At 58.8% G+C, this 57098-nt stretch carries 56 protein-coding genes, 1 tRNA gene and 1 other RNA gene; 25 read left to right on the top strand and 33 right to left on the bottom strand.

Annotation, left to right across the window (positions count from 1 at the left end; genetic code table 11):
* Positions 1–116: 116 nt before the first annotated feature.
* Together HMPREF3130_RS10460 and HMPREF3130_RS10465 are read right to left on the bottom strand one after the other, a co-directional pair.
* Positions 117–190, bottom strand: a tRNA-Met gene (locus tag HMPREF3130_RS10460).
* A 184-nt stretch (positions 191–374) separates the two neighbouring features.
* A complete protein-coding gene (locus HMPREF3130_RS10465; protein WP_049189694.1) occupies positions 375–3362 on the bottom strand; it encodes a UPF0182 family protein in 2988 nt (995 codons plus the stop codon).
* Between the two features lie 151 nt (positions 3363–3513).
* On the opposite strand from HMPREF3130_RS10465, the gene HMPREF3130_RS10470 reads away from it, so the two are divergent.
* Both HMPREF3130_RS10470 and HMPREF3130_RS10475 read left to right on the top strand, forming a co-directional pair.
* The gene (locus HMPREF3130_RS10470) at positions 3514–4095 is read left to right on the top strand and encodes a PPA1309 family protein (protein WP_016423245.1); all 582 of its coding nucleotides are present in this window, start codon (positions 3514–3516) and stop codon (positions 4093–4095) included.
* Positions 4096–4357: 262 nt separating this feature from the next.
* Positions 4358–5197 carry a GDSL-type esterase/lipase family protein gene (locus tag HMPREF3130_RS10475; RefSeq protein WP_048733544.1) on the top strand — a complete coding sequence of 280 codons (840 nt, stop codon included), beginning with the start codon at positions 4358–4360 and terminating at the stop codon, positions 5195–5197.
* Positions 5198–5270: 73 nt separating this feature from the next.
* On the opposite strand, the gene ssrA is transcribed toward HMPREF3130_RS10475, so the two are convergent.
* Positions 5271–5655: a transfer-messenger RNA gene (gene ssrA, locus HMPREF3130_RS10480) on the bottom strand.
* Between the two features lie 355 nt (positions 5656–6010).
* Here ssrA and HMPREF3130_RS11295 point away from each other — a divergent pair.
* Positions 6011–6406 carry a DUF3887 domain-containing protein gene (locus tag HMPREF3130_RS11295; RefSeq protein ID WP_016423247.1) on the top strand — a complete coding sequence of 132 codons (396 nt, stop codon included), beginning with the start codon at positions 6011–6013 and terminating at the stop codon, positions 6404–6406.
* 28 nt (positions 6407–6434) lie between these two features.
* On the opposite strand, the gene smpB is transcribed toward HMPREF3130_RS11295, so the two are convergent.
* Positions 6435–6938: an SsrA-binding protein SmpB gene (smpB, locus tag HMPREF3130_RS10490; RefSeq protein ID WP_038626299.1), complete on the bottom strand. Its 504-nt coding sequence runs from the start codon at positions 6936–6938 to the stop codon at positions 6435–6437.
* A 178-nt stretch (positions 6939–7116) separates the two neighbouring features.
* Between smpB and HMPREF3130_RS10495 the strand changes: the two genes are divergently transcribed.
* The 3 genes from HMPREF3130_RS10495 (at position 7117) to HMPREF3130_RS10505 (ending at position 10692) form a co-directional block, all read left to right on the top strand.
* Positions 7117–8760 (top strand): AbgT family transporter, encoded by a 1644-nt coding sequence (locus tag HMPREF3130_RS10495; protein WP_080985600.1) that lies wholly within the window; start codon positions 7117–7119, stop codon positions 8758–8760.
* 163 nt (positions 8761–8923) lie between these two features.
* On the top strand, positions 8924–9691 hold the full coding sequence (locus HMPREF3130_RS10500; protein ID WP_049193066.1) for an alpha/beta hydrolase family protein: 768 nt from the start codon (positions 8924–8926) through the stop codon (positions 9689–9691).
* A 20-nt stretch (positions 9692–9711) separates the two neighbouring features.
* Positions 9712–10692 carry a cation diffusion facilitator family transporter gene (locus HMPREF3130_RS10505; protein WP_070429940.1) on the top strand — a complete coding sequence of 327 codons (981 nt, stop codon included), beginning with the start codon at positions 9712–9714 and terminating at the stop codon, positions 10690–10692.
* 29 nt (positions 10693–10721) lie between these two features.
* Here HMPREF3130_RS10505 and HMPREF3130_RS10510 read toward each other — a convergent pair whose 3' ends face one another.
* The 6 genes from HMPREF3130_RS10510 to metG form a co-directional block, all read right to left on the bottom strand.
* Positions 10722–12551 (bottom strand): ABC-F family ATP-binding cassette domain-containing protein, encoded by a 1830-nt coding sequence (locus tag HMPREF3130_RS10510; protein ID WP_070429941.1) that lies wholly within the window; start codon positions 12549–12551, stop codon positions 10722–10724.
* Entirely contained in the window at positions 12535–13050 is a 516-nt protein-coding gene (locus tag HMPREF3130_RS10515; RefSeq protein WP_070429942.1) for an NUDIX hydrolase, read from the bottom strand. The genes HMPREF3130_RS10510 and HMPREF3130_RS10515 overlap by 17 nt, the downstream gene beginning before the upstream one ends.
* Before the next feature lie 23 nt (positions 13051–13073).
* Entirely contained in the window at positions 13074–13988 is a 915-nt protein-coding gene (gene rsmA / locus HMPREF3130_RS10520; RefSeq protein WP_049171269.1) for a 16S rRNA (adenine(1518)-N(6)/adenine(1519)-N(6))-dimethyltransferase RsmA, read from the bottom strand.
* A 65-nt stretch (positions 13989–14053) separates the two neighbouring features.
* Positions 14054–15193: a resuscitation-promoting factor gene (locus tag HMPREF3130_RS11595; RefSeq protein ID WP_049193061.1), complete on the bottom strand. Its 1140-nt coding sequence runs from the start codon at positions 15191–15193 to the stop codon at positions 14054–14056.
* 179 nt (positions 15194–15372) lie between these two features.
* On the bottom strand, positions 15373–16197 hold the full coding sequence (locus HMPREF3130_RS10530; protein WP_049171274.1) for a TatD family hydrolase: 825 nt from the start codon (positions 16195–16197) through the stop codon (positions 15373–15375).
* Positions 16198–16212: 15 nt separating this feature from the next.
* Entirely contained in the window at positions 16213–18039 is a 1827-nt protein-coding gene (metG, locus tag HMPREF3130_RS10535) for a methionine--tRNA ligase (RefSeq protein WP_070429943.1), read from the bottom strand.
* 115 nt (positions 18040–18154) lie between these two features.
* Here metG and HMPREF3130_RS10540 point away from each other — a divergent pair, with 115 nt between their 5' ends.
* The gene (locus HMPREF3130_RS10540; protein WP_070429944.1) at positions 18155–19420 is read left to right on the top strand and encodes an aminodeoxychorismate synthase component I; all 1266 of its coding nucleotides are present in this window, start codon (positions 18155–18157) and stop codon (positions 19418–19420) included.
* On the opposite strand, the gene HMPREF3130_RS10545 is transcribed toward HMPREF3130_RS10540, so the two are convergent.
* Positions 19417–21093, bottom strand: a complete 1677-nt coding sequence (locus tag HMPREF3130_RS10545; RefSeq protein ID WP_070429945.1) for a BCCT family transporter — start codon at positions 21091–21093, stop codon at positions 19417–19419. The two genes, HMPREF3130_RS10540 and HMPREF3130_RS10545, sit on opposite strands and share 4 nt — an antisense overlap.
* A 160-nt stretch (positions 21094–21253) precedes the next feature.
* Positions 21254–22108, bottom strand: a complete 855-nt coding sequence (rsmI, locus tag HMPREF3130_RS10550; RefSeq protein ID WP_187269939.1) for a 16S rRNA (cytidine(1402)-2'-O)-methyltransferase — start codon at positions 22106–22108, stop codon at positions 21254–21256.
* A gap of 82 nt (positions 22109–22190) precedes the next feature.
* Between rsmI and HMPREF3130_RS10555 the strand changes: the two genes are divergently transcribed.
* Complete coding sequence (locus tag HMPREF3130_RS10555; RefSeq protein WP_070429946.1) at positions 22191–23747, top strand: dolichyl-phosphate-mannose--protein mannosyltransferase; 1557 nt, start codon at positions 22191–22193, stop codon at positions 23745–23747.
* Here HMPREF3130_RS10555 and HMPREF3130_RS10560 read toward each other — a convergent pair.
* From HMPREF3130_RS10560 to HMPREF3130_RS10585, 6 genes are all read right to left on the bottom strand, one after another.
* A complete protein-coding gene (locus HMPREF3130_RS10560) occupies positions 23744–24526 on the bottom strand; it encodes a zf-HC2 domain-containing protein (RefSeq protein ID WP_070429947.1) in 783 nt (260 codons plus the stop codon). The two genes, HMPREF3130_RS10555 and HMPREF3130_RS10560, sit on opposite strands and share 4 nt — an antisense overlap.
* A gap of 66 nt (positions 24527–24592) precedes the next feature.
* Positions 24593–24982 (bottom strand): DoxX family protein, encoded by a 390-nt coding sequence (locus HMPREF3130_RS10565; protein WP_080969568.1) that lies wholly within the window; start codon positions 24980–24982, stop codon positions 24593–24595.
* Between the two features lie 251 nt (positions 24983–25233).
* Positions 25234–26505 carry a divisome protein SepX/GlpR gene (gene glpR, locus HMPREF3130_RS10570; protein ID WP_016423263.1) on the bottom strand — a complete coding sequence of 424 codons (1272 nt, stop codon included), beginning with the start codon at positions 26503–26505 and terminating at the stop codon, positions 25234–25236.
* Between the two features lie 173 nt (positions 26506–26678).
* Positions 26679–27311 (bottom strand): GNAT family N-acetyltransferase, encoded by a 633-nt coding sequence (locus HMPREF3130_RS10575; RefSeq protein ID WP_048733595.1) that lies wholly within the window; start codon positions 27309–27311, stop codon positions 26679–26681.
* 30 nt (positions 27312–27341) lie between these two features.
* Positions 27342–28613: a molybdotransferase-like divisome protein Glp gene (glp, locus tag HMPREF3130_RS10580; protein WP_005511382.1), complete on the bottom strand. Its 1272-nt coding sequence runs from the start codon at positions 28611–28613 to the stop codon at positions 27342–27344.
* A 79-nt stretch (positions 28614–28692) separates the two neighbouring features.
* The gene (locus tag HMPREF3130_RS10585) at positions 28693–29667 is read right to left on the bottom strand and encodes a UTP--glucose-1-phosphate uridylyltransferase (RefSeq protein WP_016423265.1); all 975 of its coding nucleotides are present in this window, start codon (positions 29665–29667) and stop codon (positions 28693–28695) included.
* Positions 29668–29799: 132 nt separating this feature from the next.
* Between HMPREF3130_RS10585 and HMPREF3130_RS10590 the strand changes: the two genes are divergently transcribed.
* From HMPREF3130_RS10590 to mscL, 3 genes are all read left to right on the top strand, one after another.
* On the top strand, positions 29800–30474 hold the full coding sequence (locus HMPREF3130_RS10590) for a 5-formyltetrahydrofolate cyclo-ligase (RefSeq protein WP_070429948.1): 675 nt from the start codon (positions 29800–29802) through the stop codon (positions 30472–30474).
* Between the two features lie 105 nt (positions 30475–30579).
* Positions 30580–31125 (top strand): SAF domain-containing protein, encoded by a 546-nt coding sequence (locus HMPREF3130_RS10595; protein WP_246815152.1) that lies wholly within the window; start codon positions 30580–30582, stop codon positions 31123–31125.
* 252 nt (positions 31126–31377) lie between these two features.
* Positions 31378–31794 carry a large-conductance mechanosensitive channel protein MscL gene (gene mscL / locus HMPREF3130_RS10600; RefSeq protein WP_048733605.1) on the top strand — a complete coding sequence of 139 codons (417 nt, stop codon included), beginning with the start codon at positions 31378–31380 and terminating at the stop codon, positions 31792–31794.
* Positions 31795–32075: 281 nt separating this feature from the next.
* Here the strand turns inward: mscL and HMPREF3130_RS10605 are convergent, their stop codons facing one another.
* From HMPREF3130_RS10605 to HMPREF3130_RS10630, 6 genes are all read right to left on the bottom strand, one after another.
* A complete protein-coding gene (locus HMPREF3130_RS10605) occupies positions 32076–32573 on the bottom strand; it encodes a MogA/MoaB family molybdenum cofactor biosynthesis protein (protein ID WP_224784267.1) in 498 nt (165 codons plus the stop codon).
* Positions 32574–32717: 144 nt separating this feature from the next.
* On the bottom strand, positions 32718–34037 hold the full coding sequence (locus HMPREF3130_RS10610; RefSeq protein ID WP_070429950.1) for a S1C family serine protease: 1320 nt from the start codon (positions 34035–34037) through the stop codon (positions 32718–32720).
* Between the two features lie 158 nt (positions 34038–34195).
* Positions 34196–35752 (bottom strand): sensor histidine kinase, encoded by a 1557-nt coding sequence (locus HMPREF3130_RS10615; RefSeq protein WP_070429951.1) that lies wholly within the window; start codon positions 35750–35752, stop codon positions 34196–34198.
* Complete coding sequence (locus HMPREF3130_RS10620; protein ID WP_005511429.1) at positions 35752–36444, bottom strand: response regulator transcription factor; 693 nt, start codon at positions 36442–36444, stop codon at positions 35752–35754. The genes HMPREF3130_RS10615 and HMPREF3130_RS10620 overlap by 1 nt, the downstream gene beginning before the upstream one ends.
* A 242-nt stretch (positions 36445–36686) precedes the next feature.
* Entirely contained in the window at positions 36687–36860 is a 174-nt protein-coding gene (rpmF, locus tag HMPREF3130_RS10625; protein WP_005511439.1) for a 50S ribosomal protein L32, read from the bottom strand.
* Positions 36861–36881: 21 nt separating this feature from the next.
* Positions 36882–37148: a type B 50S ribosomal protein L31 gene (locus HMPREF3130_RS10630; RefSeq protein ID WP_005511390.1), complete on the bottom strand. Its 267-nt coding sequence runs from the start codon at positions 37146–37148 to the stop codon at positions 36882–36884.
* 456 nt (positions 37149–37604) lie between these two features.
* Between HMPREF3130_RS10630 and rpmB the strand changes: the two genes are divergently transcribed.
* From rpmB to HMPREF3130_RS10665, 7 genes are all read left to right on the top strand, one after another.
* Positions 37605–37841, top strand: coding sequence for a 50S ribosomal protein L28 (gene rpmB, locus HMPREF3130_RS10635; RefSeq protein ID WP_016423274.1), 237 nt, complete (start codon positions 37605–37607; stop codon positions 37839–37841).
* Positions 37842–37844: 3 nt separating this feature from the next.
* Positions 37845–38009: a 50S ribosomal protein L33 gene (gene rpmG / locus HMPREF3130_RS10640; protein ID WP_005511413.1), complete on the top strand. Its 165-nt coding sequence runs from the start codon at positions 37845–37847 to the stop codon at positions 38007–38009.
* Between the two features lie 3 nt (positions 38010–38012).
* The gene (gene rpsN, locus HMPREF3130_RS10645; protein WP_005511414.1) at positions 38013–38318 is read left to right on the top strand and encodes a 30S ribosomal protein S14; all 306 of its coding nucleotides are present in this window, start codon (positions 38013–38015) and stop codon (positions 38316–38318) included.
* Between the two features lie 14 nt (positions 38319–38332).
* The gene (gene rpsR, locus HMPREF3130_RS10650; protein WP_005511410.1) at positions 38333–38584 is read left to right on the top strand and encodes a 30S ribosomal protein S18; all 252 of its coding nucleotides are present in this window, start codon (positions 38333–38335) and stop codon (positions 38582–38584) included.
* 165 nt (positions 38585–38749) lie between these two features.
* Positions 38750–39685, top strand: coding sequence for an AEC family transporter (locus HMPREF3130_RS10655; RefSeq protein ID WP_070429952.1), 936 nt, complete (start codon positions 38750–38752; stop codon positions 39683–39685).
* Between the two features lie 47 nt (positions 39686–39732).
* On the top strand, positions 39733–40458 hold the full coding sequence (locus tag HMPREF3130_RS10660; protein ID WP_049171307.1) for a TIGR03089 family protein: 726 nt from the start codon (positions 39733–39735) through the stop codon (positions 40456–40458).
* 53 nt (positions 40459–40511) lie between these two features.
* Positions 40512–42122, top strand: a complete 1611-nt coding sequence (locus HMPREF3130_RS10665; protein WP_049171310.1) for an FMN-binding glutamate synthase family protein — start codon at positions 40512–40514, stop codon at positions 42120–42122.
* Between the two features lie 20 nt (positions 42123–42142).
* Here HMPREF3130_RS10665 and purE read toward each other — a convergent pair whose 3' ends face one another.
* The 4 genes from purE to HMPREF3130_RS10685 form a co-directional block, all read right to left on the bottom strand.
* On the bottom strand, positions 42143–42619 hold the full coding sequence (purE, locus tag HMPREF3130_RS10670) for a 5-(carboxyamino)imidazole ribonucleotide mutase (RefSeq protein ID WP_049171375.1): 477 nt from the start codon (positions 42617–42619) through the stop codon (positions 42143–42145).
* A 117-nt stretch (positions 42620–42736) separates the two neighbouring features.
* Positions 42737–44023 carry a 5-(carboxyamino)imidazole ribonucleotide synthase gene (locus tag HMPREF3130_RS10675; RefSeq protein WP_141737812.1) on the bottom strand — a complete coding sequence of 429 codons (1287 nt, stop codon included), beginning with the start codon at positions 44021–44023 and terminating at the stop codon, positions 42737–42739.
* Positions 44024–44056: 33 nt separating this feature from the next.
* Positions 44057–44518, bottom strand: coding sequence for a YdbT family protein (locus tag HMPREF3130_RS10680; protein ID WP_069359648.1), 462 nt, complete (start codon positions 44516–44518; stop codon positions 44057–44059).
* A gap of 6 nt (positions 44519–44524) precedes the next feature.
* Positions 44525–45382 (bottom strand): biotin--[acetyl-CoA-carboxylase] ligase, encoded by an 858-nt coding sequence (locus HMPREF3130_RS10685; protein WP_016423281.1) that lies wholly within the window; start codon positions 45380–45382, stop codon positions 44525–44527.
* A 126-nt stretch (positions 45383–45508) separates the two neighbouring features.
* On the opposite strand from HMPREF3130_RS10685, the gene HMPREF3130_RS10690 reads away from it, so the two are divergent.
* The 3 genes from HMPREF3130_RS10690 to HMPREF3130_RS10700 all read left to right on the top strand — a co-directional run bounded on the left by HMPREF3130_RS10690 (position 45509) and on the right by HMPREF3130_RS10700 (position 49140).
* Complete coding sequence (locus tag HMPREF3130_RS10690; protein WP_016423282.1) at positions 45509–47149, top strand: acyl-CoA carboxylase subunit beta; 1641 nt, start codon at positions 45509–45511, stop codon at positions 47147–47149.
* A gap of 105 nt (positions 47150–47254) precedes the next feature.
* Positions 47255–48883, top strand: coding sequence for an acyl-CoA carboxylase subunit beta (locus HMPREF3130_RS10695; RefSeq protein WP_016423283.1), 1629 nt, complete (start codon positions 47255–47257; stop codon positions 48881–48883).
* Positions 48880–49140, top strand: coding sequence for an acyl-CoA carboxylase epsilon subunit (locus HMPREF3130_RS10700; RefSeq protein WP_016423284.1), 261 nt, complete (start codon positions 48880–48882; stop codon positions 49138–49140). The genes HMPREF3130_RS10695 and HMPREF3130_RS10700 overlap by 4 nt, the downstream gene beginning before the upstream one ends.
* Before the next feature lie 136 nt (positions 49141–49276).
* Here HMPREF3130_RS10700 and HMPREF3130_RS10705 read toward each other — a convergent pair whose 3' ends face one another.
* Together HMPREF3130_RS10705 and HMPREF3130_RS10710 are read right to left on the bottom strand one after the other, a co-directional pair.
* Positions 49277–49819, bottom strand: a complete 543-nt coding sequence (locus tag HMPREF3130_RS10705; RefSeq protein WP_016423285.1) for a hypothetical protein — start codon at positions 49817–49819, stop codon at positions 49277–49279.
* 2 nt (positions 49820–49821) lie between these two features.
* Positions 49822–50034, bottom strand: coding sequence for a helix-turn-helix transcriptional regulator (locus tag HMPREF3130_RS10710; RefSeq protein WP_042388872.1), 213 nt, complete (start codon positions 50032–50034; stop codon positions 49822–49824).
* Between the two features lie 159 nt (positions 50035–50193).
* Between HMPREF3130_RS10710 and HMPREF3130_RS10715 the strand changes: the two genes are divergently transcribed.
* Entirely contained in the window at positions 50194–50796 is a 603-nt protein-coding gene (locus HMPREF3130_RS10715) for a Maf family protein (RefSeq protein ID WP_016423286.1), read from the top strand.
* A 66-nt stretch (positions 50797–50862) separates the two neighbouring features.
* On the opposite strand, the gene HMPREF3130_RS10720 is transcribed toward HMPREF3130_RS10715, so the two are convergent.
* Entirely contained in the window at positions 50863–51921 is a 1059-nt protein-coding gene (locus tag HMPREF3130_RS10720; RefSeq protein WP_016423287.1) for a Cj0069 family protein, read from the bottom strand.
* 363 nt (positions 51922–52284) lie between these two features.
* On the opposite strand from HMPREF3130_RS10720, the gene HMPREF3130_RS10725 reads away from it, so the two are divergent.
* The 3 genes from HMPREF3130_RS10725 (at position 52285) to HMPREF3130_RS10735 (ending at position 55896) form a co-directional block, all read left to right on the top strand.
* Positions 52285–53169: a sulfurtransferase gene (locus tag HMPREF3130_RS10725; RefSeq protein WP_049189714.1), complete on the top strand. Its 885-nt coding sequence runs from the start codon at positions 52285–52287 to the stop codon at positions 53167–53169.
* A 420-nt stretch (positions 53170–53589) separates the two neighbouring features.
* The gene (locus tag HMPREF3130_RS10730) at positions 53590–55377 is read left to right on the top strand and encodes an acetyl/propionyl/methylcrotonyl-CoA carboxylase subunit alpha (protein WP_042388874.1); all 1788 of its coding nucleotides are present in this window, start codon (positions 53590–53592) and stop codon (positions 55375–55377) included.
* Between the two features lie 117 nt (positions 55378–55494).
* A complete protein-coding gene (locus HMPREF3130_RS10735) occupies positions 55495–55896 on the top strand; it encodes a hypothetical protein (protein ID WP_042388876.1) in 402 nt (133 codons plus the stop codon).
* A gap of 30 nt (positions 55897–55926) precedes the next feature.
* Here the strand turns inward: HMPREF3130_RS10735 and cobF are convergent, their stop codons facing one another.
* Together cobF and HMPREF3130_RS10745 are read right to left on the bottom strand one after the other, a co-directional pair.
* Complete coding sequence (gene cobF, locus HMPREF3130_RS10740; RefSeq protein ID WP_070429953.1) at positions 55927–56775, bottom strand: precorrin-6A synthase (deacetylating); 849 nt, start codon at positions 56773–56775, stop codon at positions 55927–55929.
* The gene (locus tag HMPREF3130_RS10745; RefSeq protein ID WP_016423292.1) at positions 56726–57007 is read right to left on the bottom strand and encodes a cg0963 family protein; all 282 of its coding nucleotides are present in this window, start codon (positions 57005–57007) and stop codon (positions 56726–56728) included. The genes cobF and HMPREF3130_RS10745 overlap by 50 nt, the downstream gene beginning before the upstream one ends.
* Positions 57008–57098 lie beyond the last annotated feature (91 nt).

The following is a 57098-nucleotide window of genomic DNA, read 5'->3' on the forward strand; positions in this document are numbered from 1 at the left end:
TGGCACTTGACAAAAACATAGGGACACCCCCCAAAAAAAACGGTGAAAAACGGTGATTTGGCCCCAGAATAAAGAAGACCCCTACCGGCGTTGCACCGGTAGGGGTCTCTTCTTAGTGGCGGGGGCAGGATTCGAACCTACGACCTCTGGGTTATGAGCCCAGCGAGCTACCGAGCTGCTCCACCCCGCGTCAACTGTCCCGGCTTTTACAAGCACTCACAGCGGGCGCTGGTCTCTCTGACCAACGAGAAGTAACTGTAGCACGACGCTCCCAACAAAGACCAATCCCCAGGTCATAGCCAATTTCGCTACAACCTAGGGAGTCTTCGGACCATAGAAACCTATGATTCTCGGTTAACTACTCGTTGCACGTCTTACTGGCCGTTGGCCTTCTGGTAGTCAGCGGCAGCGCGGTCGAGCTCGGCAAGTGCCTGGCCCTGTGCCGCGTAGTCACCGTTCTTCTGAGCGTCGTTAAGCTTTTGCAGTGCGTCGGAGATACGGCGAGCGGCGTCGTCACGCGCGGCGACATCAACCTTGCGCTCTTCCTTCGGTGCCTCGTCGTCGGACTCAGCGTCGGCGGCATCCTTGTCCTTATCCGCCGACTGCTCCTCAGTCTCTTCCTCACCGCGGACCTTGGTCGCGGCGGAAGCATCGATACCGACCTGACTCAGAGCCTCAGTGACCGTGGCGCCATAGCCCACCTGACCGCGGTAAGCGACGAGAATACGCAGCAGCTTCGGGAATGCGGTCTCCTGGCCCTTGCGCTGGGTGTAGACCGGTTCGACGTAGAGAATCTCGCCATCGCCGACCGGCAGCGTCAGCAGGTTACCGTTGGTGACCACGTTCGTGCCCTCGAGCAGAGTACGGTCCTGGGCGACCTCATCTGCGGACATCATCGTGTCCTGCGCCTGCCGTGGACCCATGGTCTGGGTGTTGGTCGGCAGGGCACGGATGGTGATTTGACCGTACGTCTCCGGATCGGAGGAAGCGCTCATCTGGGCGGCGAGGAACTCGCGCTCCAGACCGCGGAAGGCGGAAATCAGCTGGAAGCTCGGCTTTCCGGTCTTCGGATCGGAAGCGACAACGTAGTACGGCGGCTGGGAGAGGTTCTGCTCTTCCGGCGCGGTCGGATCGGACGGGACGGACCAGAAGGAGTCATTGGCGAAGAACACGCCCGGATCGCTGACGTGGTACTTGGCCATCAGCTCACGCTGAACCTTAAACAAGTCCTCCGGGTAGCGCAGGTGCTCCTGCAGCTCCTCGGAAATCTCCGACTTTGGCTTCACCACATCCGGGAAGACACCCTCCCAGGCCTTGAGCACCGGATCCTTCTCATCGAACTCGTAGAGCTCAACGGTGCCATCGTAGGCATCGACGGTCGCCTTGACCGAGTTGCGGATGTAGCTGACCTCGCTGTTCGGCAGCGGGCGTGGAGTGCCATCCGGGTTAATGGAGTCCTGTGTGGTTTCCTGGAGGCTCATGCGCTGGGAGTACGGCATCTTGGCCAGCGTGGTGTAGCCGTCGACGATCCACTTCATACGGCCATCGACTACAGCCGGATAGGTCTTGGTGTCAGTGGTCAGCCACGGGGCGACCTTCTGAACACGGTCACGCGGATCGCGGTTGTAGATGATCTTGGAGTCCGGCCCAATGCGGTCGGACAGCAGGATGTTGAGTTCCTGGTAACGGGTGGCGAAAATCATGCGGCTGGCAAGCCCGCCTACGCCAACACCGCCCTCACCGTCGTAGGTGAAGTTACGGCCGTCGGCATCGTACTCATAGTCCTTGCCGTCACCGTTACCGCCAACAATCGCATAGTCGGCATCGCTGTTGGCGATAACCGGGCCGTAGTAGATACGCGGCTGCTTCAGGTTCAGGTTCATGCCGTTCGGGTCCTCGGACTCGAACAGGTCAGCCACGGTATACAGCGGGTAACCGCCGCGGGCGGAACCGGACTCGGAGGCAACCTCGTCGACCTTATTAGCCGGCGCAGCAACGAAACCATTGCCGTGGGTGTAGACCGTGTGACGGTTAATCCAGTCAGTCTGGTTACCCTGCAGCGTCTGCGGGTTCAGTTCACGAGCAGCGACGATGAAGTCACGGGACGCACCATCGATCTGGTAGCGGTCAATGGCAAGCGGATCGGAGAAACCATAGAAGTTCTTCAGCTGGCGCTGCTGCGTGAAGGTACGTGGCAGCACTTCCGGATCCAGGATTCGGATATTGGCCAGCGTCGCAGCATCGCGGGAAATCGAGTCCGCACCTTCCTTCGCGGCTTCCTTATCGCCTTCCTTTTCAGCCGGAACACCCCAGTCGCGCTCAACCTTCACCTTGTCGTCAGTAAGCCCGTAGTGGTAGCGCGTCGATTCAATATTGCGCGCAATGTATTCGCGTTCCTTGGAAGCGCGGTTCGGGTTAACTGAGAACTGCTCAACTGCCATCGGCCAGGCCACGCCAATCAGACCTGCGGAAACCAACATCAGCACGGTGGCAAACGCCGGGATCGAAAGATTGCGCAGGAAAATGGCCGCGAAGAATGCAGCGGCCACGACGATTGCGATGACCAGCAGCGTAATCTTCGCCGGCAGCAGCGCATTGATATCGGTGTAGGAACCACCGGTGAAGGTCTTCTGCTTGTTATTCAGCAGCTCATAGCGGTCCAGCCAGTAAGACACAGCCTTGAGCAGCATGAAAACACCGGCCCAGCACGCCAACTGCGCACGAGCCGCATTGGAAACGCGGGTCTTCTCCCCTGTAGTCGGGTTACCTGGGCGGATGCCACCAAGGAAGTAATGCGTCACCAGCGACAGCAGGAACGCAATAACTACCAGGACAACCAGCGTCGAAATGATGTACGACCACAGCGGCAACTGGAATGCATAGAAGCCCAAGTCCTTGCCGTACTGCGGGTCAGTCTCACCGAAGGACTGCCGATTTAAGAACAGCTGCACCGTCTGCCAATTACCCTGCCCCACAAGGCCACCGAGTACGCCGAATACAACGGGCAGCGTGGTGAACATCGACTTCGAACCGGATTCAGCCATCCGTCGGTACACTGCCTGCGGGCTGCGTGGATCCGTCAGTCCGAGGTCGACGGGCCGCGAGCGCCACGCCAGCCACATAGATAGAAATGTCAGTGCGCCCGTTATCAGGCCTACAGTGATAAACAGGACGATACGAGTGAGCCACGTGGTGGCGAATACCCCTCGATACCCCACTTCACCGAACCACTGAAAGTCCGTATAAAAATTGACGGCGATTGGAATAACAAAGGTCAGCGCGGCAATCACCAACACGGTAATTGCCAGCCACCCCGGTCGGCCACCCGCCGATCGTCTCGGTCGAGTCTGGTTTAGAGACAACGTCTCTCCTGTTCGAGTTGAGCTTGACTTGCCAGCGAGCTGGTAAGTCGGTCGTACGCTTATCTGTCATCTACTCTAAATAAAGTTCCTAACATTTGACTAAGGATGCTGTTAATACAGCGTTGCCAGGAAAGGGGCGTCGTCAAGCGTCATGAGCGAAAACAACGGCACTCAGACTCATCTCAGCCAGCAGGCACTCAATCGCGCCGTGCGCGAAGCTGTCGAATACGTCCACACCGAAGGTTGGGACCGCGCTCCGAGCCTCTTCGCCCTCGTCCCCACCGCCGCGCTTGCCGACGTGCTTGCCGACGAGCTGATTGACAGCGCCCCATTGACTGTCGTTGCGCAGGAACCCCTCCCCGAGGGAATTGAAGGCGGTAGCCCTGAGTTGGCGGACTTTATCGCTCGGACATCGTGGCCGGCAGGTGTCGTCGGTGCCGTGTTAGCGCAGGAAATAATGGTCATCGCTCCGGAGCAGGCGGACAGCTTTGAGGGTGCATCCCTGGACGAGGTGCGGGCACAGGCGGATGGTGAGGCGGCTCGCCAGGCACGTCTTTTCAGTGGTGTTATCAGCGAAGGTCCACACCTAACACTGATCCAACCTCGCCCCACAGAGGCGGAACTGGATGAGCGTGGGCCCTTTGCTGAAGATGAGATTGAGCTAAAAGATGGTTCTGGGGTAGCCGATGGTGTCATCGCTGCGTTGTATTCCACGTTCGGAAGCGCCTCATAAACCCACCTACCAGCGATAAGAGACAAAAAGAGGTATTGAAAGCGCCGAATATACATATAACTAGCTGATTCCGGTTGACATCGGACTTAGAACCTAGTTGTATAACAAAGTGATAAAGGCGCGTCTCTAAGTATCCGCTCAGGGTTCTGTCGGACTTGGTTCTGTCGGACTTGGTTCTTCCAGGGACGGTCTGTGGCGAAGAAATCGCGAGTGTAGCGCGAGTTTTTCCTTCTATAGGTTTTCAACTAAGAGGTTTTTAATTATGAAGAACAACGTTGTTCGCCGTGCAGCAGCCTCGGCAGCTGCAGCTTCTGCGCTGGCAGCCTCCCTCCTGACCGGTGGTGTTGCCAACGCTCTTCCTACTGGTAACTACGTTGCCTTCGGCGATTCCTTCGCTGCTAACCCGGGTCAGTCCGACCCGGCCGTACCGGGCCGTGGTGGCTGCCCGATTTCGGTCTCGAACATCGGCTCTCACGTTGCTCGTGAGACTGGTCTTGAACTGCACGACTACTCCTGCAACGGCACTACCGCTTTCATGCCGACTCAGCCGCAGAAGTCCCTGATGGGCCAGGTTGACAACGCCATCGCTCAGGGCTCCCTCGGCCCGGCTACCCAGCTGGTAACCATCTACGTTGGCGCCAATGACGCGATGCAGGGCGCTGTGCTGCCAATGCCGGTTCAGGATGACCTGTACACCACCAACGTTGTGGCCGCTGTGGAGAAGATCAAGGCCGCTAACCCAACTGCTCGCGTCATGCTGATTGGTTACCCGGCTTTCACCTCTAATGACCCGACTCACTACGCTTGCCCGGTTAACGCCGCAGGTTTCGCACCGCACATTCCGGCTGCCGGTATGCACCACTTTGAGATGGCTCTGCAGAACCGCCAGATGCGTGCTGCCGCTGAATCCGGTATCGGTTTCGTCAACATGAAGGAGGTCACCAACATCGACGTCGCAATGTGCGGTCCGGACGGTGAGCGTCAGGTCTCCGCAATTCTGGATACCGATGTTGCTTCCTACAACATGACCAACCACCCGACCTTCCACGGTTCGGCAGTTGCTGGCACCACTATCGCCAACGTCTACAAGAGCACCTTCTAAGGTCTTTCGACGTCGCTCAGACGTCTTCAAGTACAACGAAAAATCCCCGGTCGTAATGACCGGGGATTTCCATTTGTGGAGCTGCCGAGAATTGAACTCGGGTCCACCGCCAACTCGCCAGGGCTTCTCCGTGCGCAGTTCGCACGATCGCCTCTACTCGACCCTTCGGCTCAGGCAAACATGTCCGAATGACGGGCCCAGCCGCAAGTAAGAAGATCCCCGATGAGCCTTACGGCACACCCATCGGGCGAGCCCTTTTAAGTCGATGCCAGGGTCCGGACCAAAGGGCAAGCCCGGTCTGACAGACACGCTAGTCGCTTAATTAGGCAGCGAGAGCGTAGTCGCGCTGAGTGTTCTCGGCGCTTAATCAGTTGCTACGACGCTTAAACGGTGGTCTCTAGCCTGCACCGGCACGCTTCCCCTGGCTCACTGTACGGTGTCGAAACCATGTCAGCCCCATACAATGCCTTCGAGCACGGGAAAGTGCGTTGCGCTCAAAGGATGTTCAAGAATAACGCTTTACGACGGGAAAAGTCAACAAGCTTCGCCGCAAGGCCCACACACCCCCCCGAATGTCAACTCCGGGTTGACACTGACGTCAACCAATGGTTGACTGCAGTCATGGATCCATTGACGACAATCCGTCACCGACTGCAAGCAACGAACATTGCCGAACAAGAACTTGAAGATGCCGTGGCGCAGGCTCGCGCAGCGGGCCATTCATGGGCAGAGATTGGAAATGTACTCAATATCTCCCGGCAAGCGGCATTCAAGCGGTTCGGAAGTGTCCAAAACCCCGTTTCAGGAGAATTGATGACTGCCACAAAAACTACACATATCGCCGAGCTCGGCGAAAAATTCCTTCGCCACATCATCAACGGCGAAGAAGCAGAAACCGTAAGCATGATTTCCCCAAAGCTCCGGAAGGATCTCCCCTGGTCCACTATCTACTCTGTCTGGGAAGATGTTCTCACCGAGACTGGGGCGTTCGAATCTTTCGACGACACCCAAGTCACCAGCCTCGGGGGAACCAGGACTAAGGAACCGACCTCGCAGAAACTCCTGTCGAAGATTCTCGGCACAAGTCTCGTCATCACCACCCTCAAACATGAGGCTGGCGAATGGATGGCTCGAGTTGCCTTTGACCGTCACGAAAACGTCATTGGCCTACTCATCCTCCCAGTCGATGCGACTGAGTTCCCCTTCTAAAAAGGGTTTCTTCTAATGAAGACCTCTTTTACCCCTTGATGCCCTTCACACGACGGCCCAGCGCACGAGTAGCTTCGCGCTCCTCCGTGCGGCGCTTGATGTCCTGGCGCTTGTCATAATCCTGCTTACCGCGGGCGAGTGCGAGCTCGACCTTCAAGCGGCCGTCGGTGAAATACAGCTTCAGGGGTACAAGCGTGTTGTTGCCATCGCGGACCTTGCCCCACAGGGTGTCAATCTCCTTGCGGTGCAACAACAGCTTGCGCGAGCGACGCGGTGAGTGATTAGTCCACGAACCGTAGGAGTACTCCGGGATATGCAGCCCGCGGAGCCACACTTCGCCGTCGTCGATGGTCGCGAAGGCGTCGTTAAGCGATGCTTTGCCCTCGCGCAGCGCCTTGACCTCAGTGCCCACGAGAACGACACCGCATTCGTAGGTGTCCAGAATGTTGTAGTCATGGCGGGCACGACGATTGGTGGCCACCACCGCGTTGTTGGCGCTGACCTTTTCTTTCTTCGACTTCTTCTTGCCCATAACCTGATTAACTCTAGTCGAAGAAGGTGCACTACAGCTATTCCCTAGCTATTCCCTTAACTTTCCCTTATGCGCCTGCTCGCACCCGACATACATATGCCTCTGGCCTTTTACGTTGTGACGCAACTTACTTTCCCCTAACCTTTTACCAACGTCTAACACAGAGGGATTTATATATATGGGACAGTCAAAAACGTTGGAACCGGACAAAGCGCCACCGAAGCCAAAGGGGTTCCTAGCAACACTGGAACGTATCGGCAACGCACTGCCAAATCCATTTTGGCTATTCGTGATTCTTGCCGGTGTAGTCATCGTTTCTTCGTGGCTCGGTGAGGCTGCGGGTATGCAGGCCAAGGATCCCGCGTCGGGTGACATCATCGAGGTGGAAAGCCTTGCTACCGCAGAGTACCTGCAAAAGATGGTTTCTGAGGCGGTAACGAACTTCACGGACTTCGCACCAGTTGGCCTGATTCTGGTGTGCATGCTCGGTGTCGCAATTGCGGAGTACTCCGGTTACATCGGCTCGGCAATCCGCGCGGCAATTTCCAAGGTGCACTCCCCTGTCCTGCTGACATTCATTGTTGCACTGGCCGGCGTGACTGGTTCGATCGCTTCTGATGCCGTCTACGTGATTCTCATTCCGCTGGGTGCCGCCTCATTCGCCGCAGTTGGTCGTAACCCCATTGTCGGTGCGATGGTCGCCTTTGCCGCCTCGTCAGCCGGGTTCAATTCGTCGCTGGTGCTCAACATCACCGATGTACTGCTGGCGGGTATCTCCACGCATGCGGCGCACTTCGTGGATCCGGAATACGTGGTTTCACCTCTGGCCAACTACTTCTTCACCATGGCTTCGTCCATTGTGCTGGCTCTGATTATTACCGCCGTTACTGAACTGTTTATTACCAAGCACGTGGAGAAGACCGTCCACGACGACCACATTGACCACGATGCCGCGGAATTCACCAAACCGGGCGCTTCGGAGGAAGCTGCCGAGGAAAACGCCAAGAAGGAGGAGCGGAACACCGCATCTAGCAGCTCCAGCAATGGCCGCGACAAGCTAATCCTCAACGATGCCGAACGACGTGGCCTCCGCTACGGCAACATCGCCGCTGTCATCTTCCTGGCGCTTTGGTTCGCTGCCCTGTTCATCCCGGGTTCGCCTCTGCGCGGCGAAGGCGACGGCATCTTGAATTCCGTGCTGCTTACCGACGTCGTGGTGTCCATTGCCGTCTTCTTCGCAGTGGTCGGCATTGCGTACGGCATCGGTGCCAAAACCATCACCTCCTCTGCAGACGTGCCCGCCTTCATGGAACGTGGCCTGGGTACACTGACCACAATGATGGTGCTCTTCTTCGCCGTCTCGCAGTTCACGGCCTACTTCAAGTGGTCCAATATCGGTCAGTGGACCGCTATCAAGGGCTCCGAATTCCTGACCAAGGCGGATCTGCCGCCGCTGTTGCTCTTTGCTGCCTTCGTCCTGATGGTGGCTGTTCTCAACCTGCTGATTACCTCGGGCTCCGCACAGTGGGCTCTGATGGCGCCGGTCGTTGTGCCGATGCTGATGTACGTCAACGTCTCCCCAGAGGTCTCCCAGCAGCTATTCCGTATTGGTGACTCCCCGACCAACATCATTACACCGATGTCTCCGTACTTCGCGCTGGCGCTGACTTTCCTGCAGAAGTACTACAAGCCTGCGGGTGTCGGCACGCTGATGTCGCTGGCCATCCCGTACTCGCTGTGCATGATGGTGGGCTGGTTCCTATTCTTTGTCGTGTGGTACCTCGCGGGCATTCCGCTGGGGCCAGGGGTTCCGGTGCGTTAACTCACAGCCACTAGGAGATTGAGGGATTGGTCGAATTTTTCGCCCAATCCCTCACTTATTTGTGGCACCCGGGCTTAATATTGCGTACGGTCGCCACCACAATGGGCGTCGTAAAGCGAAAACGTACACACATTGAGCACACACTGAGACGCGGATATAACCTATGCCAACAAAGCACCTAAAATTTACGGGATCGACCGGCGAGACTCTGGCTGCATCAATTGATTTGCCGGACGGTCAGCCACGCGCGTGGGCGCTATTTGGTCATTGCTTCACGTGTAATCGGATGGTGCCCGGCGCGTCACGCACCTGTAAGGCGCTGGCGAAGAAGGGCATTGCGGCATTCCGGTTCGACTTCACTGGCCTCGGGCAGTCCACTGGTGATTTCGGTGAGACGACGTTCCAGACCAACATCGATGATCTTAAGGCCGCCTACGAGTTCATGGAGGCAGAATTTGAGGCCCCCGCGCTACTGATTGGGCACTCGCTCGGTGGTGCAGCGGCGCTGAACGCCGGCCACGATATGCCGAAGGTCAAGGCGGTTGCGACAATCGGTGCACCCTTCGATCCGGCACACTCGATTGTGCGCATCGCCGGTGACATTTCGACGGTCGATGAGCACGGCACGCAGGTTCTGCAGATTGAAGGTCGTGGCATTCCCATCTCCCGTGAGTTCTTGGAAGTGTTGGCGGACTACAACCCGGAGGTTTATCTCAGCCAGCTGCGCAAGCCGCTGCTTATTCTGCATTCCCCGACCGACCAGACTGTTGGTATCGATAGCGCCCAGAAGATTTTCCAGGTATCTCGCTATCCAAAATCTCTGATGAGCTTGGATCGCGCGGACCACTTGCTCACTCGCGCTAAGTCCGCCGCGCGCGCTGCTGACCTGATTTATGCGTGGGCGGATAGCTATCTTCCGGAGGCTGAATAACCCTGTTACCATTAGGGGTTATGGACACGACTGAACACTCTGGCCACTCGCACGGCCACGGTCACTCACACGGTCATTCACACGGTCACGGTCATGACCACGCTCATTTTGACCCCGCGAATACTCCTGCCCGTCGCCTGCTCGTGGCTGCGGGTCTGACTCTTGTCGTATTTCTCGCCGAGCTCATCGGTGGCTTGGTTTCGGGTTCGCTGGCGTTGCTGGCAGATGCCGGCCATATGGTGACGGACTCCGCGGGCCTGCTTATGGCAGTTGCCGGTTTGGCTATCGCCCAGCGCGGTGCGAATCACCGCGCGACGTACGGGTACCGTCGTGTTGAGGTTCTGACTGCTCTTATCAACGGTCTGACAGTTTTCATCATTGCCGCTGTGATTCTCTGGGGCGCAATCCGGCGTTTTGGCTCCCCAGAACAATCGGAAATTCAGACCACGTCGATGCTCATCATCGCGGTCATCGGCCTGCTCACCAATGTTATTGCGGCCTTTCTGCTCGCGGGGGCTGCCAAGGAAAGCGTCAACGTCCGCGGTGCGTATCTGCATGTGCTTGTCGACGCCGCTGGTTCGGTTGCCGTCATTATCTCCGCTATCGCTATCGCATACACCGGCTGGACTGCCATCGACTCTGTGGTCTCCATCGTGATTGCGCTCTTCATCGTCCCCCGAGCCGCCGTTCTGGTGCGCGACTGTCTCCACGTGTTGCTGGAGTACACCCCGAAGGGCGTCGACACTGAGAAAATCACTGCTGACCTGTCCGGCCTAGAGGGAGTGGTCGATGTCCACGATCTCCACGTCTGGTCCCTCAACGGCAGCGACCTGCTGGCATCTGTTCACCTCGTGCGCTGTGACACGCTCCCCAACGGCGACGAGCACGCATTGCTCGACCGTGCGCAGGCACTGCTTCACGACGTCCACGGGATTGAACACGCCACGGTGCAAATTGAAAGAACCGGGCACGCTGACCACGAGTACCCGGCTCATACCTAAAATGTTCGGCTAGTAGCTGAAGTAAGATGCTAGCCCTCGAGCTGCTCCCCTAGCTCCAGCCACTCCATCTCCAGCTCTGCCTTCTGCTCAGCCACCTCCGCAGCACGGCGATCGAGGTCCGCCAGCTTTTGTGTGTCCAAGTTGGCTACATCAGCACTCGCTTCCGCCATCTGCGCATGCAGTTCACTTTCTTGCTGGCTGAGCTTCGCCATCTTCCGCTCCAGGGCACTCATCTTCTTCTGGACAGCATGAGTTTCCGCAGCCGAGAGCTTCGAGGTATCCTCCTCTGAAGCTGCGCCACGGGTCTGCGGACTACCGGCATTTGCTTGAGAGGCACCACCACTAGCGGCCGAGTCAGCCAGCTGTGCGCGACGCTGGAGGTACTGACTAATCCCGCCTGGCAAGTTCGTCAGCTCGCCATCGCCGAAGAGGGCCCAGGTCGAGTCGGCAATACGCTCAATCAGGTAGCGGTCGTGCGAGATGACCACCAACGTGCCCGGCCAATTGTCCAGCAGATCTTCCAATTCCTGCAGCGTGTCAATATCCAGGTCATTCGTCGGCTCGTCGAGCAGCAGGAAGTTCGGCTCACTCATCAACACGCGTGTGAGTTGCAAGCGACGGCGCTCACCGCCGGAGAGGTCTGCGATTGGGGTGCGCTGCCGCTTCGGGGAAAAACCCAGTCGCTCCGCCAGTTGCGAGGCGCTAATCTGCTTCTTGCCCAGGTCAATGTAGGTCGCCACGTCCTCCACAGCGTCGAGCACACGCATATCCAGCGGCAGATCATCGAGCTCCTGTCGCAGCCAACCCAGGCGCACCGTCTTGCCCTCAATCCGCTTGCCATCGCTTAAGGGGTAGTCTCCCGCCAATGCGCGCAACAAAGTCGTCTTACCCGAGCCGTTGACACCGACCAGGCCAATGCGCTCGCCGGGGGCCAGACGCCACGTGACGTCGTTAAGCAATTCCCTACCATCGGGCGTTTCCAGGGACGCATGCTCTAGCTCTACGACCACCTTGCCCTGTCGACGCTGCGAAAACGCCATCAACTCCACGGAATCACGCGGCGCCGGGACATCGGCGATGAGAGCCTCAGCTGCTTCGATGCGGTAGCGAGGCTTCGAGGTGCGGGCCGGCGCACCCCGGCGCAACCACGCGAGTTCCTTACGCGCAAGGTTCTGGCGACGCTGCTCGGCGGCATCGGCTTGGCGCGCACGCTCGGCACGCGCGAACGTCCAGTCGTTGTAACCGCCATCGTAAAAATCGACGGTACCATCGTGGACTTCCCACGTCTTCGTGGCAACGGTATCCAGGAACCAACGATCGTGCGTGACGACGACCAGGGCTGCCCGGCGCGAAAGGACATGATCGGCCAACCACTGCACACCCTCAATATCGAGGTGGTTCGTTGGCTCATCGAGAATGAGCAGATCCAGATCTCGGACCAGTGCGGCCGCCAGGTTAACGCGACGGCGCTCACCACCGGAGAGATTGGCGACCTTGGTATCCATACCGAGGTCATTGATACCGATGCCATCGAGGACCTCGCGGATGGAAGCGTTACCCGCCCACTCGTGTTCAGCGAGTCCCAGCGGTGCAATGACGCACTCAAACACGGTGGAATTCGGGTCGAGCTCGGCGCCCTGGGTGACATGAGCCATGGCCATGTCGTTGGCTCGCGAGATACGTCCGGAGTCCGCCGGCTCCACGCCTGCCAGAATCTTCAGCAGTGTGGACTTGCCGCCACCGTTCAAACCGACAACGCCGATGCGGTCGCCCTCTTGAACACCGAGGCTGACGCCGTCGAGCAGAGTCTTGAGCCCGAAGGACTTAGAAATATTCTCGCAATTAATCAGATTCGCCATGATGAGTATTTATTGTGCCCCATTCGACGTTGCCAAGCACACGCCGAACATACCAAGCCACCGGCAGCTCCTCGAACTGCTCTCGGGTTACCCATTTAAATTCCGGATGCTCGCCGCTGAGCTGGACATTCTGCGTGTCGTCGGCCTCGCGTACTAGAAAGGTCACCGTGTGGAAGCGGAAATTCTCCCCGCCCAAGTCCGGATTGGAATAATGGGCAAATTCGCTGACCTCCGCTGCGCGCAAGCCGGCCTCTTCACGCAGTTCGCGCACAGCGGCCTCCACGGGCTCCTCCCCCGCGTCTAGCTTGCCACCGGGCAAATCCCACTGGCCCCCGAGGAAGCCCTCGTATTCACGCAGCAGAAGCAGCAAGCGGTCACCGCGGAAAACTATGCAGTTGCACACCCAGCCGTCGTCGTCAGGCCAGAACTTAGTCCAAGCCAGGCTGCGCGGTTCGCGCCGGCCGATCTCGGCCCTACTGGGGGTGTCATCACGGTGCATGGGGAAAAATTGCCTGTCCTTTATTAAAAGCGCTGGTCTCGTGAGACCTCAGCGAGACGAACGAAATCGGCAATTTCAAGCTTCTCTCCTCGCTGCTTGGGGTCAATCCCCGCTGCCATAAGCGCCTCTTCGGCTGCGGCACCAGATCCGTAAATCCCCGATAGGGCCGCCCGGAGGGTCTTGCGGCGTTGCGCAAAAGCAGCGTCGATAAGCGGGAAAAGGCGTGCGCGGAACTGCGGCGAGATTTCCCACGGGGCCTCGGGGGCATCGGCGGTCTTGGAGTTCTCTGGAGCGTCGGAGCGAGCGTAGCAGTCAATGCGAACGAGCCCGGAATCAACCTTGGGGACCGGCCAGAAGACGTGCGGACCAATGGCACCGGCGCGACGCACTGTGCCGTAGTAGGCGGCCTTGACACTGGGGACACCGTAGATCTTGGAGCCCGGCTGAGCCGCCAGCCGGTCAGCGACCTCAGACTGCACCATCACGAGCACGCGACGGATGGTGGGCAGCTCGGCAAGCATGTGCAGGAGCACCGGTACAGAAACGTTGTATGGCAGATTGGCCACCAGCGCATCTGGGGCAGTCTGAAAGTCCTCGCGGCTGACCTTCAGCGCGTCTTTCTCAATGAGCTCAAGTGCGCAGCCCTCGGCGCGCTCAGTGACTGTCTGGGGCAGACGCGCCGCCAGCCGCGAATCGATTTCAACAGCCGCCGCGCGGCCGCAGTGTTCGAGCAGCCCGAGGGTCAGCGAGCCCAAGCCGGGGCCAACCTCAACAGGGTAGGAATCCTCCGGCAAGTCCGCCGCAGCGACAATTCGACGCACGGTGTTGGCGTCGTGGACGAAGTTCTGCCCCAATTTCTTCGTCGGGACAATATCCAACTGCGCCGCCAAGTCGCGTACTTCGACCGGCCCCAAGAAAGAAACTTCTGCTTTAGTCACAGTTAGATACTACGGGGTCAACACAAAAAATAGGCTTAGCTCGTTATGGCTAGACGGACCTAGCTTTAACGAAGCCCCATGGAAGCGGTACAAGCGGGCCATGCGCCCCAACCCTGACCAGCCTGGACACGCTCAGCGACAGCAATCTGCTGCTCGCGGGAAGCCTGCGATGCACGCGGTGCATACTCAGTACCGCCGTAAGCTGCCCAAGTGGAATCGGTGAACTGCAGACCACCGGAGAAACCGTTACCGGTATCGATAGCCCAGTCGCCGCCGGACTCACACTGAGCCAGCTGATCCCACACGCCGTAGCCGGCAGCCGGAGCTGCAATGCGGGACTTAGTGCCCTGGCGAATAGTGGAGATACCCGGAGCCTTTAGCTCCTTTTCTTCCAGGACCTCGCGTCCGAGCTCTTCACCATCGCGAGAGGTGACCTTGACCTGACGCTCTACCTGGCCCGGTTCACCTTCCTGCTCAACGATGCGCTCATCTTCGAACATCGAATCATCTTCAATGATGTTCTCGTGAGCTGGAATCTCCTCAGTCTCGGTGATGGTCTTATCAATCAGACGAGACAGAGCGATGCGCATCCCCTCGGTGACCGGAGCATCCAGACCCGGCTCGACGGTGTCATCTTCACGCAGTTCAATGCCACGCTGAGCCAGCACATCTCCGACGGTCATAGCCGGGACGGTCAGGTCGATGTCCTTGGCATCGTCGTGAAGCACAATATTCTTGGCACGAACGACGTCGAGTTCGACTCCCTTAGCGGAAATCTCGCCCTTTTCGACCTCGACCTTGTCCTTATCGGAGATGAGCCCCTGCTTCTTCAGACCTTCAATCAGCTCATCGGTAGTGATGGCATTGGTCTTGTGCTCCTGCGGCTTGCCATCGACAATCATCGTGACCGGCTTGGCAGAGCGGTAGACCAGCTTGCCGCCGTCCGTGAGATCGCCCTGACGCTGAACCAGGTCGCCACCGGTGGTTTCGACACCAGCCTTCTGCAGAATGGCCTTGTCATCCTTGGACCAGGTTGCGATTTGCTCGACCTTGCCGTCGATTTCGACGGTGATGGTGTCATAGTTGGATGCTGCGACAGTGCCACCCAGAGCAACAGCAGCGACCAGACCGCCTGCGGCGATCTTGGACGAAGTGGAAACTCCGTCGTTAGCACGATTGAGATGACGCTTCTTCGCAGCACTCACGGGGTTCGTCACAGCCTTTCGGAGGATGGGGCAGCTAGCAGATGAAAGAAATACAGTTTGTAACAGTACGGTAAAGATTCAGTGTTGTCTAAAATATATCGATAAAAGTGACGGGAAATACAACAAACCGCCCCGGCTGCATTTCCACAGCTCAGGGGCGGCAATACGCCAGCACGTGCTTAAATGCCGTACACCCGACGTGCGTTATCCGTCAAAATCTGTGCCATCTCCTCCGCCCCGATTTCTCGGGCCGCAGCCATCGCACGCGCCTGATGACCAATAAAAGTGGACTCGTTGCGCGCACCTCGGAAAGGCTCTGCGGTCATGTACGGGGCATCGGTTTCCACCAGCAGCTGCTCCGCCGGCGCCTCAGCCACAGCCTGCCGCAGGTAATCATTGCGTTTGAAGGTCACGTTGCCAGTAAAACTCAGCAGGTAACCGCGTGCAATGGCTTCGCGGGCAACCTCGATGGGCGAAGAAAAACAGTGCAAAATGACCGTATTGTCGTAGCCGTCCAACGCCGCCATCAGGTCTTCATCGGCGTCGCGGTTATGAATCATCAACGGCTTGCCGACGGTTGCTGCGAGCTCCATATGCCACTGCAACGCAGCCAGCTGTTCGCTCTTCGACGCGCAGCCGTCGAGGGAATCCAGCCAGTACCAATCCAATCCCGTCTCCCCCACGGCCACAACCCTGGGGTCGGCAGCCATTTCGGTTAAGCGGGCCTTGGCGTCGTCGTCAAGCTCGTGCGCGCGCGTCGGATGGATGGCGGCGGCGGCCCAGACGTTGGGGTGCGCGTGCGCGGCGGCAAAGGCCAGTTCGGTTTCCGGCATGCCATCGCCGACCGTGCAGACTCCGACGACGCCCGCTGCGGCGGCCCGGTCCATGAGAGCCGCAATCTCCTCCGGAGTTTGCGCCCCACAGGACGCGAGATGCGTGTGGGCGTCAAACAGCGGAGTGAGATACTCCGCGGGTTCTGCAATCTTGCGTTTGCGCTTTCCCATACCTCTACTGTGCCCCTACTTCACCTGTGCCCACTCAGGGCCGTGCTCAGCCAACTCAGCGTCGAGCTTGGTGAAAATCGGCTTCGGCTTGGCCAGCGCCGTACCCGGCTCAATGTCGAAGCGACGCCAGGCGGCCTTCTGATTGACGTAGTCACCAGTGATGATTGGGTAGCTCCTGCCCTCTGCCGGCAGGTCAGCGCCGACCGGCTCGACCGGCATGTCGTCCTGGACTTCCTGCACTTCCGGCATTGCGGCCCAGATGCCCTCGCCGCCCAGGGTCTCGAAGACCTTCTGCGCGCTTTCCGGCAGGTACGGGGTCAGCAGCACATTGGCATCGCTGACTACCTGCAGTGCTGTCCACAGCACGGTGGCGAGACGCTCGCGCTGGGATTCGTCCTTCGCCAGCTTCCACGGCTCCTGCGCAGCAATGTAGGCGTTGGCCTCTCCGACCAAGTGCATGGCGGCGGTGATACCGGCGCGGAAGCGGGACAGCGCAAGCGCGTCGCCGACCTCGGCGAAGGAACTCTCAGCCAGGTCGAGCAGTTCACGGTCAGCGTCAGTGAGTTCGCCCGGAGTTGGCACCTCACCGAAGTTCTTGAAAGCCATGGACACGGTGCGGTTGACCAGGTTGCCCCAGGAGTTGGCCAGCTCGTTATTCACGCGGCGGACGAACTCATCCCAGGTGAAGTCGGTGTCCTGGTTCTCCGGGCCTGCCATCGCGATGAAGTAGCGCAGCGGATCCGGACCAAACTCCGCCAGGAAGTCCTTCACATAGATGACAACGCCCTTGGAAGAGGAGAACTTCGAGCCCGACATGGTCAGGTACTCCGAGGAGACGACCTCCGTCGGCAGGTTCAGCTCACCAAGCTGACCGACCTCGCCCCCGCGGGAGCCCTCGCCACGGTAGCCCAGCAGCTCAGCCGGCCAAATCTGGGAGTGGAAGGTGATGTTGTCCTTGCCCATGAAATAGTAGGACAGCGCCTCCGGGTCATTCCACCACTTGCGCCACGCTTCCGGGTCTCCAATGCGCCAGGCCCACTCGATGGAAGCGGATAGGTAACCGACGACGGCGTCGAACCAAACGTAGAGTTTCTTCGTCCCGTTTTCCGACCAGCCCTCCAGCGGAATCGGCACACCCCAGTCAATATCACGGCTCATTGCACGCGGACGGATGTCCTTCAGGATGTTCAGGGAGAACTTCAGCACGTTTGGACGCCAGTCCTTGCGCTCCTGCAGCCACTCGGTCAAGGCCTCTGCCAGAGCCGGCAGGTCTAGCAGGAAGTGCTCTGTTTCAACGAACTTCGGGGTCTCGCCGTTGATTTTCGACACCGGATCGATCAGATCGGCCGGGTCAAGCTGGTTACCGCAGTTGTCGCACTGGTCGCCGCGGGCACCGGAAGCGCCACAAATTGGGCAGGTACCTTCGATGTAACGGTCCGGCAGGGTGCGACCGGTCGACGGGGAAATCGCACCCATCGTGGTCTGCTTGACCATATAGCCGTTTTCGTAGAGCCCACGGAAGAGCTCCTGGACAACGGCGTAGTGGTTGCGCGTGGTTGTGCGCGTAAACAGGTCGTAGGAAAGCCCCAGACCCGCGAGGTCCTGCACAATCTGGCGGTTGTAACGGTCGGCCAATTCCTGGACAGAAACGCCTTCCTTCTCCGCCTGCACAAGCAGTGGCGTGCCATGCTCATCAGTACCGGAGACCATCAGCACGTCATTGCCAATCATTCGCTGGTAGCGAGCGAAAACGTCCGAGGGGACACCGAAACCTGCAACATGGCCGATATGTCGCGGACCGTTAGCGTACGGCCACGCAACTGCTGTGAAAATGCGAGACATATCTAACAGGGTAATAGATGACCTACCATCACGATGAACTGTGCCCTCATGAAGTCTTCCAAGAACTGTCCCCTAGCGTCATCGCGCGCTCGCGCAGTCACTACGCTTATGTCCTATGTCCACTCGGTCCACCTCCTCCGACTCGGCCGCTGACTTCACTTCGCGCGCGACCACTGCGCTAGCTCGTCTTATCGCCGCCGGTCATCGCCCCGCTGCACTCATCGGCTCCTGGTTCGGTTATCGCGCGGTTCTCGCCGCTAACGTCGAGCTCACCGCCTGCGATTCGGCAGCGCTTTTCACCAGCCCCGACCCCGATGCGTGGATATTTGGGTTCCGCCCCTACTCCGGCACCAGCGCGCATGGGATCGCTGCCTGCGTCGCCTTGCTTGCCGACGACGGCACGTGGCATTTCGACGGCCCCGGCACCGGTGACCCCTTAAATCCGGATTTCCAAGCCATTCAGGAGGCCATCACTTACTCGCGCGAAAACACGCGTGACGACGCACTCCCCGCGGCCACACCACTGGAGTGGGATCAAGGCGACCGAGAACGCCACCAGCTTGCAGTGGAGAACTGTAAGGAAGCAATTGCCGCGGGCGAGGTGTACCAAACCTGCATCTCTACACGCTTTCACGCGGAGCTGAATGCGGGATCGGGCACGAACGTCGATGTGGACAACGCTGCACTAGCCCACGCCGGCGCGTGGTTTTCCTCCCGCGTGGCGCAGTATCAGCCGGCTCGAGCGGCATTCTTGCCCGGCAACCTCGATGCTGGAATTCCAATTCTGGCCTCGCTGAGTCCTGAGGAGTTCCTCATCCGCGCTGGCACAAGCGTGACTGAAACTCCTATCAAAGGCACGATTCCCGCTGACCGGCCCCCGCATGAGCTGTTGCGCAGCGATAAGGATGTCGCCGAGAACATCATGATTGTCGACCTGGTGCGCCACGACCTCGGCCAGGTGGCCAAAACTGGCACTGTGAAGGTCACGGATCTGCTCAGTGTGCGTCCGGCACCGGGCGTGTGGCACCTGTTTTCCACAGTTTCCGCGGAACTTCCCGATCAGCTCAGCCACGCTGAGCTGATCGATGCCTGCTTCCCACCGGCCTCAGTCACCGGTACACCGAAGCTGCGAGCAATTGAGCTTCTGCGCGAGTGGGAACCCGAACCCCGTGGCGCTCACTGTGGCGCGATTGGTGCGGCCCACGGGGATGCACTTGAGCTCAATGTCGCCATTCGTACCGCTGAGTACGCAAAAGACCCGAACTCGGGGAGAGTTCGGGTCGAAGCTGGCATCGGCGGTGGCATCACCATCGGGTCTACGCCCGAGGGCGAATGGGCCGAGATTGAGGCCAAGGCCGCACCGCTGCTGTTGGAAAGCTAGTTGCGCAATTTACGAGCACGGCGGCGTTCGCGCTGTTCGGCCGCTTCCGCCACGCGGCGCTCGCGAGCCATGCGCAGGGCAAACTGACGCTGTTCCTTGTCATCGAGGTACATCGGATCGTCGGAAAGCCCCTTAACCAGCGCCACCATCAGCGCCAAGATAACAATGACGAACGGGCTTGCCGCCAAAATGGTGATGTTCTGCAGGTTGGACAGGGCATCGCTGCCGCCGGTGACCAATAGGACAATCGCAATCAGAGCGGTGAAAATACCCCACATAGCAGTGACCGTGCGCGATGCTGTGAGTCGACCGAACTGGCTCATGGTGCCCATCACCGTGGAGGCGGAGTCCGCCGAGGTAATGAAGAAGGTAGCCAGCAGAACCATTGCGATGACGGAAGTAATCGCACCACCCGGCATGGAATCCAGCAGGTTAAACAGCTGACTCTCGGCCGAACCGTCACCGTAGATGGACGCGCCCTCCTGCTCGCGGGTAATGGCGGTGCCACCAAAGATGGAGAACCATACCGCAGAGACAATCGACGGAACTGCGACGACGGTGAAGACGAACTCGCGGATAGTACGGCCGCGAGAAATGCGCGCGATGAACATACCGACAAACGGCGACCAGGAGATCCACCAGGCCCAGTAGAAGATTGTCCACGACGAGAGCCATTCGCCGGCGGTACCGTCAGCGGAAGCGCTGGAGCGGGCGGCCATCTCAAAGAAGGAATTCAGGTAGCTACCAATAGAAGTCGGAATCAGGTTCAGAATCACCACGGTAGGGCCGAGGACCAACACCAGCAGGGCCAGCAGGCCAGCGGCAATCATGTTGAAGTTCGAGATGTACTGAATGCCCTTGCCCACACCCGACAGCGCAGAAGCCAAGAAGGCACAACCCAGAATGAGGATAAGACCAATCCACAAACTTGTGCCCTTGATGGCAGTGAAACCGTTGATCTCCAAACCAGCGGAAATCTGCAGCACACCAACACCGAGAGAGGCTGCCGTACCGAAGACGGTGGCAAAAATCGCAAGTGCGTCGATTAGCTTGCCCAACCATCCCTCAGCGCGACGTGCACCGATGAGCGGAATGAACGCCGCGGAGATTAGCTGCTTACGACCAAGACGGTAGGTCGAGTAAGCAATGGCGAGGCCGACGATGGCGTAGAGCGACCACGGGTGCAGAGTCCAGTGGAACATCGTCGATGCCATGGCGGTACCGACTTCCTTTGGCTGGTGACCCGGTACACCTTCGCGGTAGAAGGTCAGTGGCTCAGCAACGCCGTAGAACATCAGACCGATGCCCATACCGGCGGCGAACATCATGGCAATCCAGCTAGGTGTGGAAAACTCTGGTTTCTCGGCGTCCTTGCCCAGGCGGATGTGACCGAACTTGGAAATTGCGATGGACACAATAAAGAAGACAAAGACGGTGCTGGCCAAGATAAACAGCCAGCCGGTGTTCTCCACAACCCAGTTCAGAGAACTAGATGCAAACGTCGAGAAACTATCCGGCCACGCCAGGCCCCAGACGATGATTGCCAGAATTGCGACAACGGCGGGGATGGTAACCCCGAGGTTCACGGGAGCGTGAGAATCGTCGGCCCTGACTTCGCCGACGACTGACTCCCCTACTTCTTGTTGTATTTCATGCTCTGGTGGATTCGTCATTCCTCCACCATGTCCACCATTGACCTGGGATTTCAACTCAGGGTGTGGATTCTCTCAGGTTTTCCTCATTTCCCGTCTGAATTACAAAACTCCCAATAACAGCGTTTACCCTGTTCACTGGCGTGCGCTGGAACATTTTCTGGCACAAAGTAACAATCGGCTAACGATTTCCCTCACGAGCAGCCAAAACCGCCTGATAGAGATCACGGTGCTTTGTCATTCCAGCCTCTGCCGCAACCTGCTTCGCGGCATCCTTCAGCCGCATGCCATCAGCCACAAGCTCCTCCACGCGGTCAACCAAGTCCTCCGTGGATACCTCCGTCGCCTGCTGCCCCGCGCCCTCAATCACCACCGTAATTTCGCCGCGGACACCTTCCTCCGCCCACGCAGCCAGCTCTCCCAGCGTCGCACGGCGAGTCTCTTCAAAACGCTTGGTCAGCTCACGGCTTACCGACGCGCGCCGCTCCTCACCCAAAATCTCCGCGGCATCGGCCAACGTAACAGCCAACCGATGCGGCGACTCAAAGAAACAACAGGCCCGCTTCTCTGTCTTCAGTGATTCCAGCCAGATCCGGCGCGCCCCCTGTTTACGAGGTGCAAAACCATCGAAGCAAAAGTGGCCGACGCCCAACCCGCTGAGAGCCAATGCGGTAGTCACCGCGCTCGGCCCCGGTACGCAGGACACGGGCACGCCCGCGTCGTGAGCAGCCGCCACCACAGCCAGGCCAGGATCCGACACCACCGGCATCCCCGCATCGGTCACCACAATGACTTTCTGTCCCGCCTTCGCCGCCTGAATCAGCGACTCAGTGCGGCTCTCTTCGTTGTGATCGAAGTTTGAAACAAACTTCCCCTTGGGGGAAATGCCCAGCGCTGTGGCCAGGTTGCGTGCTCGCCTGGTGTCTTCCGCGGCGATGATATCGGCGTCGATAAGCGCACCGCGCAAGCGGTCGGAGGCATCGGCGATATTGCCCAGCGGCGTTGCCACCAGAGTGATGCCAGGGGCCAGCGTCATTGCCTCGCTAAGAGGCGCGTTCTCGTGCGGTTGGAAGTTCGATGCCGAATGCGTCATGATTCCATAGCTTAAACTGACATTCGTGACCGATGCCGCTTTAACCCCACCACCGGAAACCGAGCGCCGCGCGAAAAAGCGTTTCCTGCGCCCGATTCCCCCGGTGCCCTCGCTGCCGCCACTGCGGCGGTGGGACAAATGGGATACCGCCACTTTTGTGGTTCTCGGAATCGTCGCAGCGCTAACCCGTTTCATCGGGCTTGCTGCCAAGACCGACAATGGCACCCCGCTCTTCGATGAAAAGCACTATGTGCCGCAAGCATGGCAGATTCTGGAGTCCACCCGCGACCCCATCTCGTCTGGCATTGAGGACAATCCCGGCTACGGTCTGATTGTGCATCCGCCAGTGGCCAAGCAGGTCATCGCCGTGGGCGAATGGATCTTCGGTTACTCACCAATGGGCTGGCGGTTTATGTCGGCGGTGTGTGGCACGCTGGTCATACTGCTGCTCATGGACATCGTCCGACGCATCTCTCGCGGCTCGCGGTTGGCAGTGGGTATCGCTGGTCTCTATGCGCTTGCCGACGGAGTGCTGTTTGTCTCCTCCCGGGTCGGCATGCTGGACATGATTCAGACCTTCTTCATCATCGCGGCCGCGTGGGCACTTCTCATTGACCAGGCCGATGCCCGCAAGCGCCTGGAATCCGCCACGGAGCTAGGTAGTTTCGGCCCCTATCTCAGTTATCGCTGGTGGCGACTGCTCGCCGGCATCATGCTGGGGCTTGCCACCGGGGTGAAGTGGTCCGGTCTGTACTACATGGCCGCATTCGGCCTGTGGTCCGTCTTCACGGATCTGGTGTCACGCAAGAATGCCGGTGCGGACAAGCCCGTGCTCGGCGCGCTCGCCCGCGATACCGCCCCGGCGTTGCGTGATCTGGTGGTGGTTCCGCTGGGCGTTTACTTCTTAAGTTGGCGTTCCTGGTTCGCCGAAGAAACGTCGGTTTATCGCCATGTCTCGCCCGAAGAGCGCGATACGGGACTCCCCGGCACCGACTGGCTTCCCGAGGCCGTGCAGAACTACCTGCACTACCAAAACAGCGTGCTGAAGTTCCACGCCGAGCTGACCACCTCTAATGGCCACAAACACCCTTGGGAGTCCAAGCCCTGGGAGTGGCTGGTCAGCTGGCGCCCAATGCTCTACTACTCCACCGAAACCAACTGCAGTGGTGGCCAGGAGTGCAAGGGCTGGATGATGCTCTTTGGCACCCCGCCCATCTGGTGGTTGCTGGTCCCCGTGGTCCTGTGGGCCACATGGCGCTGGCTCGGCCGCCGGGACGGCCGCTACGCGCTGCCGGTCATCGGTTTCCTCGCCTCGTGGCTGCCGTGGGTCATCGGCTACGACCGTCAGATGTACTTCTTCTACGCCACCGCGCTGATTCCATTTGTACTCATCGCCTTTGCTCTGCTTGCCGACGATCTCTCACACTGGCGGCCCCGCGATAAGCCGGTGGGGTTAGTAATCGTTGGCGCACACGCCGCACTAGTGGTGGCCGCGTTTGTGTTCTGGCTGCCGATTTTGACCGGCTACCCGCTGCCTCTCAACCACTTCGATTGGCGGTTCTGGTTGCCGTCCTGGAGCTAGTCCCGCTGTGGCGGCACGCCTGTGACCGGCAACCCGGAGGCGGCTCGCCATGCCTGTGCGATTGCCGTCGGCGTATAACCGCCCAGCCACACAACGGCCAGTGTCAAAGCGGAGACAAACATCAAGGCCAGGCCAGCAATCTCAGATGCTCCCTGGGCGCCGATGAGAATGTCACGAATACCAAAACCAATGCTGAACGTGGCGACGGCACCGTAGACCGGCGCCATGCCCATGGCAGCGCGTGGCCGCCAAGCAGCCCAGAACAATCCCACTGCCAACGCAAGCCGAATTGCCGCGAGTTGGATGGCAAGGCGTGCTCCAAGCTCCATTGGGTCAACGGTGGCAGTGGAACCGTCGATAGGCGCTCCCGTGCTTGTTGCGATTCCTGCACCGTCCTGCGGCTGCGTCGAGGAAAGTCCGAGCGTCATCATGCCGGAGGCGTCGACCAGTGTCGCAATCCCCCAGACCGCCCAGCAAAGGCCCAGTGCAATGAGCACCCCGCGGGCGGTGCCGGCCATGAGCAGCCATGCGCGCTCACGCCGCCGGCGCTCCGGTTCGATGGAGACCAAAATGCGCTCCGAGAGATCATCCGTGGAAATCTCCGGCATACCATCGGCAGGCCCAACCGTAAGGGCGCGGTTCAGCCGCACCGCTCGCTCGTACCAAGCTCGGCACTCCTCGCAGGCCCCAAGATGGGCATCGATGACTTCATCGGCAATGCTTGCCTGCTCGCCATCGAGGCGAGCTGACAATGCTGCGCGAATTTCCTCGCACTCCACGGGGGATCTCCACCGCCTTTAACTCTTAAGGGGGTTGTACCTAATGAGGTCTTATCTGATGAGGTCTTACCTGATGAACTGCCTGTCCAAACTGAAACGGCCGGCCCCGAATACGAAAATCATCACCAGCCCACCGATGAGTGACATCACAAGCTCTGCACCGTTGTCGCGGATAAACAGGCCATTGCCCAAGTGCATCGACCACCAGGCACCAATCATCTCAATGATGAAGACCATCGCCACCGTCGGTGCCAAGAGTCCCAGAATCAGCAACGCGCCACCGACCAGTTCGACTAGAGCGACAACCCAGACCGTCAAGTGCGCCTGCGGGATATTCGCGGCGACAAAGTAACCGGTCGTCTTGTCGATACCGGTGATGAAAATCTTGTCCCAGCCATGGCAGATGAAGATAATTCCGAGTATCAGGCGGAGAATCACGAGCGCGATATCGCGCATTACCGGTCGATCCATGAGGGACATGCTACCCGACGGCACGGTCAAAACACGGTAGCACTGCGGCTGCGAGAGGCCAGCGACTTAAACATGCAAAAAGGCTTCTCCCAACCCCTCGGGAGAAGCCTTCCGCCAAACACACCCGGTGTGTCATGTCTTAGGTAGTGACATCGTAACAGGCCGAGTTTCTAACAAAAAATCGCGCTGACGTGCTCAGACAACTTTAAGGTTGTTCTACGGCTCAGCTCACAGGACTAGCTCACACGAGCCTGTGGCATTTCGTCATAATCGTCGTCATCAAAGCGGTAGTCAGTGTAGGCCAAATCTGCGAAATCCGGGTCCTCATCATCAAGCTCGACCACTACCGCGCCCGGACGGCGCAGACGCTGTGGAATTCCCAGCTCATCATCCTCGCGGTTACGCACGCCGAGGCGGGCCATCTTCATACGGCGAATTCGGCGAGCCCGCAGTTCCTGCTCTGCACGCACGGTGCGGCGCAGGTTGACCAGATACAGGGTCATCAAGCCGACACCGACCAGTGGAATCCACCAGGTCCAACCACCGGCGAAAGCAGCGATGATAACCGTGACTGCGATGAACGCCGCCAGCCCAGCAACCGAACGGCGGCGGCGGGCAAAGCGAGTCTCAGCGTACTGGGCATCCGAAATCGGATCGAACCCACCACGACCACGGCGCTTCTCAGCGAACGCGTAATCATCTTCGGTCAAGGTGTCATCGACAGCGACTGCGTCATCGTTGGACTCGACACTGTGGTCGCTGTCGTCCTCGACGGTCTCGTCGGGTTCCGCCTGCTCGTCTACGGTGTCTGCTGCCTCTTCAGTCTCAGAGAGAGCCTCAGCGTCCGCGTGCTCAGCGTCAGCCGCGGCACCGGAATCAGCGTCAGATTCAACGGCATCTTCGAACATCAAGTCATCGGCGTCGACAAACTGACGGCGAACGTCAACGCTCACATCGGAAGAGGACTCATCTGCACGAACCACGTCACCTTCGGCGGAGGCAACGGCGGAGTCAGATTCAGCATCCTCGTCATTAACGACAGCCTGCAGCGACTGGTCTGCAGACTCATCATCGGACACGTCCATGTCAGAGCGGTCAGAAGACTCAGCAGTGGCTTCCTCGGTAGCGGAATCATCCGCCTGCGGGGTCTCCTCCTCTGCATCTGCCGCTTCCAGCTCGTAGACGATATCGCCGTCAACGACGGCCGGGTCGGCCGCCTCGTCCACGGTGTCGTCGATAAGCACGTCGCTGACATCGAAGTCATCGTCGACCTGCGCGTCAACGGTTTCGAGAGAATCGTCGACTTCTTCGGCCACGCGCACGTCCGACTCCTTAAAAGACGGACGGCGGCGCGTCGTGGCCAACTCCTCGCCACCACGATGCAGCACGCGGGTCTTACCTAGCGCATCGGAGGTACGACGAATCGGCTTGCGCGTATTGACCACCAGCGGGGCCAGCACAAACAGCCACAGTACAACGATGAGTATCAGCAACAGTGAAGTTGACATATTTTGTGTCTCCTTGCGATTTCGCCCGGGGTTTCGCCGTCTCTCCCCGGCCCAAATACGCCACCCACATGCCCTTCCACAGAGGCATTTGCGAAGGCAGTCAGCGTATCTAGAGCGAATTCGCCCAATAGTAGAGTTGTCATCACCCTATCGGCGTGTGTTACTCAGACTACTCAGGCGCGCCGTTGCGGTGGGTATTTCTCCGCCTCTTCATATTGCGCGCGACCACTCGCCACGATGAGGTCCACTGCACTGTCCTCCCCCACCCGCGCATAGGTCAGATGATCGCGCCACGCGCCATCCATATGGAAGGCTTCCCGCGCCACGCCTTCGTACTCGAACCCACAGTTTTCCAGCACGCGTATCGACGGGACATTGCTGTCCAACACAGTCGCTTCAATTCGGTGGACGCCAACTCTCTTGGCATAATCCGACGCCAACGCCACTGCCGCAGTGGCGACCCCTCCACATGTAAAGCCGCTGCCGACCCAGTAGCCAATCCATGCGTGAGCGACGGGGAAAGGCGTAATACCGCCGAGTGTGAGCATGCCGGCGAACTGGCCGTCTACCTCAATGGTGGAGACAATCATGTCTCCCGCAGCCTCTGAACGACGCCAACTGCGCAGGTTACGGCGGAAAACAGAAGCCCTGTGGGCGTTATCCCAGTCGTCCTCGAGGGTTGGCTCCACGGGGCGCAAAATGGGCTCGTCGCGCAGCCGCAGTGCCCGCCATGCAGAGGCATCAGAGCGCTCTGGCACACGCAGGCGGACTCGGCCGCCACTGGTTACTAGACGAGAAGTACGCACAGCAACAATACTCGCGGTAGTGGAGTGAGGTTAGGCCTGGCGCGCCATGAACAGCACGTCAACTACATCTCCCGGACGCACGTGCAGCACGTCTTCCGGAATCACGATGAGGCTGTTGGCTTCCGACATACCGGCCAAAAGGTGGGCTTGCGCACCGCCGGAACCTCCCAGCGGCTGCACCATGTATTCGCCGGTCTCGCGGTCACGCATGAGCTGGCCACGGATGTAGCCACGGCGCTTCTCCGCCGACTCAATCGGGCCGACAGCACGAGCGGTGACAGCGCGGCGGCGGGGATTGCGCTTACCCAACGCCAGCCGAATGAGGGGACGAACCATGACCTCAAAAACGACCAATGCGCCGACCGGATTCGACGGCAGGAGGAACGTTGGAATCTTGTCATCTCCCAGCAGACCAAAGCCCTGGACCGAACCAGGATGCATAGCGATGCGGGAAACATCAACCTCGCCCAATTCAGCCAGCACACGGCGAATCTGCTCACCCGCGGCACCGCCGACAGCCCCCGTGATGACCAAAAGCTCACTGCGAATGAGCTGGCCTTCGATGATTTCTCGGATGCGACGGGGCTCACCGGTGGCAATACCCACTCGGTGTACCTCGGCCCCGGCATCGCGGCCGGCTGCAGCCAACGCGTAGGAGTTGACGTCGTAGACCTGACCGAGCCCCGGCGTGCGGTCAACATCGACCAACTCATTACCAATGGAAATCACGGACATACGCGGCTTGGGGTGCACCAAAACCTTCGAACGCCCCACCGCTGCCAGCAATCCAACCTGTGACGGCGAAATCACCGAGTCCAAGGACACAGCCACGTCACCCGGCTGCACGTCGTCGCCAACCTTGCGCACAAAGTCACCGGAGTAGACCGGATGGAGAACATTAACTCGACGGCCACCGCGGTCGGTCCAGTTTAGGGGCACGACGGCGTCGGCAAGCGATGGCAGCGGCGCACCAGTTTGTACGCGCACGGCCTGCTTCGGCTGTAGCCGCATCGGGTGATGCGAACCCGCTGTCACCTCACCGACAACAGGTAGCTCAACCTCGCGAAAATCAACATCACTCTGACGCGCATCCGGAGGTAAAGAACCAGATTCGCCGACGATATCGACAGCGCGCACCGCATAACCATCGATTGCTGACTGCACGAATCCCGGTAACGGCTGCTCAGCGATGACATCCTCAGCGCACAGCATGCCGAGGGATTCCGAAATAGCAACGCGCACAGGATCAGGCATCACAGCGTGTGCGGTGATTGCCGCCAACTGTTCTTCCACAGAACGCATGTTTTACCTTCCTCGGCACCAACCCGCGGTGCGCTTTATGGCTATTCAGCTTCTCAGTACAAGCCTCTATAAAAAGGCTTTAAGCCTGTTCATCCTGCGCCAGACGCTGCTGCATGTAGTCGCGCAGCCCCTCGCCGTAGTCCGGATGCCTGAGTCCAAAGTCTACGCAAGCACGAATGAAGCCACCAGGATTTCCCAGGTCATGGCGGAACCCCTTGTGAACGACCACATGAACCGGATGCCCCTCTTGAATCAGCAGCTCAATTGCATCGGTGAGCTGGTATTCGCCGCCCTTACCGCGCGGGATGCGACGCAGCGCATCGAAGATGGCGCGATCGAGCAAGTAACGTCCGACTGCAACGAAGTTGGATGGAGCATCCGCAGGGTCCGGCTTTTCCACCATGCCCTTGACTCGCTTCACATCGTCCCAGGCATCAGCGTCGGCCGCGTCAGCACCGAGCTCACCAGACTCCGCCGGGGTGGCGTCCTCAATATCGAAGACACCGTAGTTGTAGACCTCTTCATGAGGAATTTCCAGCGCACACAGCACCGAACCACCAAAGCGCTCGCGCACTTCCGTCATCCGATCCATCACGCCCACTGGGAGCACGAGATCGTCGGGAAGCATGACAGCAACGCTGTCCTCATCGTCTTCGAGCAGCGGCTCTGCGACCAGCACCGCATGCCCCAGGCCCAGCGGTCGATCTTGAACAACGGATTCCACGCGAATGACCTCGGTGGCGCGGCGTACCTTCGCTGCAATTTTGTCCTTGCCGCGCTCGGCGAGAGTCTGCTCAAGGTCCGGGCGCGGGTCGAAGTGCCCAAGCACACCATCCTTACTCGGCGCTGTGACAATAGCCAGGCGTTGCGCACCAGTGGCGGCGGCCTCTTCAGCAATCATCTCGATGCCCGGCGTATCAACTACGGGCAGCAATTCTTTCGGCACTGTCTTGGTGGCAGGCAAGAATCGCGTACCCATGCCCGCGGCAGGAACGATGACAGTTCGAACCGGAGTAGTCATGTCCGAACCAGACTCTTTAGACGATGAGACCATAATGGCAACGATACCTATATAACTTCCATTTGCTCGGAGGCTGACCCCGCTTTTTCAACGCATTAATCAGAAATTTTCTCCTGCGCTGACGACAGAGGTCGCTCCCCTACCTGACAGAGTAGGTTTGCAGGTATGGCTCCGCTTCCCGAAACCACGTCTGATTTCAAAGCCCGCACACGGCACGAGGTACTCGCCGCACGCGCCGCCAAGGGGCAGCGTGAGCGCATGCTTGACGACGAAGCACTGGTACAGCGGTTGCAAGAATGGTTATCCAACACCGTCGGCGACCTCGCAAAACCCGTCATTGCCGCTTATGTCCCCGCTGGTGACGAACCCGGCGCAAGCGTTTCTAGTTCGACTGGCGGTAAGCCCGGCCAGGGCTTTGTGGAGGCTCTGGCCAACGCGGTTTCCGGAGCACGAATTCTGCTTCCCGTCTGCCCGCCCGGTCCACCACAACCGCTGCACTGGGGTTACTACACCGGCAGCTTCAGCAAGGGTCGATTTGGACTCTTGGAACCTGTTTCGGTGGAAGACTCTGCTGGCCCAGCTGAGCTGGGTGTTGCCGACGCCATTATTCTGCCGGCAGTTGCGGCCGACCCCGCAACCGGGATGCGGTTAGGGCGTGGCGCTGGTTACTACGATCGCAGCTTGGTTTTCTCTCGACGCGACGACGATACGGCTGGGGTGAGAGCTGCGGCCATCGCTGTTGCGGTTTTCGACACCGAATTGCGCACGGAGCTTGCCTACGATGAGCACGACATTCCTGCTGATTATGTGATCACGCCAGCGGGGATTTCACAGATTTAATGGAACCGATTCCGGGATTTTCGCGCCTAACTTAATATGAGCCCAAAATATTCGTCCCGGTTTCCGCGTCCATTCCGGAAGCTCCGCCCCACAACTATTCGGCGGATGGTTGCCCTCACTGTTTTCCTATGCGCAGTCGGCCTGGCGGCGGTGGAGTCATTGACACCCCGCAGCGGCCATATTCGGGTAGTGGTTAGCGCCAAATCCATTGCCGCTGGCGCATCGGTGGCAGAACAAGATGTGGCTTTCAAGGACATTCCCCGGGAGCTCGTTCCCGGTGGAGCCGTAACGGACATCGCCTCTGTGCGGGGACGCACCCTGGCCACCGGCATGTCACCGAGAGAGATAATTACAGAGCAGCGAATGGTCGGCCCGTCACTTGCCAAGTCGCTGACGGGGACGTCGGAAAGCAAAATTATTGCCATCACGTTGACTGATGCGGGCATTGTGTCCGCTCTTCGCACTGGTGACAGCGTGGATATTGTGTCGACAGCGGATGAGCGCGGGGCGGCGGCGCCGCTTGCACACGGGGCAAGGGTGGTCAACATCGTCGACGATGAGGTGGTCTTGGTCGCTCTGCCCACCGGCGCCGCGGAGGTGGTGGCTGCGACATCGCTAGCATCTCCGCTCACACTGTTACTCGCGGGTTAGTGACCAAAATCTCACTGGTTCAAAGATTTTATGGTCCTGAACAGTGTTTTTCGCAGAAAGTTGACTTGTCCCACAACTTAGTGCGGGGATACAATGGCCAGGCAATTCAAAACTACGATTAGAGCTAAGAAGAGTGGCACTGCCAGATATCGCACTGCCCCGTTTCTCAAAATCGTATGGGCCTGCCATGAGCAACACGATGACTCACAGGTCTCGTTTGGTTTGTTCCGTTTCTACAGAAGGAAATTTCCTATGCTTAAGGGCTTTAAAGAGTTCATCATGCGCGGCAACGTCATCGACCTGGCGGTCGGTGTTGTCATCGGTGCTGCGTTCACCGCAATCGTCACTGCTTTCACCGACAGCCTGCTCGAGCCGCTGCTGAACACCATCGGTGGCGCTGAGGTCACTGGCCTTGGCTTCGAAATCATCAGCGGCAACCCGTCGACCTACCTTGACTTCGCAGCTGTCATCACCGCAGTCATCAACTTCCTGCTGGTCGCAGCGGTTGTCTACTTCGTCATCGTTGCTCCGATGAACAAGTTCAACGAGATGCGTGAGGCTCGTCTGGAGACCTCCGCTGAGCCGGAGGTCACCGAGGCTGACCTGCTGACTGAGATTCGTGACCTGCTGGCAGAGCAGAACGGCAAGCCGAAGACGGAGCTGAACTAGCTTCTAGCTGCTAGTTGCGAGCTTCCGATAAGAAGCTAACTAACGCTTTTTACACAGCGCTCATCCCCAATGGGGTGGGCGCTGTTTTGTCCAGTAGTCCGCATCAAAATCACGAGCATCCTCCGGGGATTCATCGTGATAGTGCACTGTGCGCGCAGTTTTCGCACTGCGCGACTGGGCAAAGTTTTTCGCTGGTGCACCTGCGCGACGACGCTGCCTACGGCTGCCACTGCGCGGCGCGGCTTGCTCAGGCTGATTGGGCTGCTTAGCGTCGCCCATTCCTAGACGCTCCAGCGGCAGAGATCGTCAAGCACATGTGAGACCAGCGGGAGAATTGTCGCCATGCCATCGCGCACTGCAGCGCGAGACTCCGCGAGATTGATAATCACAGTCTGACCGGACACGCCGGCCAAACCGCGGGACAGCCCCGCATCCAAGGCGCCAGCTCCCATACCGGAGTTACGAATAGCCTGCTCGATGCCCTGCAGCCGCACATCAAGAACCTTGCGAGTGGCATCCGGAGTCTTCGCACGAGGACCAACTCCAACACCGCCCACCGTGACGACCAAATCTGCGCCACCGACAACAGCGGTATCTAGAGCCTTCCGAATCTCACGCTTCACTGCACCCGTGCTGACCACGGCATCGACCGAGTAGCCGTCTTCTTCCAACAGCTCAACCATGAGCGAAGCCGCGCCATCCGGGTTCTCGAAATGGTCGCCCACGAGGACAACGAACGCATTTCGGACCTGGCCGTCGTCGTTGATAAGACGCTCCATCTCAGCGAGGTTGACGTCACTTGGCTCAGTACTCACGGTTTCACTCATCTGCTCTATCTCGCTTTCTCCCACAGCTTTTCACTCGAAGTTTCACTCGAAAACTCTTCTACAGATGGTGAGGTACTCACTCCACCACGCTGCCTATCAATCCTGGGCTTCTGCCAAGGTGACATCGACCGTTCGCTCGTTGCCGCCTCGCTCATCTGTAACTGTAAGTGTGACAGAATCCCCGATCCGATGCGACCGAATAGCCGCAATTAGTGCAACGCCGTTGTCAAGTGTGCGGTCATCAACCTTGGTAATCAGGTCACCGTCTTTCAGCCCCGCTTTATCAGCTGGGCCGCCTGGCGTTACCTCTCGCACCAGTGCACCACGTGCAATCGGACGCGAATCGATCTGGGCGCCAATGACAGGCATCCGCGCCTTACCGGAATCAATCAGGTCTTCCGCTATGCGACGAGCCTGATTAACCGGAATTGCGAAACCAAGGCCAATGCTGCCCGCCTGTTCCGATGCCTCACTGTTAGAGGCAATCACGCTGGGCACACCGATGAGGTTGCCTTCCATGTCCACTAGCGCTCCGCCGGAGTTACCCGGATTAATCGCCGCATCGGTCTGGATTGCATCAATGACGGAGGACTGACCGTCTTCACCAGCGGCGGTCACCGGACGGTTCTTAGCGGAGACAATGCCCTGCGTAACAGTGGAGGTCAGTCCCAGTGGCGAACCAACGGCCACCACTTCCTGGCCAACCTGAACCTGCGAGGAGTTGCCGAGCGAGATTGGGCGCAGCCCGTTAACACCTTCAATTCGAATAACGGCAATATCCGTAGCCGCATCCCCTGCAACCAGAGTTGCCGGGTGCGTGGTGCCGTCGGAAAGCAGGACTTCCATATGTGCGTCCGGACCCGCGCCTGCGACGACGTGATTATTCGTCAGCACCAGACCGTCAGACGACAGAATGGAACCTGACCCCGACGCCGTGCCCCGCTCCGAGGCAGTGGTGATGGACACGACACTGGGAAGGACCTTCTGCGCGACCTTCTCCACGGACCCCTCAGCTGCTGCTACCTGACGGGTTTCCGCAGGCTTATCCAGCGCGTTATCCGCGGGGGCCGACGACTGCGAGTTGTGAACTACCCATGCGCCGACACCGCCACCGATACCGGCCGAGCACAGCATCAGGGCAGCGACTGCCAGCGCCCCCATGCCCTTAGCCCCCTGGGCACCCTTGGTCTTCTGCTGATTGGCCGCAACGTCCCACTCTGAACCGCCTCCGTAAGCGCCGTTCGGCTGAGGCGGGATGGTGTTGTAGTGGGAATTCTCCCAGCCGCGCTCATTGACAGAAAACTGGTTTGTCTCACCAGCATCCCCCATGGCACGGTTCTCGCTGAAGTTGTGAGATTGCGAGGAGTAGTGTCCCCGCTCATCTCCTCGCGAGGAATCGTTGAAAGAGTTGCTCATACGTAATACCTTGCACTGTCTGTCTAACAATTGGCTGAGAGCAGTCTGCGGTCTCGCCGATAATTCCCCGAATGAAACACCGAATCCCCGCCACACACTTCCTTAAAAGGCCGCGCGCAGCGGGGATTACATCAGCTTTGACGTGGGATTATGCGTTTCTAGCTAGGCTCTTGAGCTGAATCGGAGTCGTCACCTTTTCCGCTGTGCGGACTGCCCGGCAGAGTCACTCGCATCAAGGCACCGCCATCATCGGACTCATCGGCAGTAATCGTGCCCCCGTGGCGGACGATGACCGACTTCACAATGGCCAAGCCCAGGCCGGATCCAGGCATCGACCGCGACTGAATGGAACGGTAGAAACGCTCGAAGACCTTGTCTCGATCTTCCTTCGGGATACCTGGCCCCGAGTCCGCCACCGTGAACTCAGCGACAACCTCGCTGAGCGGCGTTAGACGAACCCGCACGGTGCCATTTTCTGGCGACCACTTTGCAGCATTGTCCATTAAGTTCAAAACTGCGCGACCAAGACCCGCCGAATCCCCGTAGACATACCACGGAGCTGTCTGCACATCGAAGGTAATATCCGGACGACGACGCTCAACACGCGCCAGCGACGTGGAAATGATTTCGTCGACATCGACATGCTCAATAACCTGTTGCGGGCCATCTTCGCGTGCCAGATCAACCAGGTCGCCGACCAACGTCGACAGCTCTTCCAGCTGTGCGATGACGTCAGCTTCCAGATCCGCGCGATCTTCATCCGAGATTGCCGCTCCCGAACGGGAGGCCATCATCAGCAGTTCAATATTTGTGCGTAACGACGTCAGCGGAGTCTTCAACTCATGACCAGCATCTGCAACCAGCTCCGCTTGCTTAATGCGCGACGCTTGAAGTGCAGCCAACATCTCATTGAAGCTGCGGGTAAAGCGTGCAAGCTCATCGTCGCCCTCCACAGGGATTGGGCGCAGCTCGTCGGTCTCCGTCACTCGCTCCGCAGCAATGCGCAGCCGAGTGACCGGGCGCAGACCCGTTGTTGCCACCGTAATACCTGATCCGATTGCGAAGAGGATTCCGATAGCAGAGATACTCAGCAGCACTGCACTGAGCGCTTTCAAGACCGACTGCGTCGAGCTCAGATCCTGCGACAGGATTAGCGTCGCACCGTCTTCGGAGCGGACTGCGTATACGCGACGGCCGTTGTACTCATCGGTGCGAATCGATTCCTGTCGATTCCCCCGCAACACCGCAAGTTCGGGGCCACCAATAGAGATAGAGCCACCGCCTTTGCCCGCCACACTGCCGTGGGCAAAGTACACCGCGTCCAAATCGGGGTTCAGAATCCTGTTCGAGTCCGCTTCAAAGGAGGGGCCAATGGCAAACTCCGAAGCGTACGGTGACATCAGCAGCTTTTCCGCCTGGCTACGGAGGTTACTGTCCACCTCGCGGTATAGCGCTGCCTGCACAGTAAAAAATGCAGCCAGCGTCATCAGCCCCACCGACATCGCCACAATGAGCGCTGTCAGAATAGTCAGCCGCCAACGCAGCGAAGGGATACGCGAGCTCCGCGGCAGGCCGGGAAGCGATTCCCCTGCCATCGTCTCAGTATTCGCGGACTTCTCTTGCTTACCGACGGTACCTTGCCCCGGATTGGCCTCCGTGGCAGAACGCTGATTTGATTGCACGCCACCGCCGGTCGAACGACGACGGCGCAACATCACGGTGCGGTCTCCCGCATCACATAACCGACACCACGAACGGTGTGAATCAGACGCGGCTCTCCCTCTGCCTCCGTCTTGCGACGCAGGTAGCCAATGTAGACCTCCAGCGCATTGCCGGACGTCGGGAAGTCATAGCCCCAGACATCCTCCAAAATGGCGGTACGGGAGAGCACACGCCGCGGGTTGCTCATCAGCAATTCCAGCAGCGCAAATTCTGTACGAGTGAGACTAATGCGACGTTCACCGCGGAAGACTTCACGAGTTTCCGGGTCCAGGGAGAGATCCTCAAACTGCAGAGTTGCGGCATCCTCCATCGCAGGCACTTCCAAAGCAGAACGACGAAGTAGCGAACGGACACGAGCGAGCAGCTCTTCCAATGCGAACGGCTTGGGCAGGTAGTCATCTGCGCCGGCATCAAGACCAGCTACGCGCTCGGAGACCGAATCACGTGCAGTCAACATCATGACCGGCAGATCATCGCCTTCGCTGCGCAGCCGACGGCAAACATCCAGGCCGTCGAGCTTCGGCATCATGACATCCAAAATGGCCAAATCCGGACGATCCTTGGCAATCTTTTCCAAGGCCTCTGCGCCATCCTCGGCGAGCTCGACCGTGTAGCCATTAAAAGTCAACGATCGCCGCAACGCTTCGCGTACCGCTTGATCGTCATCAACTACCAAAATCTTCATACTGCCCATTGTGCCTTGAAAATATAAGGCGAGTGTAAATGTGACACAGATTCTTCGTGAGAGTGCTCCCATAAAACTCGGCCATACAACTGAAAAACCTCACCCCATCGCCAAGTACAAGCGATGGGGTGAGGCTTAAAAAGCTCTTTACCAACTGTTCCTTACATACTGAACACACTCTGGGCGCGCGAAGCGCTCGGCGGTCCAGCGAGGAACGTTGTCAGCATCCTAAAAGATGCGCGTTAGAACTTCTCGACGTCAACCAGGCCGAGCTGAACAGCCTTGGCGATGCGACGAGGAACGTTGTAGACGCGGCCGTTTACCTTGACTTCCTGGAGAGCGACGTTGTTGCTCTTCCACTGGGAACGACGAGCGCGGGTGTTAGCACGCGACATGCGACGCTTTGGTACTGCCATTTTCTTATTCCCCTCCTATTCTTAGTTCTTCTTCGCGCGGCGAATGCGGTTACCGTAACGGCGCTGGAACTTCTCGACGCGACCAGCGGTGTCCATGACACGCTGAGCACCGGTCCAGAACGGGTGCGACTCGCTGGTGACGTCAACGACGATCAGCGGGTACTCGTTACCGTCTTCCCACTCGACAGTGCGGTCGGAGGTGGCGGTGGAACGGGTAAGGAAAGAGTGACCCGTGCCTGCGTCCTTGAAAACCACCGGGTGGTAATCAGGATGGATGTCCTTCTTCATTAATTCTCGTTTCCCTCAGGATTGAACTTCAGGTCGCTTTCCCCCAGCTAAGAGTGAGAGAATCGTGCCTGAGTTGGGTACGAACACGACTTACAATGACACGCACCGGGTCAATATTTCTATAAACCGGCATGTGACACTCGATGGAATATTACAGGCTCGAGCCCGAAAATTAAAAAAGGGCCCTGCACTAACGCCCGTCGACAAGCACGAACTCTATGACGACACTCGAGAGTCGCGCCGAGAAAACCACAGTGGAACAGCGATTAGGTTATCCCGCAACTCGTGTGTAAACTGTTCTCTCGCTGTTGTCTAGTTATTCGTTTACGCGCTCAGCGTCGAGTGTCAGTGGGCAGCGCCCCGGAAAAGGCCAGGTGGATTCCTCGGTTATTCAATAATCCGGCGTGGCGCACCAGTGATGTCGGCATTGGGCGGCAAGGAAGCAAAGGAATCCCTATGTCGGCGATTTGCCAGGTTACGGGACGCAAGCCGTCTTTCGGCAAGACCGTGTCCCACTCCCACCGGCGCACGTCGCGCCGTTGGAACCCCAACGTGCAGCGTAAGAAGTTCTACCTCGCCTCTGAGGGGCGTCACATCACTCTGAATGTGTCCCCGAAGGGTCTGAAGACCATCGACAAGTACGGTATCGAGGCTGTTGTTGCTCAGATTCGTGCACGTGGGGAGAAGATCTAAAAAATGGCACGTAATGACATTCGTCCAATCATCAAGCTGAAGTCCACTGCGGGCACCGGTTACACCTACGTGACCCGTAAGAACAAGCGCAATACCCCGGACCGTATCACCATTAAGAAGTACGATCCGGTTGTCCGCAAGCACGTCGAATTCCGCGAGGAGCGCTAATTCATGGCTAAGAAGTCCAAGATTGCCAAGAACGAGCAGCGCAAGGAAATCGTCGCTCGTTATGCAGAACGTCGCGCTGAACTGAAGCGCATCATCAAGTCCCCGCACTCCACTGACGAAGAGCGCATGGACGCACAGTACGAGCTGAACCGTCAGCCGCGTGACGCGTCCCCGATTCGCGTCCGCAACCGTGACGCTGCAGATGGTCGCCCGCGCGGCTACCTCCGCAAGTTCGGTCTGTCCCGTGTCCGCGTTCGTGAGATGGCCCACCGTGGCGAACTCCCGGGCGTCCGTAAGTCCAGCTGGTAAGTCGAGGAGCACCAATGAAGCGCAATCACTCTAACAAGAAGGCGCGGATGGAGCAGTCCCGCCGCCCGAAGAAGAACCCGCTCAAGGCCGCAGGCGTTGAGAAGGTTGATTACAAGGACATTAACCTGCTCCGCCAGTTCATCTCTGACCGTGGCAAGATTCGTTCCCGCCGCGTCACCGGTCTGACTCCGCAGCAGCAGCGCCAGGTCGCTACCGCTGTGAAGAACGCCCGCGAGATGGCACTCCTGCCGTTCACCAGCCGCTAAAGATGGCTGGTCGGCGGGAGCCGATCATTCGAACACCCGCCGAAAGGCCTTATTTACGCGCTGGCCGCATGACGATACATGCGATAACAGCGTAAAACGGACTCAGTCCTTCCCCACCGAGGGGATTGGATTGGGTCCGTTTTTTATTGTCTAAAATATGCACTTATGCCCGCTCTCACCGAAATATTCACCGGCTTTGGTTCCGTCGCAGTACTGATCATTGTTGGCTGGTTGTTTGGGCGCAGTGAGATCGTCGATAAGCGGGCATCTTTTACCCTGAACATGGTCGTGTTCTGGATCGCGATGCCGTGCATGCTCGCGCACACTCTCGCAACGGCGGATTCGGCGAGCGTCTTCGGTTCGGCGTTTGGTGTCGCGGCACTGTCGGCGCTTGGCACGGCGGCGTTCTACCGGATTTTTGTGGCGCCCATGTACAAACAGCGCGGCGCCGATGCAGTGGTCGGCGCGATGTCGTCGAGTTACAACAACGTCGCTAATCTCGGCGTGCCGATCGCTGTCGCAGTGCTTCACGACGCTACCGCCGTCGTCCCTGCCCTTATCTTTCAGATTGCCTTCTATGCGCCCGCTTCCATGACCGTGCTGGAAATCCTCACTAACCGCGGCCATTTCCGACCGCGCAATGTCATCATGGCACCGCTGAAGAACCCGATCTTTCTGGCGGCGATGGTGGGACTTGCGGTTAATGCGTTTGCTATCAAACTACCTCAGTTCGTAGCGCATCCAGTGGGGCTATTGGGGCAGGCCGCGGTGCCAATGGCACTTTTGGCCTTCGGTATTAGTTTGCATGGCATGCCGTTTATGGAAGCCGGCCGCTCCCCTCGTCGCGCCGTCGTGGTGGCGTCTACGCTGAAGCTTTTCCTGCACCCCGCGCTGGCTCTCCTGTTCGGCCATTTTGTCTTTGGTCTCAGCGGGCATGCGCTGCTGGCAGCTGTGATTATCGCCGGCCTGCCGACAGCCCAGAACGTCTACACCTTCGCCTCCCGTTTCGGCCGGAACCTTGAACAGGCGCGCGATTGTGGCGTGATTACGACAATCGCCTGCTTGCCGACGGTCCTTTTGTTCACCCTGCTGTTGAGTTAGGGGACTCTTCCCGACGGCCTGGAGAGAATCTCGTTACCCTTGGAGGCGTGGAGATTCTGAAGACACTTCTCGAGGCCGACCCGTCCGTGCCTCGTTTGACCTGTTATGACGAAACTACCGGCGGTCGTACTGATCTATCGGCCCAAACTCTGGACAACTGGGCCAGCAAGATCGCCAACATGCTGCACGATGAGTTCGACCTCGTCGCCGGAGACCAAGTATGGATTGACTTGCCGTTGATTTGGCAGTCCGCCTGCATCATCCTGGGCTGCGAGCGTGCTGGCGTCACCGTTAGCGATGAGGAGCCGCTGGTCGTATTCACCACTGTCAGCAACGTCAGCACGTGGGAAGAGAAGTTCCCAGATGCCTACCTCGCAGTGCTTACCGACGATCCCTTTGGCCGCGGTGTCGTGGAATGCGGTGATGATATTCCACCGGGAGTCATTGACTTTGGTCCGGAAGTTCGTTTCCACCCAGACGCATATCTAGGCGCAGGCCCGGACTCCGACCAAACCCCCGTTATTGGGGAAAAGTCGGCTGCAGAACTGCTTTCATCTGCTGGCGATTATGCGGACGAGATGCAGCTCACGCCCGGTTCCCGCGTCGTTTCCGACGGCTGGCTGGTGCCTGATTCTTCACAGGTCACCGCAGATAAATGGGCATGTAATGTGCTGTCGGCTTGGGTTCGTGGAGGTGCTGCCGTCGTCGTGCGCGGTGGCGATAGCGAGCGTGTCACTGCTATTTCTACGGCCGAAAAAGCCCGTGTGATTTAGTCGCAGCTGTCCCGTCGAGAAGCGCTCTAAGTAGTCGCGATAACCTGGAAACCGTGATTACCCGACCATATATTCTTGCGATTCTCGCCCTCATCAACGTCTTGGGCGCACTGGCTGTATGGGATCTGAGCCCATGGTGGTGGATTCTGATGGCCTTCATCCTCTTCCTGGATGTTGTGGCTATCTATGACATGCTTCAGAGGAAGCACTCCATCTTGCGGAACTTCCCGGTCATCGGCCATCTGCGCTACATGGGTGAGACCATTCGCCCTGAGATGCAGCAGTACTTCATCGAACGCAACTTCGACGGCGCTCCATTCGACCGCGATACCCGTACCGTGGTCTACGAGCGTGCGAAGGGGCTGTCCTCGAAGAAGTCATTCGGTACTGAGCGAAAGATTAATGCGCCCGGCTACGAGTACGTCCGCCACTCGATGGCGCCGAGCCAGCACGTCATCGAGGATCCGCGCGTAGATATTGGCGGTCCGGACTGCGCCCAGCCGTACTCAGCGTCTATCTTCAACATCTCAGCCATGAGTTTCGGCTCTCTGTCCCCTAACGCTGTCATGGCAATGAATAAGGGCGCGAAGCTGGGCAACTTCGTACAGGACACCGGCGAGGGCGCTATCAGCCCTTACCATTTGAAGTATGGTGCCGACCTCTATTGGCAGCTGGGTTCCGGTTACTTCGGTGCGCGTACCGAGGATGGCGACTTCGATCCGGAGCTCTTCCGCGAAAAGGCTAAGATTCCGCAGGTCAAGGCAACCTATCTGAAGGTTAGCCAGGGCGCAAAGCCTGGACTCGGCGGCATGCTGCCAGGTCACAAGGTCAATGAGGAAATCGCGGCTACTCGCCACGTACCAGTTGGCAAGGGTGTGATGAGCCCGCCGTACCACCGCGTCTACTCCACCCCGCGTGAACTTGTTCGGTTTATGGGCACCATGCGCGAGCTCAACGGTGGCAAGCCGGTCGGTTTCAAGCTGTGTGTTGGCTCCCAGCTTGAGTTCCTCGCCGTGTGCAAGGCCATGCTGGAAGAGAACATCACCCCGGACTTCATCATCGTCGACGGCGCTGAAGGCGGCACCGGCGCTGCACCGCTGGAATACTCCGACCGCGTTGGCCTGCCGCTTACCGACGGCCTGATTCTCGTCCATAACGCGCTCGTAGGTGCCGGTCTGCGAGATCGCATTAAGCTCGGTGCGTCCGGCAAGGTCATTACTGGCTTCGATATTGTGAAGCGCATGTGCATCGGTGCTGACTTTGTGAACTCGGCTCGCGGCATGATGATGGCCACCGGCTGTATCCAATCTCAGCTATGTCATACAAACACCTGCCCGGTGGGTGTGGCTACCCAGGATCCGAGCCTGTGGAAGGCCCTGGATGTCGACGACAAGGGTCAGCGTGTGGCCAACTATCACAATGCCACGGTCGCGGAAGCAGCTAGCCTATTGGCATCGATGGGCCTGAATAGCTTCTCTGAGCTGGGGCCGTCCCACCTGCTGCGGCGCACCAATGAGCAGGTCGGTGAGACCTACGCGGAGCTCTACAACTGGCTGCAGCCAGGCGAGCTGCTGAGCGGAACTCGCTTCCACAACTGGGCCGAAGCCTGGGAGACCGCCGACCCGGACACGTTCCACTACCCCGCAGTTCATATGCGCGGGTAGTTCGGGGCTGGTTGCGCGCCCTACTCACCCATCAGCTTCTTGCGCAGACGCTCGTCCTTTTCCAGGACCTGATCGCGCATGTTGGCCTGGTAGTTCTCCATCGCCACAATGAGCTCCGGGTAACCGGCCGAGAGAATACGCACAGCCAGCAGGCCAGCGTTCTTAGCGCCGCCCACACCGACGGTTGCCACCGGAACGCCGCCCGGCATCTGAACGATTGACAGCAGGGAATCGACACCCTCCAGGTTCTCCAACGCGCGTGGCACGCCGATAACCGGCAGCGGAGTGGCCGACGCAACCATGCCCGGCAGGTGTGCTGCACCACCGGCGCCAGCGATAATGCAGCGCAGCCCCTTGTCAGCGGCGGACTTTGCGTAGTCAATCATGCGTTCCGGAGTGCGGTGTGCAGAGACCACACCTACCTCAAAGGGAATTCCGAACTCAGCCAAGACCTCCGCTGCGGGCTCCATGGTCGGCCAATCCGAGTCCGACCCCATAATCAGACCGACCAGCGGACCGGTTACGTTGGCCAACTTCGGGCTTGCCACCTGGTTTGCTTCAGCCAATGTTGTCTCCTTGAGATAGCAATCTAATTCTTATACAGCGCCAGCCACCTATGCGGTGTAGCCGTCTGCCCACACGCCATCGACGATGTAGCCAGCAGCGAGGTTGGCAACCCGCCGGGTCTCCGCGATGCCTTCCGGGCTTGCGTCGTAGCCGCACAGGTTGACGTGCCCCAGCTTACGTCCAGGGCGCCAATCCTTCCCGTACCAGTGAATCTTCGCTGATGGGAAACGACGCCATACCTCAGCAAAACGCTGTGAAATAGGTACATCCGAGGCCTCATCGCCACCGAGCGTATTGACCATTACCGTCACCGGCGCAGTCGGGCGAGTGGAACCCAGTGGCATGTCAGCAACTGCACGCAGGTGCTGCTCAAACTGGCTGGTCTCACAGCCGTCCTGCGACCAGTGACCAGTGTTGTGTGGCCGCATGGCCAACTCGTTGACAAAAATCTCCGGATTGCCGTCAGCATCGACGGTTTCGAACAGCTCAACTGCCAGCGCGCCGGTTACTCCCAGCTCGGAAGCGATGGTCACACTGAGCTTTTCGGCCGCTCTCGCAAGGTCGTCGGCAAGCCCTGGCGCCGGGCAGATTGCCTCAACACAGATGCCGTCACGCTGCACGGACTCGAGGACCGGCCAGGCCTTGACCTCGCCCGACGGCGTGCGCGCACACATGGCCGACAACTCACGAACCAGCGCGACCTTCCGCTCGGCCATCAGCGGCACGTCCTTGCCCAGCAGTTCGTCGACAAGCGCACGCAGATCCTCGCGGTCCTTCGGGAACCACACGCCGTGACCGTCGTAACCGCCGCGGCGAGCCTTCAGGCAGACGGCACCGTCAACGCGGTCGAAGAATGCTTCGGCATCCTCGGCGGACTCAATTGCAGCGTAGGCAGGTACTGGAGCGCCCAGTTCCTCCAGGCGCTGGCGCATCAGCAGCTTATCCTGCGCGTACAGCAACGCCGACGGCTGAGGCTGAACCGAGTAGCCCATCTCGGTCAGCTTGTTGAGGAATTCGGTGGGAACGTGCTCATGGTCGAAAGTCACGGCCTGCGCACCGGCGACAGCGCGCTCAACATCTTCCCAGACGTGGTAGTCGCCGATGATAACGTCCGCACACACCTGCGCTGCGGAAGCATCCGGCGAACCGGCGAGCAAACGGATGGACTGTCCCAGCTCAATGGCCTCAGTCTGCATCATACGAGCCAGCTGACCGTCACCAATCACCGCCACAACCGGCACGCCATCAGCATGCGCGGGATGCTGCGCAGCAGTTAGCGCTGCAGCGGAATTAGAAGTGGAATTAGTGGAGTTTTCAGGGGTATCCGAAGCAATCACACCCCTGATTGTAGGTTATGACCCAAAATTCTAAGTCAACCGGGAGACCAACTTAGCCACCTTACGAGAGCTGGGAATATCTTCCACAGCCAGCGGCGGGCCGAAACTGCGGGTGTGCAGATACAGCACGCCGCCCTTGCGATTGACCGCACGTACCGAACGCAGATCAATCGAGACCACCTGCGGGCGCAGAATGCCACGGCGCAGAATAATTCGCCTATCAGTCAGTACGAACCGCTCCCCCAGCCAACTTAGTACCGGACGAACGACGCGCCAGAGAATAAGCCCCAGCCACGCGAAGAGCAGCAGCTGACGCACACCTTGCAGATCTCCCGGAGCAATCGCAGGGCCGTCGATAAAACCAATCAGCAACCAGCAGACGCCCGTGATAACCATGAGTTCCAAGAGCGGCCACACCAGCCGACCAAAAGTTGGATTGGTGTCCAGCAGAATTGCCTCGCGCGTGTCCAACTCATCATCGGGAAAGGCCATACAGCACTACCCCCGCTCCGAATCAGCCTGCGGGGACGCATAGCCGCCGTCAGTGGCACGAACATGGAACACGTCACCGGCCGCAACAAAGTGACTTGTGCCAGCTTCATCGGTGACGATCAATTCGCCGTCGGCACGCACGCCAACCGCCTTGCCCACCAGCACGCGATCCCCCGGCAACTCCACGCGCACGTTCGAACCGATGGTCGCGCACACCGCCTCGTAGTCCCGCAGCAGCTCCGCATCGCCCTTTCGCCACTGCGCTTGACGACGTCCCAGCGCACGCAGCACACCAGCGGAGATGTCGTCGCGGTCGAGGTTTTCCGCTCCCGCCAGGTATAGCGAAATGGCGTGTGGCACCGGCAGCTCATCTTCCTGCAGGGAAACGTTGATGCCGATTCCCGGAATGAGAATTGGCGGTGTCAGCGACGCGGCCTCCACCAGAATTCCGCAGAGCTTACGACCGTCAACCAGGACATCGTTCGGCCACTTCAGGGAAACGCGTTCAGGCGCAAGACCCGCAACTTCCACAACAGCATCGACAACTGCGAGGCCCGCGACTAACGGCAACAGACCCAGTTGCTCGGGTGCGAGCCCTTCCGGGCGCAGCAGCGCGCTGAGTGCAATGGACGCACCCTTCGGGGCCGTCCAACTACGACTCAGTCGACCGCGACCTGCGGTCTGCTCCGAGGCGATAAGCGCACTGAGATCTGCCACCTGCCCCAGTGCCGCCTGTTTCCGAAGATCAGCGTTGGTCGAACCAGTGGTTTCGACAACCTCAATGGAATTCCAGCCCGGCGCGGCTGCGCGCACACGCGTGGCGTCAAGAGGCTTGCGGGAAGCAACAATCCTGGGGTTGGTCATGCACAGCAGTCTAGCGCCATGGCCGGATTCACTGAGTCGTGACCTTTCTCAAGAGCTCGACAGCGTGAGAATCATCACAGCTCGCCTGCTTTACTATTTTCCTTCCCAAACACTACATTCCATAACATGACTATTTCCTCACGTTTGGCGGCGGAGCAACACACCACCGCTTTTCTCAATGAAGACCTTCTACGCCGACGCACTGCTGCACTGACTCCGATGGGGTCGCGGGGCTACGACAAGCTCAAACTGACTGAGCGCATGAATGCCCGCGAGCGCATTGACTACCTGCTGGACGAAGGATCTTTTGTCGAATTTGATGCGCTAGCCCGCCACCGCACTACCGCATTTGGGATGGAAGCCAAACGCCCCGTGACCGACGGAATCATCACCGGCTGGGGAACCATAGACGGCCGTGAGGTCTGCATCTTCTCTCAGGACGGCACAATCTTCGGTGGTGCACTCGGAGAGGTCTACGGCGAAAAGATGGTCAAGATTCAGGAACTTGCCATCACTACCGGCCGCCCCCTTATTGGCATGTACGAAGGCGCCGGCGCCCGCATCCAAGATGGCGCAGTCTCACTGGACTTTATTGCCCAGACGTTCCACCACAACGTTCGCGCCAGCGGCGTCATTCCGCAGATTTCAGTCATTTTTGGTGCCTGTGCGGGCGGAAATGCCTACTCCCCAGCACTGACGGACTTCGTTGTCATGGTGGAGGAAAGCTCCCGTATGTTCGTCACCGGCCCTGACGTAATCGAAACAGTCACTGGCGAAAAAATCAGCCAGCACGAGCTCGGCGGCGCCGACACCCATATGGAGATCGCCGGAAACTCCCACTACACCGCCACTAGCGAGCAGGATGGACTCGACTGGGTCTGCGATTTGCTGGACTACCTCCCCAACAACACAACCTCCCCCGCGCCCAGCTGGGATTCCGATGCCAGTGACGAAATCACCGACACTGATCGCACCCTCGACAGTCTCATTCCCGACAGCCCATCCACGCCGTACGACGTGCATGAAGTCATCTACGCGCTTTGCGACGATGCGGAGTTCCTGGAAATCCAGGAAAACCGGGCAGCCAATGTCGTAATTGGCCTTGGCCGTCTCAATGGTCAATCTGTTGGGTTTGTCGCTAATCAGCCCATGGAATTCGCGGGCTGCCTAGATATCGATGCAGCGGAGAAGGCCGCGCGATTCGTCCGAACCTGCGATTGTTTCAACATTCCACTCGTCTTTCTCGTAGACGTACCCGGCTTTCTCCCCGGTTCAAATCAAGAACACCAGGGAATTCTGCGCCGTGGCGCTAAATTGCTCTATGCGTATGCAGAAGCAACCGTTCCTAAAATCACCGTCACCATGCGCAAGGCCTATGGCGGTGCTTATTGCGTGATGGGGTCAAAGGGGCTCGGCGCGGATGTAAATCTGGCTTGGCCGACGGCACAGATCGCCGTGATGGGCGCCTCTGGCGCAGTACGCTTCCTCCATCGTGCCGAGATTCGAACCGCCACCGAAGCAGCTCTCGCAGCAGATCCAGCGGCCGATAGATTTGGCACTCCCGAGAGTGTGAAAGAACTCATTGCTGAACTGGAAATGGGATACGAGCAACACATGCTCACGCCTTATCGTGCCGCCGAACGGGGGTTAATTGATGAAGTCATCCTCCCCTCCGAGACACGAACTCGAGTGATAAAAAATCTGCGCCTGCTAACTTCAAAGAAAGTACCGTGGCCTGCGCGCAAGCACGGCAATATTCCACTGTAAGAGCAGGCTTTTTGCTGTACAACGAGCTAGTCATTACCCCTACTTTTGTTAACAGCGATTGCCCCCAACTACCTCCCCCCGTTTTCGAAACGTAAACTAGTTGGTATGACGACTGCCGCAAATACATCAACCGGTGAAACCCCGGATTTGACCACTACTGCTGGAAAGCTGGCCGATCTGCGAGCCCGTCTCGCAGAGACCCAGGCTCCAATGGGCCAGGCCAGCATTGACCGCGTCCACGACAAGGGCAAGATGACCGCTCGTGAGCGCATCGAGTTCCTCTTGGACGAGGGCTCGTTCGTGGAGGTTGACGCTCTCGCACGTCACCGCTCCAAGAACTTCGGCCTCGACGCCAAGCGCCCTGTCACTGACGGTGTTGTGACAGGCTACGGCACCATCGATGGCCGCCAGGTCTGTGTCTTCTCGCAGGACGGCGCCATCTTCGGTGGCGCGCTCGGTGAAGTCTACGGTGAAAAGATTGTCAAGATCATGGATCTGGCCATCAAGACCGGTGTCCCAATTATCGGCATCAACGAGGGTGCTGGTGCCCGCATCCAAGAGGGCGTTGTTTCCCTCGGCCTCTACTCCCAGATTTTCTTCCGAAACACCCAGGCTTCTGGTGTTATTCCACAGATCTCCCTGATCATGGGCGCCTGCGCTGGTGGCCACGTCTACTCCCCGGCTCTGACCGACTTCATTGTCATGGTCGATGGCACTTCCAAGATGTTCATCACCGGCCCGGACGTTATTAAGACCGTCACTGGCGAAGAGGTCACACAGGAAGAGCTGGGTGGCGCTGGTACTCACATGAGCACCTCCGGTACTTCGCACTACACCGCCGCTGATGACGAAGACGCTCTGACTTTCGTTCAGGAATTAGTCAGCTACCTGCCGTCCAACAACCGCGCTGAGGCTCCTCGCATGGAGGCTGAGCCGTTCGAGGGCTCCATCGCTGACAACATCACTGAGACTGACCTCGAGCTCGACACGCTGATTCCGGACTCCCCAAACCAGCCGTACGACATCAAGGACGTCATCACCCGTCTGGTCGACGACGAGGACTTCCTGGAAATTCAGGAGGACTACGCACAGAACGTGGTCATCGGCTTCGGTCGCGTGGAGGGTCGCTCGGTCGGTTTCGTCGCCAACCAGCCGATTCAGTTCGCTGGCTGCCTCGACATCAAGGCATCCGAGAAGGCGGCTCGCTTCGTCCGCACCTGTGACGCCTTCAACATTCCGATCATCATGCTGGTTGACGTTCCAGGCTTCCTGCCGGGCACCAACCAAGAGTTCGACGGCATCATCCGCCGTGGCGCCAAGCTGCTGTACGCATATGCTGAGGCCACCGTCCCGAAGATTACCGTCATCACCCGTAAGGCCTACGGCGGAGCTTACTGTGTGATGGGCTCCAAGGACATGGGCGCTGACATCAACCTGGCATGGCCGACCGCTCAGATTGCGGTCATGGGTGCTTCCGGCGCTGTCGGCTTCATCTACCGCAAGGAGCTCAAGGCTGCTGCGGCCGAGGGCAAGGATGTCGTCGCACTGCAGAAGGAGTACGAGGCAGAGTACGAGGCCACCCTGGTCAACCCGTACATGGCTGCTGAGCGCGGCTTCATCGACGCCGTTATCCCGCCGAGCGAGACCCGCGGCCAGATCATCGAGGGTCTGCGTCTACTGGATCGCAAGGTTGTTAACGTACCCGCCAAGAAGCATGGGAACATTCCGCTGTGACCGATTCCAAAAACACCCCAGCAACCGAAGACAAGGACGCCGCTACAGCCCCGGCTGCACCGTTCATGTCCGTCCTCAAGGGCAACCCGTCTGACGCTGAAACTGCCACGCTCGCGCTTTTGTTCGCAGGTATGGCAGCAGCCGGCGGCGCCCCAGAGGACCGCGGCCCGCGCAACAACTGGGGTCGGCTGGAAGAGGGTTTCCACCAGCCGCACCAGCACGTACCGGGCACGTTCCGCAACGTCCATTTCTACTAGTACAGCTACCGCTTAGCGCGTAGTCGTTACCGCACGCTAGCTGCGTCGATTCGCTAGCACAAAGCGCCACCATCGGGTTTTCCGATGGTGGCGCTTTGGTTTTTGTTACTGCCTTAGCCTTGACCACTGCTTATTACTAGCGTTGTTCACCCAGCGACTCGCCATCAAACTCGTCATCGAGCTCCCGGTCCAGCCGACGCTGATCACGGTTGCGAGCTACCGGCCACACCACCTTGAACAGGAAATACACAAACGCCAGACCGATGGCAGCACCCACCACAGCGCCGGCAATGAATCCCCACGATTCCGATAGTGCCCCACCAGCGCTTGCCTCAGAGAGCAATTGCACTCTGATAAAACCAATCAGCCACAGCCCAATGACGGCTACGAGTGCTGCAATCTCGCCTTTTGTAAGACCATTAATCTTCGGCATTGGCACTTGACGTCGCAACCACCGCTGCGAAAACAGGAGTCCAACCAGCGGCATCAAGATGATTGCCACTGTCACGCCCACCATCTTTGGCTCTGGAATGAGCCAAATCAGTACCGTTGCAAGCACGTAGTTAGCCCACATCATCATTGTGAACCCGTACGTGTAGGACTTATGCAGCAACATCTGCTGATACTCATCGTCCACCGTGGCGCTGTTGCGTTCAATTACGACATCCGCATAGGACATTGTCAGTATCCTTCCTCACCAAAAATTTCTTCGACTGTTTTTCCCAGGACCTTGCAGATACGCAACGCCAAATACACCGAAGGCGAGTAATTTCCCCGCTCGATATTTGCAATGGTTTGCCGCGAGACCTCCACCTGCGCGGCTAAATCCGCTTGGCTCAGCTCCAACCAGCGTCGGTATCTCCTGACCTGGTTCGAACGTTCTTCCCCACTCATCTGTGTACTTTCTTTAACTTGATGTCCACTTTACTTTACATCACTAGAAGGCAGCTGCCATCTAAAAAAATCTGCCTGTTCTTACAATCGGGCCAACCCCACGCATGTTTGCCACAAAAATTAGGCTTTACGATTCCGCCCTCACTAAAATCACTAACTATGAGCAGCCCCCGAATCGTCTTGGCTTCCACTTCCCCTTCGCGACTGCACATTCTCCGCTCTGCAGGCATCGAGCCCATCACAGTAGCGCCCAACGTCGACGAGGATGCCGTAATCACAGCCCTTCCGGACGCATCGCCGGTACGCATCGTCGAGGAACTCGCGCAGGCCAAGGCACACGCTGCCTCTCCGGCCTACCCCAATGACATTGTCATTGGCGGGGATTCAATGCTGCTTCTCGACGGGCAGTTGCAGGGCAAGCCCCACACGGAAGAAAAGACCATTGAGCGCTGGCATCAACAGAGTGGCCGGACGGCTGAGCTGATTACTGGTCACTGTGTCGTGACACCAAAGGGCGAGCACCTTGAGGTGGCGATTACTTCCCTCGATTTCGCTGAAGTCCCAGAAGAGGACATCCGTGCCTACGCTGCGACGGGCGAGCCGCTGAAGTGCGCTGGCGCGTTTACTTTGGAGGCTCTAGGCGGCTGGTTTGTCGATGGCATCAATGGCGACTCATCCAGTGTGATCGGACTGTCGCTACCTGTCGTGCGCCGAGCTCTGTATCGCTACGGCTATTCGGTCTCCCAGTTCTGGAATCGGTAGGCATCGCAAGAACCGTCGAAAAGCAAAAACCGCACCAATTTGGTGCGGTTTTCCTAGCTGTTGAGACTACTTGTTAGCAGCCTCAACGCGCTTGATGGCCTCCTGAGCAACAAGCTCCTGGATACCCATATCCAGCTCGGAGGTGAAGCCAACACAGGAGCAGTTGATCTCGCCGAGAACGTAGGTGTCCTCGCCGTTCTCGCCGTCTGCCAGCATGAAATCAGCGGTCCAGATCAGCGGGATATTGTCGCCACCGAGGTTCTCGGCAATGACCGGGCGAGCCTCAGCAAACATGTCGATGAGGTCCTGCCACTCTTCCGGCTTGTTGTAGGTGTACTTCGCGCCAGAGAACAAGGTTGCGGAGAAAGCGTCGCCGCCCTCGGCCGGCTTCTTGTGAACCACGAAGACCGGGTGCGGGCCGACCAGCAGAATGCGAATTTCGCCTTCGGTGATGCGCGGCATGAAGCGCATGTCCACAAGCATGCCGTTATCGCCGATGATGTACTGGTCGCAGAAATCCATGAACTCGCCGAGCTCACGAGTCTCAGTGTGATTGTCCACGGCCTCGGTGCACTTCAGCTTGGTGTTTAGCGGCAGCGGGGTGCCCGGCTCAACGTTCTTAGCAACCTCTTCGTCAGCGATGCGCACGCGCCAGATGCCGGATCCGGTGGAGCCACGGTTCTGCTTAAGGACGCGCTCGCCGTAGGACAGGGAGGTCGGGAAAGTGCTGTGGAATGCCTCGACGTCGTAGTAAGCAGCGGTGTCAGACGGAACCAGGTCAGTATCCTTGAGCTTGACCAGTGCGTCCTTTGCGCCGTAGGCCATCATCTCGCCCGGGGTGGACATACCAACCAAACCAGCGACCGAGAGACTGGTCAGAAGCTCGAAGTAGCCCCTCTCACCACCCGGGATGTTGCCCGGGTTTACGCGGGAGATGTAGCCGTCGAAGTTCTGGGAGACGTAGTCGTACAGGTCGTCCTTCCACTCCGGTCGGTAGTAGACGACCTCAGCGGACCAACCGGCTTCGCGGATAGCGTTGACGATTGGCATGGTGTCCTTGCGGTGTCCGTCGAAGTACTTGTCCGAGCCGCCCTCGATCTCGAATACAACAATGTTCTTGTGCACAGGCACTCCTTTTAAGAAAATACATGGACTTCCGGCACTCAATTGTCTCCGTAACGCAGCGAATACCCAGGCAGATAGCCCATTTCAGCCCATTTTCCAGTGATACGAATCAACACAGTTTTTGCGCTAACTCTCAGCTAAATTTTAGGGCACTACCTGGACTCCAAGCGCGCTGAAAACACTGCTTTTACCCCCAACTGTGAGGCGTATCCCAGGGTGGCCGCGGACGCAATTGTTGCCGTCGGAAAGCGCTCACACTGGGGACTATTCCGCCGTTCGCCACGCGACCCGTAAACTAGATATGCAATTGACGATAAACGTCAGAAAGTCCCACCCACCCAACTTGCGCCAAGGGAGTATCCGATGGCTGTTCCGCACGACCCGCACCCCCAGTTCCAGCAGTACGCCCACCCTGAGCGCCTCGTCTCTAGCTCCTGGCTTGCTGCCCGACTGGGCTCTCCCGGTCTGCGCGTTGTTGAATCCGACGAGGACTCACTGCTTTACGACATTGGACATATTCCGGGCGCGGTTCGCATCGACTGGCATCACGACCTCAACGATCCTGTGCGCCGCGACTATATCGACGCCGAAGGCTTTGCCGAGCTCATGCGCGAGAAGGGTATCTCGCGCGATGACACCGTCGTAATCTACGGCGACAAGTCCAACTGGTGGGCCGCCTACACACTCTGGGTTTTCGAGCTTTTTGGGCATCCCGACGTGCGCCTGCTTAACGGTGGCCGCGATGCCTGGATGACTGAAGAACGAGACACGAGCTTCGAGGTCCCCAATTACCCACGCACTGACTACCCTGTCGTCGAGCGCGACGACAAGACACTGCGCGCCTACTTCAGCGATACACGTGAGCTCATTGGAAAGGCTCCGATTATCGACGTGCGCACTCCGGAGGAGTATGCCGGTGCACGAACCCACATGGTCGATTACCCACAGGAAGGCGTCCTGCGTGGTGGCCACATTCCAACCGCGGTAAACATTCCATGGAATCAGTCCGTTCACCCGAACTCGCGTTTCCGCGATCGCGAAGAGCTCGAGCAGATTTACGCGCACGTCCAATTTGAAGATGAGGCGATTGTCTACTGCCGCATCGGCGAGCGCTCCGCGCACACCTGGTTTGTACTGCACCACCTGCTCGGCCACGAGAATGTTCGCAACTACGACGGCTCGTGGGTTGAGTGGGGCAATATGATTGGCATGCCCATTGCCCACGGTTCGGAGCCGGGAAGCCTGTAGGCGATCGACGCAACCGGTGGGCGCTTCCCCCACCGTTTTTCCAGCGTCAGCGGCTGACGCTACACCGGAGATTTAGTTTCCCCCTGCCGCCCCCAATCAAGGGGGCGGCTCTTGCACTCTTGGGTGATAATTTTAACCACAAACCTAGGTTTTTGGGCGGAAAATAGCCACTTCAGCTGCCCCCATGACCACTTGAACGCTGCTCAAGACCACAATCCCTACCCCCTTATGTAGCGAGCAAAAAGAGGTTGCTTACCGCACCTGTGACACAATGGAGACATTGGGTCACACGCTGTTAGCTACCGCGTGGTGAACCGCATTGCGGTTCACCACTCAGTTAACTGCAGTGCTGCTTGTGATTCCTACAAATGACTGTCGCAACCTTGCCCCGAGGGCCAATTCTCGGGGTGCCCACGAAAAATGGAGGATTTCGTGTCCGAGCAGACCACTGAAAAAATCACGAAGGTTCTCGTCGCCAACCGTGGCGAGATTGCCGTTCGCGTTATTCGCGCTGCGAAGGACGCCGGCATTCCTTCCGTCGCCGTTTACGCTGAGCCGGATGCGGACGCTCCTTTCGTGACCATGGCGGATGAGGCTTTTGCTCTCGGTGGCACCACTTCCGCTGAGTCCTACCTAGTTTTCGACAAGATTCTGGACGCCGCAAAGAAGTCCGGCGCTAATGCCATCCACCCGGGATACGGCTTCCTGTCGGAGAACGGCGACTTCGCTGAGGCTGTTGAGAACGCTGGCCTGATCTGGATTGGCCCGTCACCAGAGTCCATCCGCGCCCTGGGCGACAAGGTCACCGCTCGTCACATCGCGCTGAAGGCTGACGCTCCAATGGCTCCAGGCACCAAGGAGCCAGTTAAGGATGCAGACGAGGTCGTCGCGTTCGCTAAGGAGCACGGTCTGCCAATCGCCATTAAGGCCGCTTTCGGTGGCGGTGGCCGCGGCATGAAGGTCGCACACAAGATGGAAGAGGTCGCCGACCTCTACGAGTCCGCTACCCGTGAGGCCGTTGCGGCCTTCGGTCGCGGTGAGTGCTTCGTAGAGCGCTACCTGGACAAGGCACGCCACGTCGAGTGCCAGGTTCTCGCTGATAAGCACGGCAACGTCGTTGTCGCCTCCACCCGTGACTGCTCGCTACAGCGTCGTTTCCAGAAGCTCGTCGAGGAAGCACCCGCTCCGTTCCTGACCCCAGAGCAGGATGAGCGCCTGCGCCAGTCCGCTAAGGACATCTGCCGCGAGGCTGGCTACTACGGTGCGGGCACCGTTGAGTACCTGGTTGGCGCTGACGGTCTGATTAACTTCCTCGAGGTCAACACTCGTCTACAGGTGGAGCACCCGGTCACCGAGGAAATTACCGGCCTCGATCTGGTCCGCGAGCAGTTCCGCATTGCTGAAGGCAAGGAACTGTCCATCAAGGAAGACCCGGAGATGCGCGGTCACGCTTTCGAGTTCCGCATCAACGGCGAGGACGCCGGCAGCAACTTCATGCCGGCTCCGGGCACCATCACCAAGTACGTCGAACCGTCCGGCCCGGGTGTCCGCATGGACACCGGCATCAAGGAGGGCGACGTCATCGGCGGCCAGTTCGACTCCATGCTGGCCAAGCTGATTGTTTGGGGCGAGACCCGCGAAGAGGCCCTACGCCGCTCCGCTCGTGCTCTGTCCGAGTACCAGGTTGAGGGCCTGGCAACGGTCATTCCGTTCCACCGCCACATTGTGGAGAACCCGGCGTTTGTCGGCGATGGCGAGAAGTTTGACGTCTACACCAAGTGGATTGAAGAGGAATGGGACAACCCGATTGCTCCGTACGACGGTGACTCCGACGCTGACACCGACACCGTTCCGGCTCAGAAGGTTGTCGTCGAGATCGACGGTCGCCGCGTCGAGGTAGCCCTGCCGGGCGACCTGGCTCTGGGCGGCGGCAACGCTGGTGCCAAGAAGAAGAGCAAGAAGAAGCGCGCTGGCGGTTCCAAGAAGGCCGCTTCCGGTGACGCTGTGGTTGCTCCGATGCAGGGCACCGTCATCAAGGTCAACGTCGAAGAGGGCCAGGAAGTCTCCGAGGGTGACACCGTGGTTGTCCTTGAGGCCATGAAGATGGAAAACCCAGTCAAGGCTCACAAGGACGGCGTTGTCACGGGTCTGGCTACCGAGGCTGGCTCAGGTGTCGGCAAGGGCGATGTCCTGATGGAACTGAAGTAGTTCTAAAGCTCTAAGCGGGGCTGGTTGCGATGGGATTCGCAGCCAGCCCCGCTTGATTCTTTTCAGCCCCTCCCCCGGCGCCCTTAAACACTGTTCAGGACGTCTAGAGTGGACGGTATGGAACCCATGGAAGTAAATGCCGGCCGCTTCTACTGCCGTCCGCTGCGCCACGATTCCCGCGTCGATGACGCCCCGGTCGCAACCCAATTACTCACAGAATTGGCCCCTGACTCCGTCGCCGAGTTCCTTCGGAACTCCACCACCGAGTGGGAAAACGACACCGCCTACCGCTTTGCGGTTGCTGAGCAGACGAACGTCGAGATGCTCGCACTAGCAACCGTCGAGGTCATCAATGCCGACCACGTCAGCATCACCGTCCGTCCCGCAGGCGATCCCGCACGCGTGTTGCCTAACGACGATCAGGTCCTCACCAAGGTAACCGTCGCCGACGGCGTCGAAGCCGCCGAAAAAGCCCTCCACCGATGGGCAGAGGGCTTCTTGGGCAAGAAAGTCAGCTAGCCGAACTGGCACCGCTGCGACTGCTCAGTCCTAGGCGCCGGAACGCAGCAGGTAGATATCCATAATCCAACCGTGCTCCGCACGGAGCTTCTTTTTCAGCTCCGCAATCTCTTCGCCGACGTCGCCAACGCGACCACGGCGGAGCGTCTCCAGCTCCGTTCCCAGGAATGCACCCCAGAGAATCTCTTCCTCCGGGTCCGCGTGCTCGAGCCAGGCTGCACCGCCATCGAGCATCACCACCGCATCCATGCCAGGCGCACGCTCCCCCAGGCGCCGACCAGTGGTAATCAATACCGGCTTACCAATCTGGTTCAGGCACTCTCCATGCGCTGCGGTCAGCGCGGAAATCGCCGTCACACTGGGGATAACTCGCGAGCGCACGTCCAGCCCAAGGTCGCGGACGCGCTGCAAAATCCGCAATGTTGAGTCGTACAAGGAGGGGTCCCCCCAGACCAAGAACGCACCGCGGCGCTTGCCCTCTCGTCCGAGGTGAGCGACGAAGGCGTCGGCAAGCAGCTCTGCACGGCGCTGATGCCAGTCACGGACGACTGCGCCGTAGTTATCGGGCGTGCGGTCACGTGGCGGGTCGGGAACGGTAACGAGTTCGACATGCGGCGCATGCTTATCGACGATCGCCTGTCGCGCAGCCAACAAGTCCGCTTTGGCATCACCCTTGTCGAGAGCAAAAACTACGTCGACATCAGCAAGAGCGCCGATAGCCTCGAGCGTAAGGTGGCTCGGACTACCGGCGCCGATTCCGATGACGTCTACATCGACATATCCGCTGTATACAGGGCTCTCGGCCTGAGTGCGGGCGGCGTCGTTTCGACTAGTGATTGGTCGGATCTCCCTCGTAACCGAACTGTTCAGCCATCTCATCTGGAGACAGGCCAGCCATCGAACCCTGGAGGTTAGCCGAAGCGGCCTGCTTCAAGTAAATCTCGCAAGCGTTGGCCATGTACTTGGAGTCGTACACGTTCATCTCCAGAATCGGAGTCAAAGAGCCATCATCTTCCATGCGCGAAACCAAAAGGTGCGGCTTGTCCGAGTCCGTGGTCATGGAGCACTTAATCTTGACACCGTTGACATCCGTGAAAGTTGGCTTAATCATATTGTCATCCTCCTCCAAAACAGCGACCGGAAAATAAGTAGCGCTGTTGCGACCGCAAGCGCAAGAAAGTCGCTCGTTATAAACCATGTTA

It is taken from the genome of Corynebacterium sp. HMSC14B06 (assembly GCF_001807075.1).
In the GTDB taxonomy this organism is placed as follows: Bacteria; Actinomycetota; Actinomycetes; order Mycobacteriales; family Mycobacteriaceae; genus Corynebacterium; species Corynebacterium jeikeium_D.

Coding starts and splice junctions, on each gene's coding strand:
- HMPREF3130_RS10545 (WP_070429945.1), bottom strand. CDS start 21,093: ATGACGAATCCACCAGAGCATGAAATACAACAAGAAGTAGGGGAGTCA.
- HMPREF3130_RS10715 (WP_016423286.1), top strand. CDS start 50,194: ATGAGCAGCCCCCGAATCGTCTTGGCTTCCACTTCCCCTTCGCGACTG.
- HMPREF3130_RS10690 (WP_016423282.1), top strand. CDS start 45,509: ATGACTATTTCCTCACGTTTGGCGGCGGAGCAACACACCACCGCTTTT.
- rpmB (WP_016423274.1), top strand. CDS start 37,605: ATGTCGGCGATTTGCCAGGTTACGGGACGCAAGCCGTCTTTCGGCAAG.
- HMPREF3130_RS10495 (WP_080985600.1), top strand. CDS start 7,117: ATGGGACAGTCAAAAACGTTGGAACCGGACAAAGCGCCACCGAAGCCA.
- HMPREF3130_RS10710 (WP_042388872.1), bottom strand. CDS start 50,034: ATGAGTGGGGAAGAACGTTCGAACCAGGTCAGGAGATACCGACGCTGG.
- metG (WP_070429943.1), bottom strand. CDS start 18,039: ATGTCTCGCATTTTCACAGCAGTTGCGTGGCCGTACGCTAACGGTCCG.
- HMPREF3130_RS10540 (WP_070429944.1), top strand. CDS start 18,155: ATGTCCACTCGGTCCACCTCCTCCGACTCGGCCGCTGACTTCACTTCG.
- HMPREF3130_RS10655 (WP_070429952.1), top strand. CDS start 38,750: ATGCCCGCTCTCACCGAAATATTCACCGGCTTTGGTTCCGTCGCAGTA.
- HMPREF3130_RS10475 (WP_048733544.1), top strand. CDS start 4,358: ATGAAGAACAACGTTGTTCGCCGTGCAGCAGCCTCGGCAGCTGCAGCT.
- HMPREF3130_RS11295 (WP_016423247.1), top strand. CDS start 6,011: ATGACTGCCACAAAAACTACACATATCGCCGAGCTCGGCGAAAAATTC.
- HMPREF3130_RS10695 (WP_016423283.1), top strand. CDS start 47,255: ATGACGACTGCCGCAAATACATCAACCGGTGAAACCCCGGATTTGACC.
- HMPREF3130_RS10735 (WP_042388876.1), top strand. CDS start 55,495: ATGGAACCCATGGAAGTAAATGCCGGCCGCTTCTACTGCCGTCCGCTG.
- HMPREF3130_RS10730 (WP_042388874.1), top strand. CDS start 53,590: ATGGAGGATTTCGTGTCCGAGCAGACCACTGAAAAAATCACGAAGGTT.
- HMPREF3130_RS10605 (WP_224784267.1), bottom strand. CDS start 32,573: ATGGAGCGTCTTATCAACGACGACGGCCAGGTCCGAAATGCGTTCGTT.
- rpsR (WP_005511410.1), top strand. CDS start 38,333: ATGAAGCGCAATCACTCTAACAAGAAGGCGCGGATGGAGCAGTCCCGC.
- HMPREF3130_RS10470 (WP_016423245.1), top strand. CDS start 3,514: ATGAGCGAAAACAACGGCACTCAGACTCATCTCAGCCAGCAGGCACTC.
- HMPREF3130_RS10610 (WP_070429950.1), bottom strand. CDS start 34,037: ATGAGCAACTCTTTCAACGATTCCTCGCGAGGAGATGAGCGGGGACAC.
- HMPREF3130_RS10630 (WP_005511390.1), bottom strand. CDS start 37,148: ATGAAGAAGGACATCCATCCTGATTACCACCCGGTGGTTTTCAAGGAC.
- HMPREF3130_RS10680 (WP_069359648.1), bottom strand. CDS start 44,518: ATGGCCTTTCCCGATGATGAGTTGGACACGCGCGAGGCAATTCTGCTG.
- HMPREF3130_RS10505 (WP_070429940.1), top strand. CDS start 9,712: ATGGACACGACTGAACACTCTGGCCACTCGCACGGCCACGGTCACTCA.
- mscL (WP_048733605.1), top strand. CDS start 31,378: ATGCTTAAGGGCTTTAAAGAGTTCATCATGCGCGGCAACGTCATCGAC.
- rpmF (WP_005511439.1), bottom strand. CDS start 36,860: ATGGCAGTACCAAAGCGTCGCATGTCGCGTGCTAACACCCGCGCTCGT.
- HMPREF3130_RS10620 (WP_005511429.1), bottom strand. CDS start 36,444: ATGAAGATTTTGGTAGTTGATGACGATCAAGCGGTACGCGAAGCGTTG.
- HMPREF3130_RS10565 (WP_080969568.1), bottom strand. CDS start 24,982: ATGCGCGATATCGCGCTCGTGATTCTCCGCCTGATACTCGGAATTATC.
- HMPREF3130_RS10585 (WP_016423265.1), bottom strand. CDS start 29,667: ATGGTCTCATCGTCTAAAGAGTCTGGTTCGGACATGACTACTCCGGTT.
- HMPREF3130_RS10685 (WP_016423281.1), bottom strand. CDS start 45,382: ATGACCAACCCCAGGATTGTTGCTTCCCGCAAGCCTCTTGACGCCACG.
- glp (WP_005511382.1), bottom strand. CDS start 28,613: ATGCGTTCTGTGGAAGAACAGTTGGCGGCAATCACCGCACACGCTGTG.
- HMPREF3130_RS10500 (WP_049193066.1), top strand. CDS start 8,924: ATGCCAACAAAGCACCTAAAATTTACGGGATCGACCGGCGAGACTCTG.
- HMPREF3130_RS10530 (WP_049171274.1), bottom strand. CDS start 16,197: ATGGGAAAGCGCAAACGCAAGATTGCAGAACCCGCGGAGTATCTCACT.
- rpmG (WP_005511413.1), top strand. CDS start 37,845: ATGGCACGTAATGACATTCGTCCAATCATCAAGCTGAAGTCCACTGCG.
- HMPREF3130_RS10515 (WP_070429942.1), bottom strand. CDS start 13,050: ATGCACCGTGATGACACCCCCAGTAGGGCCGAGATCGGCCGGCGCGAA.
- smpB (WP_038626299.1), bottom strand. CDS start 6,938: ATGGGCAAGAAGAAGTCGAAGAAAGAAAAGGTCAGCGCCAACAACGCG.
- HMPREF3130_RS10615 (WP_070429951.1), bottom strand. CDS start 35,752: ATGTTGCGCCGTCGTCGTTCGACCGGCGGTGGCGTGCAATCAAATCAG.
- rpsN (WP_005511414.1), top strand. CDS start 38,013: ATGGCTAAGAAGTCCAAGATTGCCAAGAACGAGCAGCGCAAGGAAATC.
- rsmI (WP_187269939.1), bottom strand. CDS start 22,108: ATGACGCTGGCCCCTGGCATCACTCTGGTGGCAACGCCGCTGGGCAAT.
- HMPREF3130_RS10590 (WP_070429948.1), top strand. CDS start 29,800: ATGGCTCCGCTTCCCGAAACCACGTCTGATTTCAAAGCCCGCACACGG.
- HMPREF3130_RS10745 (WP_016423292.1), bottom strand. CDS start 57,007: ATGATTAAGCCAACTTTCACGGATGTCAACGGTGTCAAGATTAAGTGC.
- glpR (WP_016423263.1), bottom strand. CDS start 26,505: ATGTCAACTTCACTGTTGCTGATACTCATCGTTGTACTGTGGCTGTTT.
- HMPREF3130_RS10725 (WP_049189714.1), top strand. CDS start 52,285: ATGGCTGTTCCGCACGACCCGCACCCCCAGTTCCAGCAGTACGCCCAC.
- purE (WP_049171375.1), bottom strand. CDS start 42,619: ATGGGGTCGGACTCGGATTGGCCGACCATGGAGCCCGCAGCGGAGGTC.
- HMPREF3130_RS10510 (WP_070429941.1), bottom strand. CDS start 12,551: ATGGCGAATCTGATTAATTGCGAGAATATTTCTAAGTCCTTCGGGCTC.
- HMPREF3130_RS10705 (WP_016423285.1), bottom strand. CDS start 49,819: ATGTCCTATGCGGATGTCGTAATTGAACGCAACAGCGCCACGGTGGAC.
- HMPREF3130_RS10595 (WP_246815152.1), top strand. CDS start 30,580: ATGGTTGCCCTCACTGTTTTCCTATGCGCAGTCGGCCTGGCGGCGGTG.
- cobF (WP_070429953.1), bottom strand. CDS start 56,775: ATGAGATGGCTGAACAGTTCGGTTACGAGGGAGATCCGACCAATCACT.